General features: G+C 70.3%; 46 protein-coding genes and 2 pseudogenes (1 of these 48 running past the window's edge). 27 read left to right on the top strand and 21 right to left on the bottom strand.

Going from position 1 to position 57,671, the window contains the following annotated elements; all coding sequences use genetic code 11:
- The 5 genes in view from LDL49_RS45425 to LDL49_RS45405 are tightly spaced (at most 2 nt apart) and all read right to left on the bottom strand, a layout consistent with a single transcriptional unit that may run on beyond the window.
- Positions 1-680, bottom strand: the 5' portion of a protein-coding gene (locus tag LDL49_RS45425) for an ABC transporter ATP-binding protein (RefSeq protein WP_225301149.1). Its footprint begins 229 nt before the window's first position; only the first 680 of its 909 coding nucleotides appear in the window; the start codon lies at positions 678-680; its stop codon lies off the left edge, out of view.
- Positions 677-1,480: an ABC transporter ATP-binding protein gene (locus LDL49_RS45420; protein ID WP_225301148.1), complete on the bottom strand. Its 804-nt coding sequence runs from the start codon at positions 1,478-1,480 to the stop codon at positions 677-679. The genes LDL49_RS45425 and LDL49_RS45420 overlap by 4 nt, the downstream gene beginning before the upstream one ends.
- Positions 1,477-2,352 (bottom strand): ABC transporter permease, encoded by an 876-nt coding sequence (locus LDL49_RS45415; protein WP_225301147.1) that lies wholly within the window; start codon positions 2,350-2,352, stop codon positions 1,477-1,479. Before LDL49_RS45415 ends, LDL49_RS45420 begins: the two co-directional genes overlap by 4 nt.
- Positions 2,349-3,416 carry an ABC transporter permease gene (locus LDL49_RS45410; RefSeq protein ID WP_225301146.1) on the bottom strand — a complete coding sequence of 356 codons (1,068 nt, stop codon included), beginning with the start codon at positions 3,414-3,416 and terminating at the stop codon, positions 2,349-2,351. Before LDL49_RS45410 ends, LDL49_RS45415 begins: the two co-directional genes overlap by 4 nt.
- A gap of 2 nt (positions 3,417-3,418) precedes the next feature.
- Positions 3,419-4,993, bottom strand: a complete 1,575-nt coding sequence (locus tag LDL49_RS45405) for an ABC transporter substrate-binding protein (RefSeq protein WP_225301145.1) — start codon at positions 4,991-4,993, stop codon at positions 3,419-3,421.
- Between the two features lie 107 nt (positions 4,994-5,100).
- Between LDL49_RS45405 and LDL49_RS45400 the strand changes: the two genes are divergently transcribed.
- The gene (locus LDL49_RS45400; protein ID WP_225301144.1) at positions 5,101-5,736 is read left to right on the top strand and encodes an Lrp/AsnC family transcriptional regulator; all 636 of its coding nucleotides are present in this window, start codon (positions 5,101-5,103) and stop codon (positions 5,734-5,736) included.
- Positions 5,737-5,761: 25 nt separating this feature from the next.
- Here the strand turns inward: LDL49_RS45400 and LDL49_RS45395 are convergent, their stop codons facing one another.
- Entirely contained in the window at positions 5,762-6,106 is a 345-nt protein-coding gene (locus tag LDL49_RS45395) for an avidin-fold protein (RefSeq protein ID WP_225301143.1), read from the bottom strand.
- 246 nt (positions 6,107-6,352) lie between these two features.
- On the opposite strand from LDL49_RS45395, the gene LDL49_RS45390 reads away from it, so the two are divergent.
- From LDL49_RS45390 to LDL49_RS45380, 3 genes are all read left to right on the top strand, one after another.
- Entirely contained in the window at positions 6,353-7,381 is a 1,029-nt protein-coding gene (locus LDL49_RS45390) for an alcohol dehydrogenase catalytic domain-containing protein (protein WP_225301142.1), read from the top strand.
- A gap of 137 nt (positions 7,382-7,518) precedes the next feature.
- Positions 7,519-8,283, top strand: a complete 765-nt coding sequence (locus tag LDL49_RS45385) for a bestrophin-like domain (protein WP_225301141.1) — start codon at positions 7,519-7,521, stop codon at positions 8,281-8,283.
- Positions 8,280-8,879: a hypothetical protein gene (locus tag LDL49_RS45380; protein WP_225301140.1), complete on the top strand. Its 600-nt coding sequence runs from the start codon at positions 8,280-8,282 to the stop codon at positions 8,877-8,879. The genes LDL49_RS45385 and LDL49_RS45380 overlap by 4 nt, the downstream gene beginning before the upstream one ends.
- A gap of 195 nt (positions 8,880-9,074) precedes the next feature.
- Here LDL49_RS45380 and LDL49_RS45375 read toward each other — a convergent pair whose 3' ends face one another.
- Complete coding sequence (locus tag LDL49_RS45375) at positions 9,075-9,815, bottom strand: SDR family oxidoreductase (RefSeq protein WP_225301139.1); 741 nt, start codon at positions 9,813-9,815, stop codon at positions 9,075-9,077.
- Between the two features lie 129 nt (positions 9,816-9,944).
- Between LDL49_RS45375 and LDL49_RS45370 the strand changes: the two genes are divergently transcribed.
- Positions 9,945-10,880, top strand: coding sequence for an AraC family transcriptional regulator (locus LDL49_RS45370; protein WP_225301138.1), 936 nt, complete (start codon positions 9,945-9,947; stop codon positions 10,878-10,880).
- Between the two features lie 175 nt (positions 10,881-11,055).
- On the opposite strand, the gene LDL49_RS45365 is transcribed toward LDL49_RS45370, so the two are convergent.
- Positions 11,056-11,430 carry a DUF1330 domain-containing protein gene (locus LDL49_RS45365; protein ID WP_225301137.1) on the bottom strand — a complete coding sequence of 125 codons (375 nt, stop codon included), beginning with the start codon at positions 11,428-11,430 and terminating at the stop codon, positions 11,056-11,058.
- Positions 11,431-11,509: 79 nt separating this feature from the next.
- Between LDL49_RS45365 and LDL49_RS45360 the strand changes: the two genes are divergently transcribed.
- Complete coding sequence (locus LDL49_RS45360; RefSeq protein ID WP_225301136.1) at positions 11,510-12,106, top strand: TetR/AcrR family transcriptional regulator; 597 nt, start codon at positions 11,510-11,512, stop codon at positions 12,104-12,106.
- 153 nt (positions 12,107-12,259) lie between these two features.
- Here LDL49_RS45360 and LDL49_RS59885 read toward each other — a convergent pair.
- Positions 12,260-12,337: pseudogene (locus LDL49_RS59885) on the bottom strand (hypothetical protein); the annotation flags it as partial.
- Between the two features lie 17 nt (positions 12,338-12,354).
- Between LDL49_RS59885 and LDL49_RS45350 the strand changes: the two are divergent.
- Together LDL49_RS45350 and LDL49_RS59465 are read left to right on the top strand one after the other, a co-directional pair.
- Positions 12,355-12,678 carry an MmyB family transcriptional regulator gene (locus tag LDL49_RS45350; RefSeq protein ID WP_225301135.1) on the top strand — a complete coding sequence of 108 codons (324 nt, stop codon included), beginning with the start codon at positions 12,355-12,357 and terminating at the stop codon, positions 12,676-12,678.
- Between the two features lie 78 nt (positions 12,679-12,756).
- Positions 12,757-12,834, top strand: a pseudogene (locus LDL49_RS59465) (Mu transposase C-terminal domain-containing protein); the annotation flags it as partial.
- A gap of 21 nt (positions 12,835-12,855) precedes the next feature.
- Here the strand turns inward: LDL49_RS59465 and LDL49_RS45340 are convergent.
- The 3 genes from LDL49_RS45340 to LDL49_RS45330 all read right to left on the bottom strand — a co-directional run bounded on the left by LDL49_RS45340 (position 12,856) and on the right by LDL49_RS45330 (position 15,231).
- Positions 12,856-13,023 carry a hypothetical protein gene (locus tag LDL49_RS45340; RefSeq protein ID WP_225301134.1) on the bottom strand — a complete coding sequence of 56 codons (168 nt, stop codon included), beginning with the start codon at positions 13,021-13,023 and terminating at the stop codon, positions 12,856-12,858.
- A gap of 352 nt (positions 13,024-13,375) precedes the next feature.
- Positions 13,376-14,326, bottom strand: a complete 951-nt coding sequence (locus tag LDL49_RS45335) for an alpha/beta hydrolase (protein WP_225301133.1) — start codon at positions 14,324-14,326, stop codon at positions 13,376-13,378.
- Positions 14,323-15,231 (bottom strand): NmrA family NAD(P)-binding protein, encoded by a 909-nt coding sequence (locus LDL49_RS45330; RefSeq protein WP_225301132.1) that lies wholly within the window; start codon positions 15,229-15,231, stop codon positions 14,323-14,325. Before LDL49_RS45330 ends, LDL49_RS45335 begins: the two co-directional genes overlap by 4 nt.
- A gap of 147 nt (positions 15,232-15,378) precedes the next feature.
- On the opposite strand from LDL49_RS45330, the gene LDL49_RS45325 reads away from it, so the two are divergent.
- Positions 15,379-16,266 (top strand): LysR family transcriptional regulator, encoded by an 888-nt coding sequence (locus LDL49_RS45325; protein WP_225301131.1) that lies wholly within the window; start codon positions 15,379-15,381, stop codon positions 16,264-16,266.
- A gap of 526 nt (positions 16,267-16,792) precedes the next feature.
- On the top strand, positions 16,793-17,191 hold the full coding sequence (locus LDL49_RS45320; protein ID WP_225301130.1) for an NUDIX domain-containing protein: 399 nt from the start codon (positions 16,793-16,795) through the stop codon (positions 17,189-17,191).
- Between the two features lie 401 nt (positions 17,192-17,592).
- On the opposite strand, the gene LDL49_RS45315 is transcribed toward LDL49_RS45320, so the two are convergent.
- Positions 17,593-18,312, bottom strand: coding sequence for a hypothetical protein (locus LDL49_RS45315; RefSeq protein ID WP_225301129.1), 720 nt, complete (start codon positions 18,310-18,312; stop codon positions 17,593-17,595).
- Between the two features lie 627 nt (positions 18,313-18,939).
- On the opposite strand from LDL49_RS45315, the gene LDL49_RS45310 reads away from it, so the two are divergent.
- Positions 18,940-19,581 carry a hemerythrin domain-containing protein gene (locus LDL49_RS45310; protein ID WP_225301128.1) on the top strand — a complete coding sequence of 214 codons (642 nt, stop codon included), beginning with the start codon at positions 18,940-18,942 and terminating at the stop codon, positions 19,579-19,581.
- Between the two features lie 91 nt (positions 19,582-19,672).
- Positions 19,673-20,374 (top strand): hypothetical protein, encoded by a 702-nt coding sequence (locus LDL49_RS45305; protein ID WP_225301127.1) that lies wholly within the window; start codon positions 19,673-19,675, stop codon positions 20,372-20,374.
- Between the two features lie 128 nt (positions 20,375-20,502).
- On the opposite strand, the gene LDL49_RS45300 is transcribed toward LDL49_RS45305, so the two are convergent.
- Both LDL49_RS45300 and LDL49_RS45295 read right to left on the bottom strand, forming a co-directional pair.
- Positions 20,503-21,717 (bottom strand): hypothetical protein, encoded by a 1,215-nt coding sequence (locus tag LDL49_RS45300; RefSeq protein ID WP_225301126.1) that lies wholly within the window; start codon positions 21,715-21,717, stop codon positions 20,503-20,505.
- Positions 21,718-21,870: 153 nt separating this feature from the next.
- Positions 21,871-23,451: a glycoside hydrolase family 88 protein gene (locus LDL49_RS45295; RefSeq protein ID WP_225301125.1), complete on the bottom strand. Its 1,581-nt coding sequence runs from the start codon at positions 23,449-23,451 to the stop codon at positions 21,871-21,873.
- A gap of 364 nt (positions 23,452-23,815) precedes the next feature.
- Here LDL49_RS45295 and LDL49_RS45290 point away from each other — a divergent pair, with 364 nt between their 5' ends.
- From LDL49_RS45290 to LDL49_RS45270, 5 genes are all read left to right on the top strand, one after another.
- On the top strand, positions 23,816-26,242 hold the full coding sequence (locus LDL49_RS45290; RefSeq protein WP_225301124.1) for a PQQ-dependent sugar dehydrogenase: 2,427 nt from the start codon (positions 23,816-23,818) through the stop codon (positions 26,240-26,242).
- Positions 26,243-26,366: 124 nt separating this feature from the next.
- Positions 26,367-29,447, top strand: coding sequence for a glycosyl hydrolase family 95 catalytic domain-containing protein (locus LDL49_RS45285; protein WP_225301123.1), 3,081 nt, complete (start codon positions 26,367-26,369; stop codon positions 29,445-29,447).
- A gap of 6 nt (positions 29,448-29,453) precedes the next feature.
- Positions 29,454-30,623: a carbohydrate-binding protein gene (locus tag LDL49_RS45280; RefSeq protein WP_225301122.1), complete on the top strand. Its 1,170-nt coding sequence runs from the start codon at positions 29,454-29,456 to the stop codon at positions 30,621-30,623.
- Between the two features lie 10 nt (positions 30,624-30,633).
- On the top strand, positions 30,634-33,168 hold the full coding sequence (locus LDL49_RS45275) for a carbohydrate-binding protein (protein ID WP_225301121.1): 2,535 nt from the start codon (positions 30,634-30,636) through the stop codon (positions 33,166-33,168).
- Between the two features lie 187 nt (positions 33,169-33,355).
- Positions 33,356-35,449, top strand: coding sequence for a CBM35 domain-containing protein (locus tag LDL49_RS45270; RefSeq protein ID WP_225301120.1), 2,094 nt, complete (start codon positions 33,356-33,358; stop codon positions 35,447-35,449).
- A gap of 110 nt (positions 35,450-35,559) precedes the next feature.
- Here LDL49_RS45270 and LDL49_RS45265 read toward each other — a convergent pair whose 3' ends face one another.
- The 3 genes from LDL49_RS45265 to LDL49_RS45255 form a co-directional block, all read right to left on the bottom strand.
- Complete coding sequence (locus LDL49_RS45265; RefSeq protein WP_225301119.1) at positions 35,560-36,699, bottom strand: monooxygenase; 1,140 nt, start codon at positions 36,697-36,699, stop codon at positions 35,560-35,562.
- Between the two features lie 132 nt (positions 36,700-36,831).
- Positions 36,832-38,250 (bottom strand): pyridoxal phosphate-dependent decarboxylase family protein, encoded by a 1,419-nt coding sequence (locus tag LDL49_RS45260; protein WP_225301118.1) that lies wholly within the window; start codon positions 38,248-38,250, stop codon positions 36,832-36,834.
- A complete protein-coding gene (locus LDL49_RS45255) occupies positions 38,247-38,870 on the bottom strand; it encodes a TetR/AcrR family transcriptional regulator (RefSeq protein WP_225301117.1) in 624 nt (207 codons plus the stop codon). Before LDL49_RS45255 ends, LDL49_RS45260 begins: the two co-directional genes overlap by 4 nt.
- 116 nt (positions 38,871-38,986) lie before the next feature.
- Between LDL49_RS45255 and LDL49_RS45250 the strand changes: the two genes are divergently transcribed.
- Positions 38,987-39,631, top strand: coding sequence for an HNH endonuclease family protein (locus LDL49_RS45250; protein WP_225301116.1), 645 nt, complete (start codon positions 38,987-38,989; stop codon positions 39,629-39,631).
- Positions 39,632-39,783: 152 nt separating this feature from the next.
- A complete protein-coding gene (locus tag LDL49_RS45245) occupies positions 39,784-40,644 on the top strand; it encodes an SMP-30/gluconolactonase/LRE family protein (RefSeq protein ID WP_225301115.1) in 861 nt (286 codons plus the stop codon).
- Positions 40,645-40,694: 50 nt separating this feature from the next.
- Here LDL49_RS45245 and LDL49_RS45240 read toward each other — a convergent pair whose 3' ends face one another.
- Positions 40,695-43,229 (bottom strand): helix-turn-helix transcriptional regulator, encoded by a 2,535-nt coding sequence (locus tag LDL49_RS45240; protein WP_225301114.1) that lies wholly within the window; start codon positions 43,227-43,229, stop codon positions 40,695-40,697.
- A gap of 117 nt (positions 43,230-43,346) precedes the next feature.
- Here LDL49_RS45240 and LDL49_RS45235 point away from each other — a divergent pair, with 117 nt between their 5' ends.
- Positions 43,347-45,152, top strand: coding sequence for a GMC oxidoreductase (locus LDL49_RS45235; RefSeq protein ID WP_225301113.1), 1,806 nt, complete (start codon positions 43,347-43,349; stop codon positions 45,150-45,152).
- A 3-nt stretch (positions 45,153-45,155) separates the two neighbouring features.
- Here LDL49_RS45235 and LDL49_RS45230 read toward each other — a convergent pair whose 3' ends face one another.
- A complete protein-coding gene (locus LDL49_RS45230) occupies positions 45,156-47,192 on the bottom strand; it encodes an alpha-amylase family glycosyl hydrolase (RefSeq protein WP_225301112.1) in 2,037 nt (678 codons plus the stop codon).
- Positions 47,193-47,277: 85 nt separating this feature from the next.
- Here LDL49_RS45230 and fxsT point away from each other — a divergent pair, with 85 nt between their 5' ends.
- The 6 genes from fxsT (at position 47,278) to LDL49_RS45200 (ending at position 56,550) form a co-directional block, all read left to right on the top strand.
- Entirely contained in the window at positions 47,278-50,319 is a 3,042-nt protein-coding gene (gene fxsT / locus LDL49_RS45225; protein WP_225301111.1) for an FxSxx-COOH system tetratricopeptide repeat protein, read from the top strand.
- A 92-nt stretch (positions 50,320-50,411) separates the two neighbouring features.
- A complete protein-coding gene (locus LDL49_RS45220) occupies positions 50,412-50,672 on the top strand; it encodes a hypothetical protein (RefSeq protein WP_225301110.1) in 261 nt (86 codons plus the stop codon).
- A 27-nt stretch (positions 50,673-50,699) separates the two neighbouring features.
- A complete protein-coding gene (locus LDL49_RS45215; RefSeq protein WP_225301109.1) occupies positions 50,700-52,175 on the top strand; it encodes a S8 family serine peptidase in 1,476 nt (491 codons plus the stop codon).
- A 193-nt stretch (positions 52,176-52,368) separates the two neighbouring features.
- On the top strand, positions 52,369-53,553 hold the full coding sequence (locus tag LDL49_RS45210; protein ID WP_372470657.1) for an FAD-dependent oxidoreductase: 1,185 nt from the start codon (positions 52,369-52,371) through the stop codon (positions 53,551-53,553).
- A gap of 124 nt (positions 53,554-53,677) precedes the next feature.
- Complete coding sequence (locus tag LDL49_RS57630) at positions 53,678-55,363, top strand: serine/threonine-protein kinase (RefSeq protein WP_263656348.1); 1,686 nt, start codon at positions 53,678-53,680, stop codon at positions 55,361-55,363.
- Between the two features lie 176 nt (positions 55,364-55,539).
- Positions 55,540-56,550 (top strand): coiled-coil domain-containing protein, encoded by a 1,011-nt coding sequence (locus tag LDL49_RS45200; RefSeq protein ID WP_225301108.1) that lies wholly within the window; start codon positions 55,540-55,542, stop codon positions 56,548-56,550.
- 37 nt (positions 56,551-56,587) lie between these two features.
- Here the strand turns inward: LDL49_RS45200 and LDL49_RS45195 are convergent, their stop codons facing one another.
- A complete protein-coding gene (locus tag LDL49_RS45195) occupies positions 56,588-57,241 on the bottom strand; it encodes a tyrosine-type recombinase/integrase (protein ID WP_225301107.1) in 654 nt (217 codons plus the stop codon).
- Position 57,242: 1 nt separating this feature from the next.
- Between LDL49_RS45195 and LDL49_RS45190 the strand changes: the two genes are divergently transcribed.
- Complete coding sequence (locus tag LDL49_RS45190; RefSeq protein WP_225301106.1) at positions 57,243-57,599, top strand: hypothetical protein; 357 nt, start codon at positions 57,243-57,245, stop codon at positions 57,597-57,599.
- The last annotated feature ends 72 nt before the right edge of the window (positions 57,600-57,671 follow it).

The raw sequence follows: 57,671 nt of genomic DNA, 5'->3' as shown, positions 1-57,671 counted from the left end.
TCGGCCGTGTTCCCGACCTCGACGATCCGGCCGAGGTACATGACCGCGATCCGGTCGGCGATCAGCCGCACCACCGACAGGTCGTGGCTGATGAACAGCAGCCCCGCCCCCGAGTCCACGGCCAGGTCGCGCATCAGCGTGGCGACCTGCGACTGGGCCGAGGCGTCCAGCGCCGAGATCGGCTCGTCCCCGATCAGCAGCCGGGGCCGCGCCGCCAGCGCCCTGGCGATCGCGATGCGCTGCCGCTGGCCGCCCGAGAACTCGTGCGGGTGCCGGCTCACGAAGTCGCGTGGCAGCCCGACGCGTTCCAGCAGGTCGGCGGGGGCGGTGGCGGTGTCGCCGGAGGTACGGAGCCCGTCGGCGATCTGGTCGCCCACGCGGCGGCGCGGGTTCAGCGACGCGTACGGGTCCTGGAACACCATCTGGATGCCCGTCAGCTTGCGCCGCCGCAGCCCGAGCGGTGTGACCGGCTGCCCGTCGAAGGTGATCGAGCCCTCGGTGACGGGGTTCAGCCCGCAGACGGCGCGGGCCAGCGTCGACTTGCCGCAGCCGGACTCGCCGACCAGGCCGACGACCTCGCCGGGCCCGACGGACAGGCTCGCCCCGGCGACCGCCCTGACGATCGGGCGCCCGGGCGAGCGGTGCTCGACGACCAGGTCGTCGATCGCCAGCAGCGTCATGAATCCTCCGAACGGGGAGCGGGAGCGGGGTCGGATCCGGCGTCGGGTAGCGAGTCGAGCAGGGAGCGGGTGTACGGGTGGGCGGGTTCGCGCAGCACCTGGCCGCGCGCCCCCGTCTCCACCACCAGGCCGTCCTTCATCACGCTCACCTCGTCCGCCACCGCCGACATGACCCCCAGGTCATGGGTGACGAGCAGCACGGCCAGCCCCAGCTCGTCGCAGAGCCCGCGCAGCAGCCGCAGCACCCCCGCCTGCACGGTCACGTCCAGCGCCGTCGTCGGCTCGTCCGCGATCAGCACCTTGGGGGAGCAGGCCAGCGCGATGGCGATCGCCACGCGCTGCCGCATGCCGCCCGAGAACTGGTGCGGGAAGCGCCCGTACGCCTCCTCGGCCCCGGGGATGCGTACCTTGCCGAGCAGCTCGACGGCCCGCCGCCGGGCCTCCCGCTTGTCGACGCCGAGGTGGTGGCGCATGTGCTCGGTGAGCTGCTTGCCGATCGTGAGCATCGGGTGCAGGCTCGTGGCCGGGTCCTGGAAGACCATGGCCACCTCGCCGCCGCGTACCCGGTTCAGCTCCTTCGGCGGCAGCGTGAGCAGCTCACGGTCGCCGAGCGCGATGCTGCCGGTGGCCCGCGAGCCGTGCGGCAGCAGGCCCAGGACGGCCAGGCCGGTCATGGTCTTGCCGGAGCCGCTCTCGCCCGCCAGACCGTGCACCCTGCCCTCCTGGAGCGACAGGTCCACGCCGCGCAGGATCTCCTTGCCGCCGATGGTCACCTTCAGATCGGTGATGTCCAGGGTCACAGCGCACGCTCCTTGATGGCGCGGGCCGTACGGGGGTCGAGGGCGTCCCGCAGCGTGTCGCCGAGGAAGTTGAAGGCCAGCACCACGGTGAGGATCGCCAGGCCGGGGAAGGTCGCCACCCACCAGCTGTCGAAGACCTCCACGCCGGAGGCCACCATCGCGCCCCACTCCGGAGACGGCGGCTTGGCCCCGAGGCCGAGGAACGACAGCCCCGACAGCAGCAGCAGCGCGGTGCCGATGTCGAGCGTGGCCAGGACGAGCACCGGGCCCGTCACGTTCGGCAGCACGTCCACGCGCAGCGAGCGCCAGGCCGAGAAGCCCAGCAGCCGCCCGCTCAGCACGAACTCCCGCTCCCGCACGCCCAGCACCAGCCCGCGCGTCACGCGGGCGTAGGCGGGCCAGGCCACGACGAGTACGGCCAGCACCGCGTTGGTCAGGCTGGCCCCGAGCGCCGCGGCCACCACCATGGCCAGGATGACCGTCGGGAACGCGAACACCAGGTCCGCCACCCGCATGATCGTCTCATCCACCCATCGCCCGAAATATCCGGCGCAGGCGCCGAGCAGGCCGCCGATCAGCACCGACAGCGCCACCAGCATCAGCGTCAGCGGGATCGACACCCGCGCGCCGTGCATGACCCGGCTGAGGATGTCCCGGCCGAGCTGGTCCGTACCGAACCAATGACCAGGCCCGGGGGCGGCCAGGCGCGGCAGGTCCTGGGCCAGCGGGTCGTGCGGCGCGAGCACCGGCGCGGCCAGCGCGACCACGAGCCAGGCGATCGCGATCACGCCGCCGACGATGGCCAGCGGTTGCCGCCAGGCATGGGGGAGCCGCCCGGTCAGGCCCTTGCGGGCCAGGGGATCCCGTTTCACTGAAGCCTCACTCGGGGATCGATGACGCCGTACAGCACGTCCACGATCAGGTTGATGACGAGGTAGACGACGCCGACCACCAGCCCGACACCCATGACGGCGGGCAGGTCGAGGGTGGTGGCGCTCTTGTAGGCGTACTGGCCGACGCCCGGCCAGGCGAAGATCGCCTCGACCAGTACCGTGCCGGACAGCAGGCTGCCGAACGCCAGACCGGCGACCGTGACGATCGGCACCAGCGCCGAGCGCAGCACGTACCGGAACAGGATCGTCCGGCCCGGCAGGCCCTTGGCGCGGGCGGCCCGCACGTAGTCCTGGCCGAGCACCTCCAGCACGGCCGAGCGGGTGAAGCGGGTCAGCAGCCCGATCGTGTACAGGGCCAGCACGAGGGCCGGCGTGATCAGGTGGCCGACGGCCGAGCCGAAGATGTCCCACCGGCCGGCGAGCAGCGCGTCCACCGTCTGCAGGCCGGTGACGGCCGGGGCGGTGCCCAGTGCCGCGTCGACCCTGCCGCTGCCCGGGGTGATCTGCAGCCGGTAGAAGAACACGTAGAAGGCCACCAGCGCCAGCCAGAACGTCGGCACCGAGATGCCGATCAGGCTCAGCACCCGCAGCGCGTGGTCCGACAGCCGGTCCCTGCGCAGCGCGGCGATCACACCGAAGGCCACGCCGAGCACGAGGGAGACCAGGATCGCCGCCCCGGCCAGCTCCAGCGTCGCCGGGACGAACTCCGCCAGGTCCTGGCTCACCGGCCGGTGACTCTGCTGGCTGGTGCCGAGGTCGCCGTGGACGACGCCCTGGAGATGCAGCAGGTACTGCTCCCACAGCGGCTTGTCCAGGCCGTGCTCGCTGCGCCACTGCGCGACGATGGCCGGGTCGCCCAGGGCCCGCTGGCCCAGGTTCGCGGCCACGGGGTCGCCGGGCACCAGGTTCGTCAGCACGAACGTCACCAGCGTGATGCCCCAGGCCAGCAGGAGCGCCATGAGGATCCGCCGGATCAGGAACCGGGCGAGGGGATGCGCCCCGCGCCGCCGGGACGGGCGGGGCGGGGCGGCGGTGGTGGGCATGCCTACTTCGCGCCGAGGTGGGCGACGTCGACGGTCCAGACCGGGTGATACTCGAGGCCGGTCACCGAGGCGGCGGTCACGATGTTCTGGCTCGGCTGGATCAGCGGGATGAACGGGCCCGAGGCGTTCAGCTTCGTCTGCACGTCGGCGTACGCCTGCTTGCGCGCGTCGTCGCCGATCGCGGTCGCGGCCTTCTCACCGGCGGCCTCGATCTCCTTGGCCGCGCCGGCCTTCCAGCCCGCCCGCAGGCCCACCGTCTTGCCCGGCAGGAAGGCCAGGTAGTCGCTGGGGTCCGGGTAGTCAGGGCCCCAGTACCACAGGCCCATCTCCTCCTTGCCGTTGCGGTAGTTGTCGAGCGCGGTGGTGACCGGCGCGGGCTGCAGGTCGACCGTGATGCCGACCTCCTTGAGGTTGGCCTGGACGCGCTCGGCCAGCGGCTGGAACGACAGGCCGTTGACCGTCAGCTCGCTCGGGTACTCCAGCTTCACCGTGGGGTTGGTCACGCCGCTCGCGGCCAGGGCCGCCTTGGCGCCCTCGACGTCGCGCTTGGCCGCCTGGTCGGCGGGCAGCGCGCCGAGCAGCTGAGAGGGGATCACGCCGGGGGCCTGCGTGGAGCCCTCACCGGCCAGTTCGAGCAGGCCCGCGTAGTCGACGCCCTTGCGCACGGCCTCGACGAACTTGGCGTTCGGCGTCGTCTTGCTGACCTTGTCGTCCTGGTTGGCCAGCAGGAAGATCACGTTGGCCGAGGCGGTCTTCTTGACCTGCAGGTTCGCCGGCATGCCGGTCACCTGGTCGCCCGACAGGTTGAGCGCCACCTGGCTGTCGCCGCGCTGGACGTTCAGCTTCTGCGTGGCGGACTCGACGTTGCGGATGACGACCTTGTCGTAGGCGGGCTTGGTGCCGTAGTACTTCGGGTTCGCCTTCAGCACGACCTGGCTGCTCACGTTGAACGACTCGATCGTGTACGGGCCCGAGCCGGCGGAGGAGGCGTTCAGGTACTGCTCGGCCTTGTCCTGCGCGTCCGCGGTCGCGCCGTGCTGCTTGGCGAGCTTGCTGTTGATGATGCCGAGCGCCGGGTTCGGCAGGATGAACGGCAGCGCCGGGTTGGCCGCCTTGGAGGTCAGCGTGATCGTCGAGTCGCCCTCCTTGGCCACCTCGACGCCATCGAGCAGGAACGACGGGGTCCCCTTCATGTCACGCACCCGGCTCAGCGAGAACACCACGTCGTCCGCGGTGACGGGGGAGCCGTCGGCGAACGTCGCGCCCTGCTTGAGCTTGAGTGTGAGCACCTTGCCGTCCTTGGACAGCTCGTACGACTCGGCCAGCGCCGGCACCGGCTTGGTCACGTCGGCGCCGTCGAAGGTGAGGAGCGTCTCGTAGATCGCCTTCTCGACGGTCAGGCCGGTCGGCTCGTACGTGCGCCCGGGGTCGGCCGTCTTGAGGTCGAAGGACGTGTCGATCACCAGGGTCTTGCCGCCGCTCTGCGCGGCGGGGGTCTGGGAACCGCCGCTTCCGCAGGCGGCGAGGGCGAGTGCACCGGCGAGCAGCACAGCCGCCGTCTGCGAGCGGGTCGCCATTGAGTCCTCCAGTTGGACGGTTGGCCGAAAGATGTCGAGGATTGTCGGGCAGAACGTCCAGGCACTGTGCGGTCGCTGAGACGTATATAAATGGGCTGGGGGTAACTATGAGTGAAATTTCCAGGAATGGTGCCAGCGGTAGCGGTCAGCCTGGACGGATCGGCATCGGCCTGGAGCTCGACGCGGTCCACCTGAAGATCCTCGAGGTCCTGCGGGAGAACGGCAGGATCTCGGTCTCGTCATTGGCCGAGCGGGTGGGCATCTCCCGGGCCAACGCCTACACCCGCTTCGAGGCGCTGCGCGCCGACGGCGCGATCAAGCGGTTCACCGCCGAGATCGACCACGTCAGGACGGGCCTCGGCATCACCGCGCTGATCTTCGTGACCGTGCGGCAGCAGATGTGGAAGCAGTTCAGGGCCGAGCTGGCCAGGATGCCCGAGGTCGAGTACTGCGCGATCACCACCGGCCAGCACGACGCGATGATCCAGGTACGGATGGCGGACGTGGCCGAGGTCCACGCCATGGTGACCGACCGGCTGGCCAACATCCCGGCCGTGAAGGCGACCGAGACGGTCTTCATCCTGGACGAGGTGCTCAGGCGGCCGTACGTGCTGCCCAGCGACCGTGACAAGGCCCGTCCGGCACGGCGGGCGGCCCAGGAGGCCCCCGGCGACGTGCCGCTCGGCAAGATGCGCTTCGTCGGCGCCGCGGAGGGAAGGGCCGCCCTGCGCAAGGACGGCTGACCTGCATCGATGGCCCTTTGGGCGGTCAGGGGGTGACGACCTCGGTGCACACGCTGACGTGCCGGGTGTCGTCGCCCTCGAACTGGAACTCCTCCACCAGGCGGAGCCGTCCGTCGGCTTCGGTCTCGATGCGGCTGTTGCTCTGGCCGCCCGCCTTGCCGCCGGTCTTGAGCGCGTGCGCGTAGGCGATGGAGACCAGGTCGCCGTCCCTGGTGCCGACGAAACGGCCGTGCGTGACGGTGTCGCCGGTGTAGCTGCCCCACACCACCCCGTCGGCCTCCCAGTAGTCGAACGCGGTGGGCCGTTCCTGGTCCACCACGCTCGCCGTCGAACTCACCATCACGAATCTGCGGCCGTTGAGAAGGTTCACGCCGCCCATGCTCCCGATAACTTCCTGACACGGAGCGTCAGGCTGGACGTTTCTCGCCGAACGCCGAGATCTCCTCGGCGATCCGTCCAGCCGCCGGGGCCGTGCAACGGGACTTGTCAGGAATCCGGCTCCGCAGGTCGGGGTTTACCAGGGGTCAGACAATTGGTCAAAGCGCTGAGTGGAACGATGGACTTGTGACGGCCTCTCCGCAGGCCGCCGCTTCCCATGAGACGAAAAGGAGACGCCATGTCTTCTTCTGCCACGCACCGTTCCATGCAGGTCAGCGCGCCCGGCGGGATACTGTCCCTGGTCCGGGCGGACACCCGGGAGCCGGGCCCGGGCCAGGTACGGATCACCGTCGAGGCGTGCGGGGTGTGCCACTCCGACGCGATGATCACCGCCGGCCACCTCCCGGGCACCACCTTCCCCGTCACGGCGGGGCACGAGATCGCGGGACGCGTCGACGCGCTCGGCGACCACGTCACCGGCTGGTCCGTCGGTGATCGGGTGGCGGTCGGCTGGTACGGAGGCAGCTGCGGTCACTGCGACGCCTGCCGGCAGGGAGACGGCATCCTGTGCCCCGAGCTTCAGGTGCCGGGCGCCGCGTACGCGGGCGGCTTCGCCGACTCCGTCGTGGTGCCGGCCGTCGCCCTGGCCGCGATCCCGGACGAGCTAACGGCGGTGGAGGCCGGGCCCCTGGCCTGCGCCGGCGTGACGGTGTACAACGCGCTGCGCCACAGCTCCGCGCGTCCGGGCGACACCGTCGCGATCCTCGGTCTGGGCGGCCTGGGGCACCTGGGCGTCCAGTTCGCCGCGAAGATGGGCTTCAACACCATCGCGCTGGCCCGCGGTCCCGACAAGGCGCCGCTGGCCCACGAGCTCGGCGCCGCTCACTACGTCGACAGCGCCACCGCGCCGGTGGCCGACGCGCTGCGGGCGTGCGGGGGAGCCACCGTGGTGCTGGCGACGGTGACCAACGCCGAGGCGATGTCCGCGACGGTCGAGGGCATGGGGCGCCGCGGTGAGCTGATCATCGTCGGCGTCGACATGGAACCGCTGCGCGTCACGCCCCTACAGCTGGTGGGGGCGGCCAGGCGGGTGTACGGGCACGCTTCCGGAAACGCGGTCGACATCCAGGACACCATGAGGTTCGCCGCCCAGAGCGGTGTCCGGGCGTGGATCGAGGAGGTTCCGCTGGAGGAGGCCCAGGCCGCGTTCCAGAAGATGCTCTCCGGCCAGGCCCGCTTCCGCATGGTCCTGACCACCGGCAACTGATCGACCATCGCAGCGGAAACTCCGCCTGACCGTTACCGATCAGTGACGTTCCGTACCGCAATCTATTCCCTGAGTAGCGGTGCGGTCTGTGATAGTAATGTCACGCTCGGTGTTCGGTGGGGATTGGGGAGATCCTTATGCTGCAATACGTAATCGCGGCCGTGGCCGCGGTGGGTGTGGTGGCGCTCGCGGCCACCCTGTTCAGGCTCACGAAGAAGGGCAGCGACGACAACGACGCCGGCGGACCGTCGGCGGGCCACGCGGGCGCGATGCTGTCCGCCCTGTTCCTCCTGGTCTTCGCCATCGCGATCATCGTGCCGTGGACCACCGCCGACACCGCCGGCCAGAACACGCACACCGAGAGCCAGGCCGCCGTGGAGGCCTACTGGTCGGCGTCCGGCCTGCCTGGCACCGCCCCCGACGTGGTGCGCGCCGGGCTGCGCGACTACATCACCTTCGTCGTCCGAGACGAGTGGCCCGTCATGCAGCGCGGCTCGATGGATCCCGTCGGCACGGAGCGGCTCGACGCGCTCCGGGCCCGCGTCGCCGCGCTGCAGGTGACCGCCGACCAAAAGGAGGCCAAGACCGCGGTGCTCGACCACCTCGCGGCGCTCGCCTCCGCGCGTGCCCAGCGCACCGCCGACGCCGCCGCGACGCCGCCCGACGGGCTGCTGGCCCTGACGATCCTCACCGGCCTGCTGGTCGTGCTGTTCCCGTTCCTGGCCGGAGCGCGGCCGACGGGGCTGGCGGTCCTGCCGCTGCTGGCGATGGCCGCGATGCTCGGCTTCGGTGTCTACCTCACCTGGGACATCTCCCACGCCTTCGACGGGCCGCTGGCCGTGGGGCCCGAGGCGTACAAAGGCGCGCTGCAGGAGTTCGCCCGGATAGCCGGAGGCGTGTGACCGTGGGGGCCTGGCGCATGCCGCTGCTCATGGCGGGCACGCTGTTGGCGCTGTCGGCGAGCGCTCCCGCCGCGGCCGACCCAGATCCGGGCGACGTGTCGGTAAAGGTCGGCGTCGAGGCGACCGTCTGTGTGGACGTGCCGCTGGTGAGCGTACACATCGGGAAATGCGCGGCACCGGCGGCGCAGCCACCGACTGTGGTGAAGCCGCCGACCGGGGTGAAGCCGCCGACCGTGGTGATCGTGAAGCCGCGCCCCGTCGCCACTCCGAAGGCGACGCCCAGGGTGCGGGTCGTGATCACCCCCCGCCCCGCGAAACCCAAGCCGACCCAGTGGCCGGCCCATCAGCCGATCCGAAACCCCGTGCGGGTGCCCCACGTCGCGCCCCAGCCCGTCCGCGTCAAGCCGGCGAAGCCGACGCCGAAGCCCACGCCCACTATCAAACCGACCCCCAAGCCGCCGGTCGCCTACGTACGCGCCTATCGCGCCCCGCCGCCGCGCCCGCGGAAGAACCCGCTGGGGACGGTGCTCCTGATGGTGGTCCTCACCACGGCCATCGCCTCCACCACGGCTGTGGCGTTCGCGGCCGTCAGATAAAGAAGACCTCCCGCTCGGCGAACCATCGGGCCGCCAATGCGCCGTCTCCAGGCCGCCGTCCTCGGCGACAATCGGCGTCCACGTCGTCGTACCCACGGCCAGGATGGCGGCCTGTAGCGGATTGATGATCGCGCTGAACTCCTCGCCGCGGGCGCCGACCATTGCTCCCTGCCCGCCCGCGGCCGGCCCAGTGCGTCACTCGGCGGAAGCCGTCTCCAGAACGAAGGCGCGAGGGTCGCCGGCAAGCGAGGCCTTCGCGGCGGCGCCGAAGCTGTCGGCGATGATCTCGATCTTCCCGGCCTCGACCCCGTCGAGGGCGGTGCGGACGATGCCGACCGGGTCGTTCATCACGCTGTCCGGAAGTGCGCTCCCCAGGACCCTTTCCGCGTAGGCCTTCATGGTCTGTGTGGCCGTCGGCCCGAACACCAGGCCGGAGACGAGGGTGCCCTGGCCGGCGAGCTCGAGCCGGACCCCGTTGGTCAGGCTCCACTGCGCGGACTTGGCCACGGCGTAGGCGTTGTTGCCGTCGTAGCTCTGGAAGGCCAGGACCGACAGGACGTTGAGGATGGCGCCCCCGCCGTTCTCGGCGAGGATGGGGGCGAAGGCCCGGATCATGGCGAGAGTGCCGTAGAAGTGGGTGTCGAGGGTCAGCCGGATCTGGTCGAGGTCACCGTCGACCAGGTTCACCCCCAGGGAGACCCCGGCGTTGTTGACCAGCAGGTCGACATCGCCGGCGACTGCCGCCACCGCCGCGACGGACGCCGGGTCGGTGATGTCGAGCGGCAGCACCTCGGCCCCGGGAAGGTCGACGAGCTCCGGACGGCGGGCGGTGGCGTACACCTTCGCCGCGCCCCGGCGCAGCAGTTGCTCGGCGAAATGCCGGCCGAGGTCGCGGTTGGCGCCGGTGACGAGGGCAGTGGCTCCATGCAGTCGCATGTCTCTCCTTGGGGTCAGGCCCGATGAGTCCGGGCGTAAAGAACCGTACGAAGCGCGAGGTGCATCAGTCGATGCCTTTCTGACGCAGAAAAATAGCTATTTGCCTCATTCAGCGGCTACGATCACCTCATGGATCTCCTGGCCGACGTGCTCCAGCTGTCCGGTGTCCGTGGCACCCTGGGCACCCGGATCGAGGCGGGTGGAAGCTGGGCGCTGATCCTGAACGACTATCCCGGCGCGGCGATGCACGCCGTCACTGCGGGCGGCGCCTGGCTCACCGTCGCGGGCCGTGAGCCACGGGAGCTGGCCGCAGGCGACGTCGTTCTGCTCCCGGCCGGGACGCGGCACGGCCTGGGCAACGAGCCCGGCACCGAGGCCCGAGCGTGCGACCAGCAGGCGGCGGCACGCGCACGCCAGAGCGGTGAGGTGGTCCGGCTCGGTTCGCCGCCGGTGCGTACGCGAATCGTCACCATCCACTACCACTGCGATGCGGCGGTACGCACCCAGGTGCTGACCAGGCTTCCCGACCTCGTGCACGTCAGCGCCGACGTGGGGGCCGCCTGCTTCGACGACGCCGTACGCCTGCTCGGCCGCGAGCTCGCCCATCCGCAGATCGCGACGACGGCCGTGCTCAACAGCCTGGTCGACATCATGCTGATCCAGCTCCTGCGCGCCTGGCTGGCCACCGGGCCGGCCGAGCAGCGCGGGACCTGGCTGGGCATGCTCGGCGATCCGATCGTCCGCCAGGCACTGGAGCGTATTCATCACGATCCCGCACGGCCATGGACGACCGCCACCCTCGCGTCCGCGATCGCGGTGTCGCGCGCGACGCTCTCGCGGCGCTTCCCGGCGGCCATCGGGCAGAGCCCCGCGGCCTACCTGACGCAGTGGCGGATGGACTTGGCCGCCGTCCGGCTCCGCGACACTGATGACTCCGTCGAGGAGGTCGCGGCCGCCGTGGGATACAGCTCCGTTCCCGCCTTCAGCCGCGCCTTCACCCGTACCCACGACCAGGCGCCGGGCCGCTACCGCGTCGATGCCCGCAACCGGGCGCTCGCCCGCTGAAAAGCGCGAGCGCCGCCGGGACCACCATCCCGTACGCCAGGCTCGTCGTCATGGTCAGCCGTGCGCCCGATGGCGCTGTCGTGAGGCGCAGGCGTTGCGCTTGCCGGACGGTGTCGTAGTGGTGGCGGATCTCAGGCCCCTGCCTCGGGATTGCCGTGCAGAGGGGGTGTGGGCATCAAGCCACAGCCGTGAGCGGCACGGTCGGCTGCAGGACGGATTCCAGCAGCGCTTCACTGCGGAAATGGGACACCGCGCGGTACTCGGGGTCGCGGATCATGTCGGCGAACGCCTGCCGATTCGGGTAGCGCACCAGCACCACCATGTCCCAGGCCTGCCCGTCCTCGGCGACCAGCGGCCGCTCGCCGTCCCCCAGATATTCCACCTGCAGCCCATATCGTGCGTTGAGCGCCGGGCCGAGCGCCTCGGCGTAGCGTTGATAGCTCTCGCGACCACCGTCCGGGCGGAACCGGAGCAGGTTCAGCATCACTACGGGACCACCCGGATCCTCGGCCAGCAGGACATCCAGGGCGCGCTCATCGATCTCGATCATTGGAGACCTCCATTCGGTTGAGGCCGTCACTCTTACATACTTGTTGGTCAGCTGACAAGTTTGTTATAGGCTTCCCCGTATGTCCACCGCTCGCCGCACTCAGAAGCAGCGCCGCGACGAGGCCGAAGCCGCGTTGCTCAACGCCGCCGCCGCACTGGTCGTCGAAAAGGGGGTCCGCTCGCTGACGCTGGCGCGTGTCAGCGAGCAAGCCGGCTACAGCCGGGGACTCGTCACCCACCACTTTGGATCCAAACAGGCGCTTCTCGAACGCCTGGCTCAGGCATCACAGACCGGCTTCGTGCCCGGGCTCGACGGCCTGCCGCCCGGTCTGGACCGTCTGCTGCGATTGATCGGCGGATACGTCGGAATGCTCGGACAGGTGGGCGTACTGAACCGCGCCTTCCTGCTGCTGTGGGCCGAGGCGGCCACGGCGTCCGAACTGACCCCGATCTTCCGTGAGCGGGATGAGGCGTTCCGCGCGGACCTGCGCGAGGACGTCACCGCCGGAATCGCCGACGGCACCGTCCGCCCTGATGTCGTACCCGACGAGGTCGCGATCGCCGTAGTTGGGCAACTCCGCGGCATCGGGCTGCAACGGCTTCTCGATCCCGAGGCCGTCGACACGGAACGACTGCGACACTCGGTCACCGAACACTGGCGCAGGGCGCTGACCTGACTCCAGTCCGGGCCGCTTGGGGGCAGGAGTAGCGGGCCCGTGGCGGTGCAGCGCACAAGGGCGTGCAGTTCCGCGTGGTCGGTGACGTCGGTGGTGACCTACAGGGCGCTGTGACGCGCGACGCTTTTTGGCAGGGTTCCAGATGAGGTCCTGCAGGGAACGGCCCAGCCGATCCAATGAGGGCACCACAAGGGTGTCGCCGGGGCGCAGGTAGTCCAGCGCCTTCCACAGGTCCTCGCGCTCGGCGCATGCAGGCCGCCGACAACCCCACCGATCCCCGGCTCGCAGCCCTGGTCGGCGAGCTGTCGGTCACCGACCCGCAGTTCCGCCACTGGTGGGCCGCCCGCCACGTCGCCCACCAGGAGTTCGGCACCAAGACCATCCACCACCCCGAACTCGGCGACCTCACCCTCGACTGGGACGCCTTCCAATGGGCCGGCGACCCCGACCAGCAGCTCATCACCTGGTCGGCCCCGCCCGGGTCACCCACCCAGGAAAAATTCCGCATCCTCAGCTCCTGGATCGCGGCCACACCGGCCCGCGACGTCACCGAAAGGAGGACCGACGCATGACCTGGCCCGTCGGCGACCTCCGTCGCCGCCCCATCTGCGGCCGCTAATCCGACCCGTGGCTCGGCAGCCAGCCGGTCGATCACCTCCGCCTTCGGCCTGCGCTACCTCGGTCCCACCCTGGCCGGCTTCGTCGGCGAACCCGTCATCATCCGCTACGACCCGCACGACCTGGCCGAACTACGGGTCTTCCACCGCGACGCCTTCATCTGCCGCGCCATCTGCCCGGAACTGGCCGGCGTCACCATCAACCTCAGAGAGATCATCGCTGCCCGGCGCGCTCACCGCCGCCACCTCAAGCAGGAACTCGCCGACTACGCCAGTCTGGTCGACCAGCTGCTGGCCCACCGCACCGGCCTACCGCCCCTCTCGACCAAACCCCGCCCGAACCCCTGGCCCGGCGCCGATTGAAGATCTACCGCGAGGAGTAGAGGAGCAGGCACTCATGCCCAAACGCTCCAACCCCAACAACCCCAGCCCGTGGCGGGCCGACCTTCCGAGCCTGCACCCTCCGACCTGATCTCCACCAAAGAACATCGCATGTTCTGCGAGTTCGCCGACACCGTCCGCACCAGCCGCTACATCGGCCTGTGCTACGGTCCACCCGGCGTCGGAAAGACCCTGTCCGCCGAGGACGACGCGGTCGGACAGATCCACGTTCAGGTTTCTCCTGGCGGCGCCAGGTGGGACGGAGCAGGTGTCAGTCGGTCAGATGGGTGGCGAGCCAGTCGAGCATCGGTGCCGGGCGGCGCTGGAACTCCAGGTAGCCGTCCCACCGGGCGGTGGTGCCCTCGATCCACTGCAGCTTCTTGTCGGCGGTGGGGATGTTGTCGAACATGGTCTGTACGTCGCTCGGGTGGGTGAGCACGTCGTCGTGCACCTGGTAGAGATAGGTGGGAATGGTGATGTTCTTCGCCCACTGAGCGGGGTCGCGGCGGGCGAAGCCGATGCTCGTGCGCGCGACGATGAGCTGCTCGAGCTGGTCCAGACGGTCGGAGAGTCCCATCAGGGCCAGGCGCCGTCCGATGATGACGCGAGCGGTTACGGGCTGGGCCGCGAGTAGGCAGCGTACGCCGTCGAACGCGTCGGGGAACTGCGTGATGGCGGCGAAGGTCGAGCCGGCCCCCAGGCATCGGCTGAACAGGCCGATGGCTGTGTCACGCGTGTCGGGACGGCGTCGTACGTAGTCCAGCGCACCGGCGACATCGCGGGCCTCGTAGATGCCGCTGGAGGTGATCCCACCGTTGCCTTCACCACTGTGGCCGTGATTGCGCAGGTCATAGGCGAGCACGTGGTATCCGGCATCGTGGAGGATCTTGTAGTCGGGGGTGAAGTCGATCTCGAAGCCGTTGCCGCTGGCCGCCCACTGCGCGTGCCACGGTTCCAGGTGGGCGGGCAGGCCGGAGCGGGTGAAACCCATGGGGTGGTTGGCGATGACGAGCCTGTCCGAGCCCGGGGCGGGGATGAGCCAGCCCTCCAAGGGCACACCGTCCCGCGCGGGGAAGGTGACGTCCTCCCAGTCCAGTCCCTGCTCAGCGGGGGTGTGCAGGATCGGGGAGCGCCGTTGACGGCTGAAGGCGTCGGCAAAGCCCTCCAGCATGGACGTGACCTGTCGTTCGGTCATCATGCCGCGTGTTCGTACATCGCTCATGAGTCTGCTCCTTCCGCGGATCGGCCGGTGACGGCGGGGAGGAGGGTGTCCTGGCACCACTGGCGGAAACTGGTCGGTGTGCTCGTCTGCGGGGTGCGCGCCACCGCGTTGTCGAGACCGGCGTCCTTGGCCAGTGCCATGTCGAGCAGCCCCTGCGCCATGGCCTCGGAGGCGCCGAACCGCGTCATCCGCTCCTTGAACGCCTCACCGGGGACCTGCTGAAAGCGCACGGGACGTCCCAACACCTCAGTCATGATCTGCGCCATCTCGTCGAAGGAGATGTCCTCGGGGCCGAGCACAGGTACCTCGCCGACACCGCTCCAGGATTCGTCCAGGAGCAGATCCGCAGCGACCGAGGCTATGTCGCGGACCGCGCATGCGGGCATCCTGCGGTCGCCACGGATGGGCGAGGTGAACGTGCCCTGGGTCTTGATCAGTTCTGCCTGGCGCAGCACGTTGTCCATGAAGGAGGGCATGGTCAGAGCTCGGTAGTTCACGCCCGTGCTCCCGATCAGGTCGTCCATGGCTAGCGAAGCCGTCACATGTCCGGCATTGTCCGCCAGCGGTGTGCCGCGGCCCAGGGCGGAGATGCCGACCACCCGCTCGACCCGCTGGACCCGCAGGGCCTCGCACGCCGGCCGGGTGAAGTCGAGATAGGCCGACTCCAGCGAGGGCGCCCGCGGGTCTGGCGGCGTCAGCCAGAACACGGCCCGCGCACCGTCGAACGCTTTCGCGGCCACCTCCGGGTCCCCGTGCGAGCCCTCGACGACCTCGACCCGCTCACGCAATGCCACGGGCAGCCGGGCAGCGTCCCGAACCACCACCCGGATGGGCGCATCCTCGGCCACGAGACGCTTGAGCACCTGCCCGCCGATCTGACCGGTGGGCGTAGTAACAACGATCACGACAGCTCCCCATCGCACATGAGCGGCGACCATGGGCACGACGGACGAACGGCCGGGCCCTCATGGTTCCTCTTGGCGCTGCCCAGTAAAGGCGCGTCGGCGATGAATCAGAAGGATCAATTCGGATCGCACTGATACCCTGAAGGTATGAGTGACCTTGAGGTGCGGCAGCTCCGCTACTTCATGACCGTCGCGGAGGAGCTGCATTTCGGACGCGCCGCGGAACGACTGGGCATGGCCCAGCCGCCGCTGTCCCGCGCGATCCGCAATCTGGAGCGACAGCTTGGCGTCCAGCTTCTGGAGCGCACCACCCGGCAGGTGAGGCTCACCCCGGCGGGGCAGACCTTTCTGGAGGATGCCCGCATCGCCCTCGACGCGATCACGGCCGCCGCGGAGCGAGCCGGCAACGCGGGAAAGACCACGCCTGTCCTGCGCGTGGCGTTGAAGGCAGACTACGACGGCGGGCTCCTCCCCGCCATCCTCGCCGCCTACCGCACACAGGAAGCCGCCCTCCCGGTGGATCTCGTCCTGGGCGGACGCGGGGAACAGCTGCCGGCCCTGCGCCAGGGGCGTGCTGACATCGCGCTGCTGCCGCGGCCCTTCGACGACCACGGCCTGGACAGCGAACCGCTGCTGTCCGAACCCCGGCTGGTCGCGCTGGCGGCGACCGACCCGCTCGCCGATCGTCCTCAACTGCGCCTGGCCGACCTTGGCGGCAGAATCCTCCCCGACGGATCACCCGCCGGCCAGGACGGGCAATCGCCCCGCTCCACGAGCAACGCTTCCCCCGCTGACCGCCCCCGGCGCCTGGACATGTCACAGATCTTCAGCCTCATCGAGGTCGGCAGCATCATCTGGTTTCCGCCCGTCTCGGTCGCCCGCCGCCATCCCCGCCCGGGCATCGCCTACCGGACCGTCGCAGACCTCCCACCCCTCGAACTCGCCCTCGCCTGGCCGCAACACTCCCGCTCACCCGCGGTCGCCGCCTTCATCCGCGCCGCCACCAGCGTCGCAGCGGCAACCCCTGCCGCCTAGCCGCAGTGGAGACCAGTGGACAGCGTGGGAAACGACAACGCCAAAAGTTCGGCGTGTGCTATCTGTCGACGCAGACGTTGTGGTCCTACCATTCCAAGGGCTTGGCCTGTACTGGATGACCGCCACTGGGCCCCTCCAGCTACCGCCGGCACTGGGCGGCGCTGCGCTGGACGGCCCGCCGCGCCGAGAGCGACCACACCCGACCGGTCACCGTGTGTTGCCCGCCCACCGCTGGACCCCGCTCCGCTACACCGACCTGGGCGCATGATCGTGAAGGGGCCCCCCAAGCCGGGTCCCGTATCTGCCCAAGCGTCAAGTCATGGCCGTGACAAGGGGATTTGGAACAGGCGGCTTCTTCTGGCGAGCGAGTTTTCGAGGGTAGGGCTGGTGCCGCCGCCCTCCATATGATCGTTTCTATGTACAGGATGATCTCTCGATCGTCGGCCCGTGTGCTACTGATCGACCATGTCGATCGGCTTCTGCTCTACCGCGGCTTATTGCTCCAGGTGGAGGCTCCTTTCTACGCATGGTTCACGCCCGGAGGCGCTATCGACCCCGGGGAAGCCCGCGGCAAGCGGCTGCCCGGGAGCTACGTGAGGAGCTCGGTCATGTTGTAGACCCAGAGGCTCTTGGACCGGTGGTGGCGACAAGTTCAGGGACATGGTCCATGCACGGCGAGGACTTTTTCGGACACGACTCCTACTTCGTGCTGCGTGTGCATGAGCTGGAGGTGGATACCTCCGGTATGGACGAGGAAGAACGCGCGGTGACCGACCGTTTCCACTGGTGGACGCCGTCTGAGCTCGCCTCGGCAACCGAACCGGTCGTGCCGGGGGAGCTTGCTCCATTGCTGGAACGTCTCATTGGCGGAGACCTCCCGGCAGAGCCGGTCGTCCTGCCATGGCACTTGCCGGACAACCTTTGATCTTGATCTGATCGCCTGTACCCGACACGTCAGGCCGTGACGTTCTGGCGAACCGGAAGGGCCCATGGTTCGTCGTATATCTTGCGTCTCCGCAGGCAGTGGTACAGGCAGTCGAGCATCCGGTTGAGGTATTGCGCAGCGCGCTGGAGTGCCGGTCGCCGTCGTCCACTTCCGTGGATGCAACCCTACGAGGCCGCAGCCCGGGCGCCCAAGATGATGCCCCACCTTCTGGCAGGCCCGCGGTGGGTATGTCCAGGTGCCATCCGCCTTGCTGCGTTCCGCCGCCGCATGGCGCCCTGGCGGTGGCCGCCTGGGGGATAAGAGAGATCGCATCAACGTTGCGGGTCCCAGGGCATCTCAGCCCTGGAACCCACGGAATGGAGCGTGAAGCCGGGTACTGCTCAGCGGTTGTAGACCCAGATGGTCCCGACATTGTCGTTCAGGAGCGACCCGAGGTAGGGCACCGGCAACCCGAACTCCTGGGAGGAGGTGCCCGCTCTGTTGGCGAACCTCGCGGTGTTGCAAGGACCTGAGCCTCGGGCCGAGCTGAGGATGTGGCTCCAGAGGCCGAACGTGGTGTTGTTCACGTCTAGCCGGTAACCCGCGCGGTCACACGGACCGTCGTCGCCGAAGACGTTTGTCGACGCCCCGTGGTAATCGGTGTCCGAATACCAGGTCATCAAAAGGTCGGCCGCGAGCGGCTTCATTGTCGAGTTCGAGCCGTCTTTCGACGTCACTTGGAGCATCTTCTCCCGCGCATTGGCGGCCGAGCTGTCATCGCAAGCGCGAGCAAGCACCGGCGAGGGCTTTTCCTCCGTCGACTTACCGATGAGAACGGCGCAGTAGCGGTCTGCCCCTGTCCCCGCGGCCGTCGCATCGGCCTTGACCGGGCCGAGCGAGACCGCAACCGCAGCCACGGCCAGGATCGCCCCCATCCGGGCCAGGAGATTGCGTGACTCTACACGTACCATTGTGGTGATCCTCTCTTTTACGTGTACCTGCTGATCGCCATGCCGGATGGCCGATTGTGGGCCACCCAACCAGCCGGCGCATTTGTGTGCCTTTTCTCTTTCCTCCTTTTGGTTGGCGCCGTTGGTGATTTCACCAATTCGTTGTGTCACTCGCAGTTCCGCGTCGGCGTGCTTACGACCAGATCGTCCTTCGGTCGATTGCCGACATGTTGAGAATCATCGCAACGATCGCTGTCGCCACGCTGTCGTAGACCTTTCACCGATAAATCTCCGGCACGTCGACAGCAGGTATTCCAGGACGGCGCGCGTATCGAGGCTTTATGCCGCCATCCCGAAGACGGTTTTCGGGACGGTCGGCGGCAACCGCGCCGTGCTCGCATTTCCGCGGGAGCGATCTGCCGCGACCGTCCTGCAGAGCGTCGGCGTGTCAGCCGCAACGGAAAGCTGATCGACTGGGATGTTGATGCTGCAAGCTCTTCGAGGCGATGTTCGAAACGACGTTTCCGTACGAGGAGCGCTGGCCGGGCACCGACAACGACGCGGCGCAGGCCCGGCGCGGCGGTTGGCCTCTGGAGCGGATCACTTGTGGCGCAGCCCGGCGGCGGGCCGACAGGCCGTGGTGCGGGCGTTCCTGCGGCAACTCGCGCCGCGCGAATGAGCGGTGTCCGCGTCGCGTGCCCGGCCCGTGTCCAAGAAGCGCAAACAACTGCTCCGTTGTCCTCCAACTTCGCGTACGACCGTCCTTGCCGGGTAACGGGGCGCCAGAGAGGGGGAGCCATGACATTGGACGCCATCAGCATGATCAAGTCAGACCATCGCGACGTGGAGCGGCTTTTCGGCCGGCTCAAGAAGGACACCGAGGATCGTCCGGCCCTCCTGGCCGAACTTGCCGCCAAATTCGTCGCTCACTCCAGAGGGGAGGAGGAACTGGTCTACCCGGAGATCGCCAAGACCGTACCCAGTGAGAAGGATCAGGTCCGAGAGGGAGCGGAGGAACACCACCAGGCAGAGCGGATGCTGCTCAGCCTCCTGGACGTCGACACCGACACGGCGGAGTTCGACACGCTGCTGAACGAGCTCGTTCAGGCGGTCACCCACCACGTTCAGGAGGAGGAGAGCGAGATCCTCCCAGCGCTCAAGAAGGCGGTTTCCCGCGAGCGCCTGAACGAGCTCGGCCGAGCCTTCAGCGAACGCAAGGCGCAGGAGATCCAGCACGGTCTTCCGGTGGGGAACGGTCACAAGGCGGGCAGCGGTAGCAAGCTTGGGGGCGGTAGCAAGTCGAGGAAGCCGAACCGAGGAGCCAAGGAACCGAGCAAGGAGGACCTGTACCACCGCGCCCAGGAGGCCAAGGTCCCGGGCCGCTCATCCATGACCAAGGAAGAGCTTACCCAGGCGCTGCAGAAGAGCGGCAAGGTCTGATCAACGCGTGGGCCGCCTCGCAAGATTGGGGCCTTCGGCCCGGCCAAACTCAGCGAGGGCGCCGGATAATGGCAGGTAGGAGGTGATTTCGATGAAACAGAGCCATGAGCTCCGTTGGGGTGGAGTGGCAGGCGTCGCGGCCGTGGTGGTCGCACTCATCGGACGCCTGGTGATGGGCAACGTGCCGCAGATCACGGAGTCCGCGATGACGATCTCGGGATATCTGGCCGAGCGCCGGGGCCAGGTCATGGCGGCGGCACTGCTGTACGCCATCGCGACCGCGCTGTTCCTGTGGTTCGGCGTGGCGCTGGCCACCGTCTTCCGTCGTTCGGACGAGACCAGTGACGCGCCCGCGATGGTGCTCGCGGGATACGTTGTCCTCGCCGCCACCGGATTCATCGGCATATCCGTGTTCGCCGGGATGACCTACGCGGTCACCACGCATCGGCCGCTGCTGGCCATCGCCGCAGGGCCCTATATCGCGCTGACCGTGATGGACGCCATCATGGGAATCGCGCTGGCCGTGCCCTTCGGGGCCTCGGCCGCCGCCATCATGCGCACGCGCGTGTTTCCGCAGTGGATGGCCTGGTGCGCGATCATCGTCGCCGTGGTCAGCGTCCTGAGCGCGTTCACGGTCGCGAGCACCGGGGGTCCGCTGGCGCCCGGCGGCGCGCTGGTGGCGATCGTGCCCGGGGTGCTCACCGCGCTGTGGGTGCTGGCCGCGAGCTGGCTGCTCATCCGCGAGCATCTGCCGATCCCGAGCGCCGGGATAAGGCCGGTGATGGGCCACTAGCCTCCGCCACGAGCCACGAGCCACGAGCCACGAGCCACGAGCGACCGGCGACCACGCCGGGTGCCCGAGCATGTGTGGAACCGACCGGTCCGGCATGCTCGGCACTCGGCGAGGGGTGATAGAGCTGCTCAGTCTCCGTGCAGGCCGTCGGGGTCGCAGTAGTCGACCTCGTCCGTGGGCTTGAAGTTGGACACGATGATCTCGCGGACGAACCGGCCGCCGCGTGGCACGTCCTCGGCCGACACCTCGTAGGTGAACTGCTGCATCGTCCGAAGCCGCGTACCGCCGATGACGATCGGGCGTCTGACCAGGTAGACGGCCGCCCACGGGCAGCAGTAGTAGCTGCCGTACGGCTTGCCCCCGGCGTCGGTGGCGTAGGTGATGGCGCCACTGGCGAACGCGGCGTCGATCTCGGCCTGGATACGCAGGGTGTGGGCGCGGTCGGGGTCGTACTCCCACATCTCCTTGATCGCTTGCCGGGCACGGGGATCCGCCTGCCAGACGCCGCGTCTTTGCGGGTCGGTCAGGCACCAGGGATCGAAAGCGCGGGCGTTCACCGGCGGCACCGCGACGGGAGGCGTGGCCCGTCTCGCGTCCACCCCCTTGTAGCCGGCGATGAGTTGCGGCATCGCGGTCAGCTGGCCGAGGTGGTAGTAGATCTCCAGCGCCCGCTGCAGCCGCTGCTCGATCGCCTCGTGCATCCGCGGGTTCGGGTCGGTGTCCAGCAGCCCCTCGGCGTAGTCGGCGGCGGTCGCGGCCTCGGCGGCGAGCTGCCTGAGCCGCCGCAACGCGTCCAGGTGCCGGTCGGCGTCGGCGACCGTCTGCTCGAAGACGCCGAGCGCGACCTCGGCATGCCGGCGGATCGAGCGGGACGCGGCCAGCATGCCGTGCAGGTGCGGCAGTGGACACGGGCTGGCCTCGGCCCACTCCGGCAGGTCGGCCGGGAGGAGTAATTCCCGCTCCACCAGGTAGCCGGGATTGCCCGCCGCCTGCCGCGTCCGCGATACCCAGCCTTCGACCTGTGCGAAGCACGCGCCCACCTGGTGGGCGGTCACCGGCGGCACGAATCCGGAGGTGCGGGGGTCGGCGGTGTAGTCGGCGTCCAGCAGGTGCTCGCCGATGGCCTGGAGGACGAACGCGTTCCACACGCACAGCAGCTGCCCGGCGGCTCCCTGCGGGCCGTGCCACAGGTTCACCCCCTCCAGGGCCAACCGGCGCCGGAGGCTTTCAGCCTGCTCCAGCTCGGTGTACACGATCCCGCCTGCCCGCCGGTACGCTTCGAGCTCGTCGGCCCGGACCTCTCCCTTCAAGGCAGCGGCCATCCGCGTCATCAAGGTCCCCATGCGATCCCCATCCCCGTGCGCCGTCCGTCGTAGCGTAGGTCGGATATGGGTGATGATCGCGGAGTAGCAGGAACATTTTGATCACGACTCCATCGGGTGCGTGGCCACCCTGGGACCGACGCGGGCGCGCCGGTCCCAGGGGAGCCGCGAGGGTCAGCTGCCGGGTCCGACCCGCATCATCTGCTCGTTCATGATGAGGAAGGCGCCCAGCCCGTGGAAGTCGTTCACCGGGCGCCCCCGGTTGAAGTAGTAGCTGAGCGAGTCGCTGGCGTTGGTGCCCTCGCTGACGTCGACGAGGTTCGTCCGGCCGTCCTGGCCGAGTGAGATCTTGTTCAGCACCCCCTGGTAGCCCCGGTCGGCGTTGGCGCGGTAGGAGGCGTCCACGTACCCGCGCTCGACCGCCTTCGAGATCGTGTACGTGTACATCGCCGAGCAGGACGTCTCGGTCCAGTTGGCCGAGTTCGTCGTCTCGGTGACCACCTGGAACCACCGTCCGGTCGCCGGGTCCTGCCAGCGGGCGTAGGCGGGCACCAGGTCGCGCACGATGTTGATCAACGCGGCCCGGCGGGGGTGGTCGGCGGGGATGAGGTCGAGGATGTCGATCGTGGCCATGCCGAACCAGCCCATGGCCCGGCACCACGAGATCCCGTTCGTGTTGCCCAGCGACGGCTTCACCCAGGAGGCGGTCAGGCCGCCGGGCTCGTCATAGGCGTGGTAGAGCAGCCCGGCCGCCGTGCCCGAGGTGCGGCGCAGGTGGCTGTGGTAGACCTCGATCTGCTTGGCCGGCTCGGTGCTGGTGAAGGTGTCGCCCGCGACCCAGGCGCCGTAGCGGGCCAGGAACGGATCGACCATGTAGACACCGTCGCCCCAGAGCTGACCCTGCCGCGAGTCGGAGGTGGAATGCCACCAGCCGCCGTCGGAGGTGCGCGGGTAGGTGTTCAGCCGGTTCCGGATCTTGGTGGCGGCGGTGCGGTAGCGGGCCTGGCCCGTCTCCTTGAACAGGGCCAGCAGGACGTTGCCCGCCTGCATGCTGTCGAGGTTGCTGAAGCTGTTGGAGATGTTGCCCGAGCCGTCGACGAACCGGTCGGCCCAGTCCTTGATGTACTGCAGGTAGCGGGCGTCGCCGGTGCGCTGCCAGACGAGATACTGCCCCCACAGGTACAGGCCCTGCGGGTAGCTCCAGCCGCCCAGCGAGCTGGGGGTGAAGCGGGCCATCGTGGAGTCGATGACGGCCTTGGACCAGTCGGTCCCGCCGCCCGTGGTGCCGTCGTCGACGGTGAGCGAGTCGACGTTCGGGCCGCCGTTCGCGGTCGTCGCGGTGGCCCGTACGGTGTTCGGGCCGGCGGCCAACGAGGCCTGTACGGTCACCGTCCGCCAGGTGGTCCACGCCCCGGTGCCGGGGAAGGACAGGCCGGTCGCGATGGTCGTGCCGTTGAGGGTGACGCTCATCGGCCGGTCCACCGTGGTGCCGTTGGCGTACCGGAAGATCAGCCGCACCTGCTGCGCCTGCGGCGAGTCGGTCGCCCATTCGACCGACGAGCCGCTCACGTTGTCGTAGTTGACGAAACCGGTGCCGGTGAACCCGGCGTGGTTGGATTCCACGACGCCCTGCGAGATGGTGGCGGTCTCGGCTTCGTGGAGCGTGGCCGCGGCGAGGGCCGCGGGCACGGGCTGGATCAGCAGGGCACCGAGGGCCACCACGGCCACCGCTCGATGTCGGATTCTGAGGGGCAAGGGACTCTCCCTACGCTGGTGAGCGCCACAGGTAAGACATCCTATGTCTCACCTGTGAGCTTCTGACCTGTGATGTCTCCCGGCTGCGCTGAGTGCGGTGAAATACCTGGCGCGCCTTTAAGTGCGTCGAGAGACAGATCCAACCTTTCGCCTGCCGCATAGCCAAACATCCCGGCTCTCTCCGTGTCCAGGGCGTCATGACATCCGACCTCTGCTCCGGATGACCATAAGAGGGGTTAGGAAAGTTTCCTAAAGATTGGAGCGTTCCAAGATCGGGAATCTGTTGACGGTTGTGACTATTTGTGGGAACACGATGAAAAGCTCCAATCTCTCGCCGAGATACCACCCCCGCAGGAGTGATCGAATGAACTTACGCAGGTACCGCGTTCTCGCCGGTGTCCTCGCGCTCGTCGCCGGGGCGCTGACGGTCGTGGCCCCTCCGGCCGCCGCGGCGCCCACCCGATACGAGGCGGAGAGCGCCACGATCTCGCAAGGCGTCGTGGAGTCGAACCACACCGGGTACTCCGGCACCGGCTTCGTCAACGGTGACAACGTCGCCGGATCCTCGGTCGAATGGACCATCAACGCGCCCAGCGCGGGCACCGCCACGCTGGCCTTCCGCTATGCCAACGGCACCAGCGCCAACCGGCCGAGTGACATCGCGGTCAACGGCACCGTCGTCGCCGCGGCTCGGGCGTTCAACGCCACCGCCAACTGGGACACCTGGGCGACGGTCACGCTGACCGCGCCGGTCGTCGCCGGCACCAACACGATCAAGGCCACCGCCAGTAGCGCGGGCGGCAACCCGAACTGGGACTACCTGGAGGCCGAGGTCGCCTCGTCCTCGAACTTCACCGACTACCAGGCCGAGAGCGGCACGATCTCGCAGGGCGTCGTGGAGGCGAACCACGAGGGCTACACCGGCTCCGGTTTCGTGAACTACGACAACGTGGCCGGCTCCTACGTCGAGTTCGCGGTGAGCGCCGCGACCACCGGGCCGCAGACCCTGACGTTCCGCTTCGCCAACGGCACCACCGTGGACCGGCCGATGAGCGTCACGGTCAACGGTACGTCCATCGCGGCCAGCCAGTCCTTCCCGGGCACCGGCGCGTGGACCACGTGGCAGGAGATCAGCCTCAACGCCACGCTGAACGCCGGCGGCAACACGATCAGAGCCACCGGCACCACCGCCAACGGAGGCCCGAACCTCGACCGGCTGCGCGTCAGCGGCCCCGGTGACACCGAGAAGCCGACCGCCCCTGGTCAGCCGGTGTGCAGTGACATCACCTCCAACAGCATCCGGCTGGACTGGCCGACGTCGACCGACAACGTCGGCGTCGTGGCCTACGACATCTTCCACCAGGGCACCCAGATCGCCACCGCGCCCGCGCCGCCGTACACGGTGACGGGGCTGAACGCCGACTTCCCGTACCAGATCTCGGTGTTCGCCCGGGACGCGTCCGGGAACGTGTCGCTGAGCAGCCCGGAGGTGAACTGCCGCACGCTGCCCGCGCCCGCGGACAACCCGCCGTCGCAGCCCGGCCAGCCCACCGTGACCGGTGTGCAGCCCACCTCGGCCACCGTGACCTGGGCCGCCTCGACCGATGACAACGGCGTGCGCGCCTACCTGATCCGGGACCACGCCACCGGCACCGTGCTGCAGACGGTCACCGGCACGCCGCCCGCGACCAGCAGCAGCGTGGCGCTGGAATGCGCGCACACCTACACGCTCGACGTTGTCGCGCGGGACAGCGCCAACCAGCTCTCCACGCCGAGCGCGGCCTCCGCCTCGTTCACGACCGGCGGCTGCGGCACCGTGCCGCAGACGCCGACCACGATCGCCGGCGGCTGGGACATCCCCTGGGACATCTCCTGGGCGCCCGACGGCTCGTACGCGCTGGTCACCGAGCGGGACTCGTTCAAGGTATTCAAGATCACCCCGTCGGGAACCAAGACGCAGGTCGGCACCGTGCCCAACGTGGTGACCACCGACGGCGAGGGCGGCCTGTTGGGCCTCGACTTCTCGCCCACCTGGAACGGCACGACCGACCAGGAGGTGTTCTTCATGCACACCGCCTCCGAGGGCAACCGCATCGCGAAGATGAACTTCAACGGCACCACGCTCAGCGGCTACAGCGCGATCCTGCAAGGCATGATCGACAAGAACCGCTACCACAACGGCGGCCGCATCAGGTTCGGCCCCGACGGCTACCTGTACGTCACCGCGGGCGACGCCCAGCAGAGCAGCAACGCGCAGAACCTCAGCTCGCTCAACGGCAAGATCCTGCGCATCACCAAGACGGGCGCGGCCGCTCCGGGCAACCCGTTCAACACCCGCGTCTACAGCTACGGCCACCGCAACCCGCAGGGTCTCGCGTGGGACTCGGCCGGTCGGCTGTGGGAGTCGGAGCTGGGCAACTCCTCCAGGGACGAGCTCAACCTGATCCAGCCGGGCAAGAACTACGGCTGGCCCACCTGTGAGGGCACCTGCAGCACCTCCGGCATGACCAATCCCAAGTACACGTGGAGTGTCTCGGAGGCCTCGCCCAGCGGCATCGCCATCGTCAACAACACCGTGTTCATGGCGGCGCTGCGCGGCCAGCGGCTGTGGCGGATCGTGCTCAACGGCGAGAACGTCTCGACGGTCAACTCCTACTTCAACGGGACGTACGGCCGGCTCCGCGCGGTGGAGAAGGTGCCGAACGCCAGTGCCATCTGGTTCGGCTCCACCAACTCCGACAACAACGGCAACGGTGACGCCGACGTGATCAGGCGCTCCAACATCCAGTGACGCACTGGTGATCTGGCGCTCCACCCCCCTGTGACGCACGCCCCCCCGCCTGGCGGCGGCGCTTCGGCGCGCCCGCCTGTCCCCCCGGAGCACACCCCCCACAGCAGCTGGAGAACCTCGCGTGATGGAACCTGACGACAGTGAGAGTAAGCCGACGCGCCGGGTGGTGCTGGGCGGCGCCTTTGGCACCCTGGCCACGGCGGCGCTGAGCGGCACCACCGCCATCCCCGCTCGTGCCGAGGCGCGGTCGGCGCCCTGGACGCTCGACGTCCGGATGACCTCGGACGCCCAGTGGGCCGCGTTCCTGCGGGAGCAGGACCTGCTGTGGGGCAAGCTGCCCACGGTCTGGCACGAGGGCCCGTTCCTGGGCGACGGCCTGCTCGGCAGCATGATCTACAAGGAGCCGGACGCCAACAAGATCCGCTTCACCACCCAGCACGGCCGCGTCCAGGACCACCGGCCGGAGTTCGGCAGCGGGTTCGGCACCTGCAGGCTGCCCGTCGGCCATCTCACGCTCGACCCCGTCGGCACCATCACCGCCGTCGACTGGCGGCTGAGCCTGTGGGACGCCGAGCTGACCGGTACCGTCACCACCTCGTCGGGGAAGATCACGTTCACCGCGTTCATCCATGACGAGACGTTCGTGGCCAGCGCCTCGGTCACGGGCGGTGAGCAGGTCCGGTGGACCTTCCACCCGGAGGTGGCCGACAGTCCCAGGCAGGCGTCGGAGGATCCGCCGTCCGGCTACACGCACAACCCGGCCTACACCACCAAGACCACCGGCGACGTCAAGCAGGTGCTCCAGGGGCTGGCCGGGGGAGGGCAGACCGCCACCGCCTACCGGCAGAGCGGCAACCTCCTGCTGCTGTCGGTCGCCCACAGCTTCCCGTCCAACACCGCGGCCGAGACGACCTCGCTCGGCCGGATCCAGAACGCGGGCTCGTACGACACGCTGCGGGCGGCGCACCGGACCTGGTGGCACGCCTTCTACCGCAAGAGCTTCGTGTCCATCCCGCACCAGCGGCTGCAGAGCTTCCACTGGATCCAGCTCTACAAGGTGGCCTCCGCCACCCGCGCGGGCGCGCCGGTGATGGCGACGACCGGCCCATGGCTGGAGCCCACCCCGTGGCCCGGCGTGTGGTGGAACCTCAACGTGCAGCTGGAGTACTGGCTCATCCACGGCTCCAACCACCTGGAGCTCGACTCGGTCACCAGCACGCTCGACCAGAACCGGGCGCAGCTGACCGCCAACGTGCCCAGCGCGTACCGGAGCGACTCCTCGGGCGTGGGCCGCAGCTCGGACATGTTCGCCAACCGGAGCGTCGGCACGCCCGGCAGCGGCGCCGAGGTCGGCGACCTGACCTGGGCGCTGCACAACGTGTGGCTGTCCTACCGGCACACGATGGACGACGGGCTGCTCAGGGACACGCTGTTCCCGCTGCTGCGCCGGGCGATCAACTACTACCTGCACTTCCTGGCCAGTGGCAGTGACGGCAAGCTGCACCTGCCGAGCACGCTGTCGCCCGAGTACCCGACCGTCCCGCCGCAGGACACCAACTACGACCTGGCCCTCATCAGGTGGGGCTGCCAGACGCTGCTCGACTCGGCGGCCCGCCTGGGTATCGACGACCCGCTGAAGACCAAGTGGCAGCAGGTGCTCAGCACGCTCGTGTCGTACCCGACGGACACGAACGGCTACATGATCGGCGGCAGCACGCCGTACGCGCAGTCCCACCGCCACTACTCCCACCTTTTGATGATTTATCCCCTCTACCTGGTCAACTGGGATCAGACGGGCAACCGCTCGCTGATCGAGAAGTCGATCGTCCGGTGGCACGCCCTGACCGGCGCCCACCGCGGCTACAGCTACACCGGCGCCGCCTCCATGTACGCCATGATGCGGCGGGGCGACACGGCGCTGTCCTACCTGCTGAAGTTCTTCGACCCCTCGACGTCGTATCCATGCCGGGCCAACACCCACTACACCGAGGCCGGACCGGTCATCGAGACACCGCTGTCGGCCTCGCAGTCGATCCACGACCTGCTCTGCCAGAGCTGGGGCGGCGTCGTCCGCGTCTTCCCCGCCGTACCGGGCTCGTGGCCCGACGTCACGCTGCACGACTTCCGCACGCAGGGCGCCTTCCTCGTCTCCGCGGTACGGCAGGCGGGCACCACCCGCTTCGTCCGGGTCAGGAGCCTGGCGGGTGAGCCGCTCAAGCTCGACCACGGCCTGACCGGCACGGTCACCGCGGTGCTCGACGACGGCACTCCGGCCACGGTCTCGGACCTGGGCGGCGGCGTCCTGGGCATCACCCTGCCCAAGAACCGTGAGGTGCTCGTGTACGCGGGCGCGGTCCCCGACCTGGTCATCGCGCCGGTGCCGATCGCCACGCCGGGCGCCGCCTGGGGCCTGCCGGGCGCGGTCACACCGCCGCCGCCGGGCCGCTACGAGGCGGAGGACGCGACGATCTCGCAGGGCGTCTTCGAGAACTCCCACACCGGTTACAGCGGCACGGGCTACGTCAACGGCGACAACGCGGCGGGCGCCTTCATCGAGTGGGCCTTCGAGGCGGCGGCGGCCGGCACGGCGACGATCAAGCTCCGGTACGCCAACGGCACCACCACCAACCGGCCGTCGGCGATCGCGGCCAACGGCACGACGGTGTTCGCCACCCGTGACTACGCGAGCACCGGCACGTGGGACACCTGGGCCACCGACACCTTCACGGTCCCGGTCAACGCCGGGGCCAACACGCTGCGGGCCACCGCGACCACGGCCAACGGCAACCCGAACATCGACTACATCGACGTGGCGCCGGCCTCGGGGGGCGGCACCGACTACCAGGCCGAGGACGCCACGATCTCCCAGGGCGTCGTGGAGTCCAACCACACCGGCTTCACCGGCGCCGGCTTCGTCAACTTCGACAACGTCGCCGGTTCGTACGTCGAGTTCACCGTGACCGCCGCGCAGGCGGGCGCCGCCACGCTGACGCTCCGCTACGCCAACGGCACCACGATCAACCGGCCGCTGGCCATCGCGGTCAACGGCACCACCGTCAACCGCGACTTCACGGGCACCGGGAGCTGGGACACCTGGCAGACCGCCACGCTCACCGTCCAGCTCACCGCGGGGGCCAACACGATCAGGACGACCGCCACGACGGCCAACGGGGGCCCCAACCTCGACAAGATCACCATCGGATAGGAAGCCATGGACATCACCCGACGCCAGCTGGGGACCCTCGTAGGCGCCGCACTCCTCACCCCGTACCTGCCCGCCCGCCCGGCCGCGGCGGCGGTCGCCTGGCAGCTCATGTGGGCGCCGGAGGCGTCGTCGGTCGGGCTCGGCGCGTTCGAGACGATCGAGGACGACCGCGCCGACTCCCACCCCGCCGGTCAGCCGCACATCTTCGCCGAAGGGAACAACTTCCGCTTCAACATGCACACGGTCGACCGCGACACGATGACCGACCGGCAGCGCCAGGAGGTGACCGGCACCCGCAACCCCAGTGGCTACCTGCAGTGGCTGAAGGGCGAGACGTGGCGGGTCACGTACTCGATGTTCATCCCGAGCTCGCTGAAGGCCACCACGACCTTCACCCACATCAGCCAGACGAAGATGCCGGGCACCGGCGGGCTGCCCATCACGACCACCTCGTTGCGCCGGGTGAACGGCGTGCAGACCATCGAGCACACGATCTACGAGCAGGGCATCCTGGTCGGCCGGACCAACCTGGAGCCGCTGCAGGACAAGTGGATCGACGCCGAGTACGAGATCAAGATCGGCGACGGCAGCGCGGGCTCGGTCCGCTGGGTGCTGCGCGACGGGAGCACCACGCTGGTCGACGCCACCAAGACCGGCGACACGTTCCTGGGCGACCGGGTCCGCCCCAAATGGGGCATCTACCGCTCGCTCGGCGACACCTCGGGCTCGCTGCAGAACTGCTACATGCTGCTCACCAACATGCGGGCCTACAAGCAGGTGCAGGTCACCGCGACCCGCCTGGAGGCGGAGAACGCGACGATCTCCCAGGGCGTGGTCGAGTCCAACCACGCCGGCTTCTCCGGCACCGGCTTCGTCAACTCCGACAACGTGGCGGGCGCGTACACCCAGTGGGGGTTCCAGCAGGGCACCGCGGGCCCCGCGACTCTCACCATCCGGTACGCCAACGGCACCTCCGCCAACCGGCCCATGGACGTCACGGTCAACGGCACCGTCGTCGCCTCGGGGCTGAGCTTCGCGGGCACCGGCGCCTGGACCACGTGGGCGAGCAAGACCGTCAACGCCACCCTCGTCGCGGGCGCGAACACGGTCAGGCTCACCGCCACCACCGCCAACGGCTGCCCGAACCTCGACTACCTCGACATCACCGGACCCTAGGAGCACGCATATGTCCCGTGTGTCGCGTACGGCGGTCTTCGCCGTACTCGCCCTCCTGCTCGGCCTGCTCACCGCACTTCCCGCCCGGGCCGACCTGCAACACCCGCGGCAGGCGTTCCTGCGCAACTCGATCGCCGGCGTCTTCCTGCACTGGGGCGAGCGCACCTCGCCGCAGCACACCAGCTGCAGCGGCTGGGAAGCCGACGTGACCAACGGCGGCTGGAGTGCCTCCTACTGGGTCAACGAGGCCAAGAAGCTGCACGCCCAGTACATCGTCCTGGCCACCTTCCACAGCAGGCTCGGCTACGCCAGGCCGTACCCGTCGTCGATCCCCGGCTCGTGCCGCACCACGCGGGACTTCCTGGGCGAGCTGATCGACGCCGCCGACGCGCAGGGACTGAAGGTCATCAACTACATGACCGACGACCCGCAGTGGCACAACGAGGGGCTCAGCTCCGGCGACTGGCTCAACTCCTCGGCCTTCTCCAGTTACGTCGGCCACAACGTGGACCTGACCACCCGTGACGGGTTCGGGGAGTTCAGCTACCTGCAGTTCTTCGAGCAGATGCAGCGCTATCCGAAGCTGGCCGGGTTCTGGATCGACAACGACAACGCCTACTGGGAGAGCAACAACCTCTACGCCAAGATCTACCAGCAGCGCTCGGACATGACGATCTCGAACAACAACGAAGACACGCCGATCATGGACATGATCAGCAACGAGCAGAAGACCGGCATGACGCCCTCCTACGACTACCCGCAGGCGGTCTACACGGCGCTGCCGAGGCTGATCGAGGCCGACTTCAAGCTGCCGACCGGCGGCCCCTGGTGGTACGGCGGCTCGGACCAGGCGGTGGACCGCAAGCTCACGCTGGGCCGGCTCATCACCAACGCCGGATCGTCGGTGAAGGCGCTGATGGCCGAGACCGCGATGGTCAACGGCAAGTTCCCCGCCCAGCAGGTGAGCTTCAACAACTTCGCCAACACCTATCTGGAGGAGATCTGGGAGTCGCTCGGCGGCACCGAGGGCGGCGGCTACATGTTCGGCGGGCTCAAACCGGGCTTCTGGAACAACGGCGCCCACGGCGTGACCACGATCTCCAAGACCGATCCCAACCGGCACTACATCCACGTCGTCACGCCGCCGTCCGGCAGCACGCTGTCCGTGCGTGACAACGGCTACCGGATCAGCTCGGTGACGAACCTGCGTACCGGCTCGCCGGTGACGTTCACGCAGGCCAACGGGACGCTGACGCTGAGCGGCATCTCCTCGTGGGACCCGTACGACACCGTCTTCAAGGTGATCTCCAGCGGCCGTGAGGGCATCTACAGCGGCGTCTCGCTGTCGGCGAGCTCCTCCACCAGCGGCCACGGCGCCTCGGCCGCGGGTGACGGCGACTACCTCACCTACTGGGACAGCAACGCCGCCGAGCCCGCGTCCCTGACCTTCGACCTGGGCTCGGCCAAGCGGATCCAGTACCTGGCCGTCAACCAGCGGGAGGACTCGACCGTCTACCCCTCGTCCGGGTCGGCCCGCATCTCCGGCTACCAGGTGCACGTCAGCAACGACGGGTCGAGCTGGGGGAGCGCGGTCAAGACCGGCACCGTGCCGAACGCGCGCGGCGTGCAGTTCATCGACCTGACCGCCACCACCGCCCGCTACGTCAGGCTCACCAAGACCGGCCACCACGGCGTCTCCCGCTGGCGGGTGGACGAGGCGTGGGTCGGCGGCCAGTACGCGGCCGGCGGCACGACACCTCCGCCGGGCCGCTACGAGGCGGAGGACGCGACGATCTCGCAGGGGATCTTCGAGAACTCCCACACCGGTTACAGCGGCACGGGCTACGTCAACGGCGACAACGCCGCCGGGTCCTACCTGCAGTGGTCCGTCACCGCCGCCGCGGCGGGCACGGCGACGATCAAGCTGGCGTACGCCAACGGCACCACGACCAACCGGCCGTCGGCGATCGCGGTCAACGGCACGACGGTGTTCGCCAGCCGTGACTACGGCAGCACCGGCACGTGGGACACCTGGGCCACCGACACCTTCACGGTCCCGGTCAACGCCGGGGCCAACGCCATCCGCGCCACAGCGACCACGGCGAACGGCAACCCCAACATCGACTACATCGACGTGGACGTGACCCCGGGCGGCGGCGGGACCACCACCGACTACCAGGCCGAGGACGCCACGATCTCCCAGGGTGTGGCGGAGTCCAACCACACCGGCTTCACCGGGACCGGGTTCGTCAACTACGACAACCTCGCCGGCTCCTACGTCGAGTTCTCGGCGAACGCCGAGTCGGCCGGGAACGCCACGCTGACGCTGCGGTTCGCCAACGGCACCGCGGCCAACCGGCCGATGGACGTCACGGTCAACGGCACCCTCGTCTCCGACGAGCTCGCCTTCGACCCGACGGCGAACTGGGACACCTGGACGACCAAGTCGATCACGGTCCCGCTGAACGCGGGCGCCAACACCATCCGCGCCACCGCCACCACGGCCGGCGGCGGTCCGAACCTCGATCGCATCACGATCGGTTGAACCCCGGCCGTCGTGCGGGCGCGGACGCTTCGCACGGCGGCCAGCACCAACGGAGGCCACGGCCCACAAGGCGCACGTCGCGGCGGCGCGCCGGCTCCACCGGAGGAGCGTTCCCCTGGACAGTCCCCGGCCCCGTACGGCGCTTGGCGCCCACCGGGCCGGCCGTACGAGCAAAGGAGAGAATCCCGTGAGAGGGAGAGGGATAGTCGCGGCGGTCGCGGTGCTCTTGGCGGGCCTGTTCGTGGGCCTTCAGCCCGCGGCCGCGTCCGACAACGGCCTGTCGATCAGGCCCGCCATGGGGTGGAGCAGCTGGAGCTTCGTGCGGCGCTGGCCCGATGAGGCCAAGATGAAGGCCCAGGCCGACGCGCTGGTCAGCAGCGGCCTGGCCGCGCACGGCTACGTCTACGTCAACCTCGACGACTTCTACCAGAAGTGCGACTCCAACGGCTTCCAGGTCGACGGCTTCGGGCGGTGGGCCGTCGACACCGCCAAGTTCCCCAGCGGGATCAAGGCGCTGGCCGACTACGTGCACGCCAAGGGGCTGAAGTTCGGCTTCTACGTCACGCCCGGCATCGCCAAGAACGCCGTCACCGCCAACAAGCCCGTCGAGGGCACCTCCTACCACGCGCAGGACATCGCCGACACCTCCCAGACGCACAAGAACTACAACTGCAAGAACATGTACCGGCTGAACTACTCCCACCCCGGCGCGCAGCTGTTCATCAACTCCTGGGCGAACCAGATGGCCTCGTGGGGCGTCGACTACCTGAAGATCGACGGCGTGGACGCGACGACGGTCGCCGACGTCGAAGCCTGGGACAAGGCGCTGCGGCAGACCGGCCGGCCGATCAACTTCGCGCTGTCCAACAACCTGCCCATCGCCCAGGCCACCACCTGGAAGCGGCTGGCCAACAGCTGGCGCACCCAGGGCGACGTCGAGTGCTACTGCGGTCCGGGCGCGAACGGCAGCGGGTTCCCCCTCACCGACTGGTCGCACGTGTCCAGCCGGTTCACCTCGGCCGCCAACTGGCAGCAGTACGCCGGCCCCGGCGGCTGGAACGACTACGACTCCCTGGAGGTCGGCAACGGCGACCAGGTCGGCCTGACCGCCGACCAGCGGCGCACGCACATGACGCACTGGGCCATGATCTCCAGCCCGCTGCTGCTCGGCACCGACCTGACCGCGCTCACCTCGACCGACCTGGCCATGCTGACCAACGACCGGCTCATCGCCGTCGACCAGGACGGAGTCGCGGCCGGCCGAGTTGTGAACAGTGGTGTCAACCAGGTATGGCGTAAACGAGAGTCGAACGGCGACTACATCGTGGCGCTCTACAACACCGGTACGTCCGGCAACTCCACAGTCAGCGTCACCTGGTCGCAAGTGGGCTTCACCGGCCCGGCCGAGGTCACGAACCTGTGGTCCGGAGGCTCGGAAGGCACCGTCGCCTCCTCCTACAGCGCCACCCTGCGCCCCGGCGAGACCCGCCTCATCCGCGCCCGGCCCACCACCGCGACCCCCCACTACGAGGCGGAGAACGCGACGATCTCGCAGGGCGTCGTCGAGTCCAACCACGCGGGCTACTCCGGCACGGGTTTCGTCAACTACGACAACGTCGTCGGTTCGTACGTCGAGTTCACCGTCAACGCCACCGCGGCGGGTAACGCCAACGTCACCTTGAGGTACGCCAACGGCACGACGGTGAACCGCCCGATGACCATCACCGCCAACGGCACCACGCTGACCCGCGACTTCCCCAGTACGGGCGATTGGGACACCTGGGCGACGGCCACGTTCACGCTGCCGCTGACCGCCGGGGCCAACACCATCCGCGCGACGGCCACCACCGCGAACGGCGGCCCGAACGCGGACTACATCGACGTGTCGGCCGCCACCCCGACCGGCACCGAGTACCAGGCGGAGAGCGCGACGATCTCACAAGGCGTGGCGGAGTCCAACCACACCGGCTTCACCGGGACCGGCTTCGTCAACTACGACAACCTGGTGGGCTCCTACGTCGAGTTCGCCGTCAACGCGGCCGCCGCGGGCGCCACGCCCCTGACGATCCGGTACGCCAACGGGACGGCGGTGGACCGGCCGATGGAGGTCGCGGTGAACGGCACGGCGGTGACCACCCGGTCGTTCCCCGCCACCACGAACTGGGACACCTGGGCGGACGGCACGGTCACGGTGGACCTGCAGGCGGGGGCCAACACGATCCGCCTCACGGCCACGACCGAGGGCGGCGGCCCCAACCTGGACCGGGTCACGCTGGGCTGACCCCGATCCCGGCCGCGGGCGGCGGCCCCCCGGCCTGGATCACGTCATGCTCGGCTGACCCGACCACGGGCGCACGCACACCGGCCTGGCGGTGTGCGTGCGCCCCTGCGTCATGTGGCTTTCGACCAGATGGCGAGGCCCAGGCACATCTCGTCGCTGGTTCCCTCGCCCCAGACCACATAGCGCGGTCGCAGCTTGCGCAGCTGCGGCAGCTGCGCGCGCAGCCCGGCGTCATGCGTGCAGGTCACCCGTAGTATGTCGCCCTTCTTGAGGGTGACCGGCTTGGCCAGCACGCGTAGCGCCTGGTCGTCGAAGTCGTAGTTCGGGACGTTCAGCAGCGTCTGCGCCTTGGGCGTGCCGGGGTTGAGCTCGACCTTGATGGAGCGCCCGAGCAGGTGCATGTGCCCGGCCATCGCGTGCAGCGTGATGGGGCCCGGGACGGGCCGGTCGCAGTGCTGCGTCGGCCCCGGCTTGACCGGCCCGCACATCTTCGCCAGCTGGTCGGGCTGCTCCTCGGACTCCGGCCCGAACCTGCGCGCCACGTCCTTGACGGCGGCTGCCCGGTCGCACAGCGCGCCGGACTCCTGCGGCGTGCACGGCAGCTCCACCGGCCCAGGGAGCAGCGCCGTCTCCAGCGGCTCCAGCTTCTTGTCGGTGAGCCGCAGCCGGATGCCCGACTTGTCGGACTGGGGGGCGCCTTCCACGTTCAGCGTGTTGTAGTGGATCTGCATGACGAGCTTGCTGCCGGGCGGCAACGCGTAGCCGTAGCGTGAGTCCAGCAGCGTCTCGTTGGTGCCCGGCGCCCAGTGCGCCACCCAGGAGGCGTCGTCCACACCGGAGCCGCCGAAGCACGTCCAGCCCTGACCGGGAGCGCCGTCGTCGAGCGTCTTCGCCTTGGCGGCCTGCCCGGGGTCGAGCCGGAAGAAGATCGCGTGGTGCACGATGTCGGCGTTCTGCGGCTGGAACTGGGCTCCGGTCAGGAACGCCTGCTTCGTCAGCTTGGGGTCGATGACGAAACACCGGTAGTCGTCGGTGCCGCCGTTGGGGGCGTTCGGCGTGTAGGGCTCCGCCATCGTCAAGGACTCGAACCGCTCGCCGTCGCGTAAGGGGGCGGCCACCGGCGCGACCTTGGCCCCATGTCCCCCGGCGTGGGTCGGGTGGGCCGCCGGGGTGGCCGTGGTGGCCGTCCCGCACGAGGCGAGCAGGGCGACCACGGCGCACGAGGCGGCGATACGGGCTAGTCGAATCATGGTTCCACGGTCCCGCGTGGCCCGGCGGGGGACATCCTTCCCGAGGATGTTCCGTGTCCTTCCGTGGAATGACGGCCGAGGTCCGCCTCTCGAATGCGTGGGACTGCAACGTCAGTTGTACATCGCCGGCTGTCAGCTGTAGATCACTGACAGGAAGCGCACCAGCACCGCCTCCCGCCGGGGCGCGGGCAGCGCGTCCAGGACCGCGTTGACCAGCGCCATCTCCGGCTGGCCCGCGCCGGGCCGCAGGTCCACCCCGACCGCCGCGGCCAGCTCGGCGAAGGCCGCGTCGTCCAGTGCCTCCAGGTCCAGGTCCGCGACCAGGTCGATCAGCCCGTCGGGGAGTACGGCCGGGCCGCGCGTCCGGGCGGCCGCCGCCGACTCGCCGATGACCTTCAGCAGCGCCTCGATCCCCGAGAGCGTCACCCCGGTGACCGTGATGTGCAGGTTGGCCGGGATGCCCGCGTAGGACAGCTGCGGCTGGAGGTACCAGCCGCGCCGCCGCGCCTCGTCGGCCAGGACGAACACGTCGAGCTCCGGCGAGGTGAACGCCACCAGGGAGGTCTCCGGATCGCCCAGCACCCGCAGCCCCGGGATCGCCGCGATGCCCGCGCGTAACCGGGCCGTCGCCTCCAGCGTGGTCCGGCCCAGGGCCAGGTAGCCGTCGCGGCCCAGAGCCTGAAGCGTGGCCCACGCCCCGCCGAGCGACCCCGCGGACCTGGAGCTCTGCACGGTGGCGTTGATGACCGTGTAACCGGGCCAGGCGGCCGAGGCGAAGTACGCCTTCCGGCGCAGCGCCGGGTCGGCGAACAGCACGACCGAGGCGCCCTTCGGGGCGTACCCGAACTTGTGCAGGTCGCAGGAGAGCGAGGTGACCCCCGGCACCGACAGGTCGAACGGCGGGATCGCCGCGCCCGCCGCCCGCAGCCACGGCAGCAACCACCCGCCCACGCACGCGTCCACATGGCAGCCGACGCCCGCGGCGGCGGCCACGGCCGCGATCTCCTCGACCGGGTCGATCACGCCCTGGGGGTACGACGGCGCCGAGGCGACGACCAGGATGGTGTCGTCGTCCATCGCCGCCGCCACGGCCCGCGCACCGGCCTTGAACGTGGCCGGATCGACCGGCACCGGCCTGACCTCGAGCCCGAGGTAGTGCGCCGCCTTGCGGAAGGCCGGATGGGCGGTGACGGGGAGCACCAGGTTGGGCCGGTCGCGCCCGGCCGCGTCACGGGCGGCCTTCACCGCCAGCATGATCGACTCGGTGCCGCCGCTGGTGAAGATGCCGTGGCCACCGCCCAGCAGGTCGGCGACGGCGCCGACGACCTGCTTCTCCATCTCCACCACGCTGGGGAACGCCGTCGGGTCGAGGCAGTTGACCTCCAGCATCTCCGCGTAGGCGCGGGCCGCCGCCTCGTGAACCCCGTCCCGTCCGCTGTCGTAGACGTAGGCGGTCACGTGGCCGCCCCTGACCGGCAGGTCGTGCTCCTTGAGCCGAGCCACCTCGGCCAGCAACTCCTCGATGGTCCTCCCGGTCTCAGGCAGGTTCATGGAGTTTCACCGGGCAGCCCGAGCATACGGTGCACGGTCAGGTGCAGGTGGGCGCGGAAACGGCGCAGCGCCACCGTGTCGCTCCCGCTCCGGCGGTGGCCCTCCTCGTCCAGCACGCCGCCCTTGGCGAACCCGTGCACGCACCAGATCACCGACCACATGGCGTACTCCAGATCGACCGCGCGGTCGATCACCCCGGACCCGACCAAAGGACGCAGGGCATCGGTCACCATCACCACCAGCGGCTGGACGTAGTGGCGTTCGAGCTCGGTGAGGTCGCTGGCGTCGGAGAGCCAGCGGTGCATCCACAGCGCCGGCACCTCGGGATGGACCACGCAGAAGTCCAGGTAGTCGTCGATCAGCCGGTGGATCCCGGCGGCCGGATCGTCGCCGTCCAGGCGGCCCAGCGCCCCCTCCAAGGCGGCGCGCTCGGCCTGGTGGGCGCGCTCCATCACGGCCAGGTAGAGCTCCCGCTTGCCGCCGACGTGGTAGTTGACGGTGGCGATGTTCAGGCCCGCCGCGTCGGCGATCTGCCTGGTGGAGGTGCCGTCGAAGCCGAGAGCCGCGAAGAGCTGCGTCGCGACTTTCATGATCACGCTGACCTGGTCGCTGTCTCTCATGGGAACGAAACTAGTTCGGCCTCCGCCGCTCCGTCAATCACTTGATGGAGTCACTTTTGGTGCCATCTCGATTACTTTTCGTGACACGCCTTCGAGGTGGCTGTTACTGGTAATCCATGACCATCTTCTCAGGGCGGTTCGTGGTCCCCTTCCTCGCGACTCTCCTGCTCGTCCCGCCGGCCGGCGCCGCCGCGACCGCGCGCGCGATGCCCGCCCCGATCTCGGCGGCCGACGCCCGTACGGCGCTCGACGGCCTGGCCGTCGCCAAGAGAGGCACGCTCCACGGCTACAGCCACATCCGCTTCATGCCCGAATGGGCCCCGCAGCGGGGGGCGTGCGACACCCGAGAGATCGTCCTGAACCGTGACGGAGAGGCCGTCCGGCGCGACGCGTCCTGCCGAGTCCTGGCCGGCATCTGGTACAGCCGCTACGACGGCAAGCTGCTCACCAGCGAGGCGAAGATCGACGTCGACCACCTGGTCCCCCTGGCCAACGCCTGGCGTTCGGGCGCCGACACCTGGACCGACGCCCGGCGCCACGCCTTCGCCAACGACCTGATCCGCCCCGAACTGGTCACCGTCAGCGCCACCGCCAACATCGACAAGGGCGGCAGCACGCCGATCACGTGGCGGCCGCCGGTCATCGGCTACTGGTGCACGTACGCCCGGTCGTGGATCACCGTCAAGCGGCACTACGCGCTGCGGATCACGAAGGCGGAGAAGGCCGCGCTGATCGAGATGCTCGACACCTGCTCGCCCTGATCGCGGCGACAGGGTCGGGCGAGGCTCACCCAGGGGTACCGTCACCAGGTGCGGACGCGTACCGACCCTGGGTTCCTGCCGACGGGGCGGTGACGGATTCAGCCGGTCGTGATCGACAATGGGAGGTCTGAGCCCAGCCAGAGGAGATCGGCATGACCATCGCCGCGTACACCGTGACCGCCCCCGTCGCCGAGCACGGGGAGGGCCCCGTGTGGTCCGACCGCTGGGGCGGCCTGCGGTTCGTCGACATGATGGCCGGTGACGTGCTGGCGCTCGATCCCGACGGCACGGTCCGCCGCCGCCACGTCGGCGCGGTCGCGGCGACGATCCGCCCGCGCGCCGCGGGCTACGTGGTCGCGGCCGAGCGGGAGCTGCTGCTGGCCGACTCCGACGAGCTGGACGCCCCCTTGCGCTCGCTCGGCGAGGCGTGGAGCGATGCCTCGGTACGCATGAACGACGGCGGCTGCGACCCCGACGGCCGCTTCTACATCGGCAGCATGGCCTACGACGAGACCCCGGGCCGCGGCTCCCTCTATGTGGCCGAGGCCGGTGGCGGGCTGCGCGTGGTGCTGCCGGAGGTCACGATCTCCAACGGCCTGGACTTCAGCCCCGCCGGCGACCTCGCCTACTACGCCGACACGACCACCGGGCGGGTGGACGTGCTGGACTACGACCGGGACAGTGGGCTCACCGGGCGGCGGCCGTTCGTGGTCGTGGACCCGGCCGACGGCGCCCCCGACGGGCTCACGGTCGACTCCGAGGGCGGCGTGTGGGTGGCGCTGTGGGGCGGCGCCGCCGTACACCGCTACAGCCCGGAGGGCCGTCTCGACGCCGTCGTCCGGCTCCCGGTACGCAAGGTCACCGCGGTCGCCTTCGGCGGCGACAACCTCGACCAGCTGTTCATCACCACCTCGGCCCTCGACGTCGACCGGGTGGAACAGCCGGCCGCGGGCGCGCTCTTCGCCGCCGAGCCCGGCGTGCGCGGCCGCCCCGTCCTGCCGTGCGCGCTCTGAACGGACGCGCTGTGCGCGCGCTCTGAACGGACGCGCTGCGCGACGGCTCCTCAGCTCGACGAGCCCGCGCGGGCGCGGACGCCGTTGGCCAGGGCGACGCGGGACGACACGCCCAGGCGGGCGTACACCTGGCTGATGTGGTACTCGACCGTCTTGACGCTCAGCAGCAGCTCGCGGGCGATCTGCCGGTTGGTCAGCCCGGCGGCCACCAGCTGGGCCACCGCGTCCTGCTGCGGCGTCAGGCCGAGAGGGGAGACCGCGTGCTGCTGCCCGCACGCCGCCAGCTCGATCTCGCAGCGTTGCGCGTAGGGCACCGCCTCCAGGCGTTCCAGCTCCCGCAGCGCCTCCTTGAGCTGTTCGGCCGCCGCGGCCCGGCGGCCGAGCCTGCGCAGGAACGAGCCGTACGCCAAGAGGGTCCTGGCCCGGTCGAACGGCTCCCCGGTCTCCGCGCACGCCGCCTCGAACGCCGACCTGGCCGCCTCGGTCTCATGCTCCGCCGCAAGCAGCCGGGCCCGGACACCGGGAGATCCGGCCGGCACGTCACCGGCCCGGCGCAGGTCGCCCTCCGTGATGAGCGCGTCCAGCAGCAGATCGGCCCACGGCAGCAGCCCGCGCTCGGCCTCGGCCGTCGCGCCGGGCAGATCGGGCTGGGCGTACACGGCCAGGTCGGGCGAGGCGGGCACGGGCCCGGTGCCGGTGACCAGGTCGAGCAGCGGTGTCAGCAGGGCGATCACCTCGTCCGGCCGGTTCCGGGCGGCGGCCAGGTGTGCCGCGGCGTACGCGGGGCCGATGACCGCCACCGGTGCCGTCGCGTCCCTGGCCAGCCGCCGGGCCGCCTCGGCGTGCTGTCCGGCGCGCTGCCAGTCGCCCCTGGCCGCGGGGACGAGTGACGCCACCGCGTGCGCGTGCGCCGACATCCAGCAGGGTCCGAGCTCGTCGGCGACCGCGGCGGCGAGCTGCCCCAGGGCCGCGGCCTCGTCCCAGCGGCCCTGCCGGAAGCCGGCCAGGCTGCCCATGACGGCGGTGAGCAGCCTGGCCGGTGGCGAGCCCCCCACCCCGCCGGAGTGACGCATCAGGCGCAGGTAGTCGCCGGGCTCGGGACGGCAGCTCCAGGCGTCGATCCTGGCGAGCAGCGCGGGCCGCGCGCACCGGGCCCGCGCCTCGGCCAGCGCCGCCACCGCCTCATCGGTACGGCCGGCGTAGTGAGCCAGCACCCCTCGCGCGAAACGACCGTCCGCCGTGTCGATCCTGGGGGCTGCGGGGGAGGCCGCGCCGGCGCCGAAGGCCGAGGAGGACGCCGCACCGTCCGTCCCTGAGGGAGCCGTCGCCGAGGTGCCTGGTCGGGTGGCCGTCTCGTCGGCGCCGAGCCGTGCCGCCAGAGCGTGGGCCTCGGCCGGGCGGCCGTCGAACAGGAGGGCCTCGACGGCGTCGGCGCCCGGCTCGCGGTCCAGCCGGGCCGCCTGCGCGAGCAGCCGCGCCGCCTGCCCCCACTCGCCCGCCGCGGCCCTGCGCCGCCCCGCCGCCGCGATGTCCCGCACGAGCTCCGGGCCGGGACGTTCGGCGGCCCGCAGCAGGTGCTCCAGCCGGGCGGTCTCGTCATCCGTCAGCGTCGCCGCCATGGCGTGCAGCCGCAGCCGCTTGGTGGGGCCCATGTGCTGATAGACCGCCCCCTTGAGCAGCGGGTACGAGAAGCGGATCAGGATCCCGGCACCCGTCGGCCGCTCCACGAGCAGCCCGGCCCCCAGCGCCTCCTCCAGCGCCGAGAGCGGCGCCCCGACCTCCGCCAGCTTGGCCGCCGCGCCGAGCGAAACCTCGCCCGCCGCCCGCCCGCCGCCGCCCGGCGCGATGTCGCAGCCCAGGACCGCCGCCGCCTCGACCAACGACCGGGCGGGCTCGCTGCACCAGGCCAGCCGGGCCAGGGCGTCGCGGGCGTGCTGCCCCGGCACCGGCAGCGGGATCTGCGGGTCGGCCAGCTCGTCGAGGTCCGTCTCCTCCAGGACCTGCAGGATGTGCCGCGGGTTGCCGCCCGTGTGCTCGCACAGCCGCCCGGCCGCCTGCTCGGTCAGGGGCAGGTGGGTCAGCGCGCGCACCTGCCGGGCGCCGATGCCGGTCAGCGCCAGCCGTACCGACATCTCGCGGGTGAGCAGCGGCTGCAGCGAGGCGGGCTGGTAGGGGTCAGGGCTGGTCAGTACGGCCAGGACGCGGGCGGGCCGCAGCCGTCGCCAGGCGAACGCGAGCGCGGTCAGCGAGACGGAGTCGGCCCAGTGCGCGTCGTCTACGGCGATCACCACCGGCCGCGCCGCCTGCAGCTCGTCGAGCCGGTCGCGCAGCCGTGCCCCCGCCTCGAACGGATCCGCGGGCTGCAGACCGGCGATCCTGGTGAGCACGTCGTACGGCAGGACCGACTCGCTCTCCACGGCGTCGGCGGCGATCACGTGCGCCTGGTCGTCAAGGGTGGCCAGGAACCGGCGCAGCAGGGTGCTCTTCCCGATGCCGGCGGGGCCGTGGATCAGGACCAGCCCCGGCTCACCCCGGCGGGCCAGCTCGAAGCGGTCCGCCAGCGACTCCAGCTCTCGTTCTCGCATGCGCACACAGTGCTCCTGCGCGCTCGCATCTCCCTTGTCGCCGGCTGCAAGCGAAGGTTAAGCGGCGCGGGCTATACCAGCATCGGGAGATTTAGCGCGACATGCGAGGGGGCTTGCATGGCTGGGGAGACGTTCACGATCGTGCTGAGAGGCGGGGCGATCCGTCCCGACGCGAGGCTGGGGGTGTTCAGCAGCCTCGACGGCTGGCGGGCCCGCGTGCCCTGCCGCTACGTGGAGGGCGCGGACGAGTGGCGGGTGGAGCTCGCCAGGCCGCCCGCGGGGACGGCCGTGGAGTTCAAGTTCCACTGCGACGGGGCCTGGGAGGCGCTGGACGGCAACCGTACCGCCTGGCCCGCGGACATCGCGGCGGGCGAGCGGATCGAGACGATGACCGGCACCCAGTCGGAGCTGTTCCCGACCCGTGACGACATCATCGTCACCAACCCGCTCCCGGCCCGCCGCCACTTCGCCCCCAAGCTGGACGAGGGCGCGGTGTACGACTACATCCTGGTCGGCAGCGGCATGGGCGGCGGCGTGCTGGCCCATGAGCTGACGAGGATGGCCGCGGCCAAGGGCGGGCGGATGCCGCAGATCCTCGTGCTGGAGGCCGGGGGGTACCTGTTCTCGACCCACGTCGGCAACATGCCCAGGCTGCAGAGCTCCGGCGCGGAGGCCAACCGGACCGTCTGGGGTCTGTGGTACCAGTACCGGTCGCAGCGCTACCGGACGAGCTCGGCCGGGATGCAGGTCGCCGAGGCGTTCTGCCTGGGCGGGAAGTCGGTCTTCTGGGGGGCGCTGATCCCGCCGATGGACGGGCGGGAGTTCGAGTCGTGGCCGCGCGGCGTCCGCGAGGAACTGCGGACCGAGTGGTACGACGAGGCCACCGACCTCATGCACGGCACGCGCCCGACGCTCAGCGACTACCGCAGGACGATCAAGGAGCTGCTCCGCACCCAGATGAAGCGCTTCCGCCAGCACGAGGTGCAGGTGGCGGCCGAGAACTCGGTGGCGCACCGGCTGGGCATCCCCTCAGGGATCTTCTCGACGGCGGCGCTGCTGATGGAGGACCGCCTGCGCGACGGCTGGAACAAGAGCCTGCACGTCAACCTCAACCACGAGGTCGTCGGGTTCGAATGGGACCGGTCGGGCGGCCGGGCCAGGGTGGCGGCCGTGCGGGCCCGCGACCTGATCGCCGGGAAGGACCGGGTGTTCCACGTCGCGGACGGCGGACGTGTGATCATGGCGGCCGGCACCGTGGGCAGCGCCGTGCTGGCCCGGCGGGCGCGGGTCGACAACGAGTGGGTGGGCAAGGGGATCACCGACCACCCCACGTACGTCTGGAAGTTCACGCTGCCGAGCGACGCGCCCGGCTACGCCGCGCACGACTCGGTCAAGATCCTGCTGCGCGGCTCGGTCGCTTCGACGCCGCTCAACGTTGTGGTGGAGATGGGTGTGGGGCTCAACCAGTACCGGGTGGACGAGGACGCCGTCCCGGCGCACGCGGACGTCTCCAGGATGGACTGCGAGATCGTCTTCTTCCCGTCGGTGCCGCTGCTCGACGGCAACACCGTCGAGCTGGACCCGGACACCGGCCGGCCGGTGATCACGATGAAGCCGGTCGAGATCCCCGGCTACCTCGCCGCGGTACGGGAGATCGGCGGCCGGATCATCCGCATCCTGGGCGGCGACCCGGCGGCCTCGGAGCCGTTCACCGCCGATCTCGGGGCGGTCGGTCACGAGGTCGGCACGCTGCGGATGAGCGAGGATCCCGGCATGGGCGTGGTCGACCCCGACCTGAAGGCGTGGGGGCACGACAACCTCTACGTCTGCGACCTGTCGGTCTTCCCGACATCGCCGGCCGCGAACCCCTCGCTGACGCTCACGGCCTTGGCGATGCGGTTGGCGGACCACCTTTCTGGTTGACCCTTAGTTGACCGGCTGGTTCGTCAGGACCAGCGCGGATGCCGGAGGCAGATCCTGCAGCTCGATGTGGCGCGAGGCACCCGGGCCGGGCAGCACGGTCAGGGCCGACCTGAGCGGGTGCTTCGTCACCCCGCCGATCTCGGCCGTGTTGGCGACCACGGTGAGCTCCTGCGTGCGGGCGTTGAGGGCGCCGTCGATCTCGACGAGGGCGCCGCGCGTCTCGGTCAGGCTCGGGTTGACCACGCACACCACCTCGGTCCCGGCCAGGACGCGCGACCAGCACAGGACGTCGCCGGGCCGGGGGAGCGCGTAGCCGCCGTCGGCTCGGCCGAGCCTGCGCAGGTACTGTCGGCCGGCCCGCAGCGCCCGGTGGGCCGCCCGCGCGGACAGCAGCATCCTGACCCGCTGGTAAATCTCGTTGTCCTGGTCGAAGACGTGGTGGTTCGTGGTGCCGTACGGGCCGAACCCGACCATATCGGTGTCGAACAGGTGCGCCGCGGTCGGCGACTCGCCGTCGGCGGGCCGCCCGGCGGCGCCCGCCTTACGCGGATGCTCCGGCCCGAACATGGCCTCCCTCAGATACCGGTCCCCCGACAGCTCGCGGCGCCCCCAGCCCTCGCCCATGAGCCACCCCCGCTCGCTCTCCTCCGGGCCCGTCAGCCCCTGCTCGAGGCCGTAGTACAGGCACGGGATGCCCAGCGAGTACAGCAGCAGCGCCACCCCGACGGTGACCTGGCGGGGATCGGGCTCGCTCAGCCCCGGTGGCGTCAGCGCGCCGAACCGGAGCTGGGGATCGATCGACAGATCGTCGTGATCGTCCACCATCGAGACGTAGACGGACCCGAGAGAGCGATGAGAGAGCCCGTGTGTGGCGAACCTGCGGAAGAACTCCTCGACGGCGTCGGGGAAGGGGAAACCCTCCCGCCCGAGCGCGACATCGCGCAGCAGCCGCCGCGTCTCGCCGGTCTCCAGGACGGCGCTCAGGTTGCGCCCGATCAGGTCCAGGTAGCGCTCCTCGATCGTGTCGCCTCCGCCGACCTCGCCCACAATGAGGAAGTTCGCCTTCCCCAGCCCGTCGGCGAACTCCCTGAGCGCCCCGCAGAACAGCGTGGCATCGCGCGGCGGCACGTGCTTGAGCGTGTCGATGCGCACGCCGTCGATGTCGGTGAGCGCCGTCCAGTAGCTCCAGATCCGGATGAGCGTCTGCAGCTCCTTGGACTGGTCGAGGTCCCGGCTGAACCAGTCGGCCCGCCGGTAGGGCGCGTCCGGCTCGTCGTCGCCGCCCTGGCCCCAGCCGAGCCCGTCGCCGCCCGCCCTGGTGTAGGCATCGGGGTCGTGCAGCTCGCTCGGCCACACGCCGTGGTCGGGCTCGGTGGGCGCGGTGCCGTGCGGCAGGCGCCCACCGGTGCCGTCACGCCAGGCGCCGAACGGCAGCTTCCCGTTCCGGCCCGCGTACGGCGGGCGGACCACGTACTGGGGGGAGCCGGGGGTGCCGAGGTCGTAGTCCCAGTTCTCGCCGGTGTGGTTGATGAGGATGTCGAGGATGACGCGGATGCCGTGCTCGTGGGCCTTGCCGACCAGCTCCACCAGGTCCTCGCGGGTGCCGAATCTGCGGTCGACGTCCAGGAAGTGCTGGACGGAGTAGCCGTGGGGGTCGTCCGGGGCGGGGACGCCGTCCACGGTCGTGACGGGCCGCTGCTTCCACACCGGAGCGATCCACAGCGCGGTCACGCCGAGGTCGCGCAGGTAATCGAGCTTGGAGATGACCCCCCGCAGGGTGCCGCCCTGGAAGCGGTCCCGGCCGGAGGCCGCCCACCGGTTCCACATCCACCCGGCCGGGCGGGAGTTCGCCGGCCGGGCCCGGTCGACGAGGTCGCGCCCGTGCTCGCGGCCGTCGCTGAACCTGTCGGGCAGCAGGAAGTAGATGACCTCGTCCCGCCAGTCGGCCGGCGACGGGTGGTAGCTCTCACGCTGGGGCCAGACGGCCTCCCAAATGCTTCGGGGCGGGGCTTGGCCGATGATCTCGCCGATGTTCGCCATGGCGCCGGGCTCCTTGGCTGGGTATTCGTGCCTGTCTGCCCAATCTGAACCGGGTTACAGTCGCAGGCAAGAGGAGAGGAGACGCGTGGACATCCGGATTCTGGGCACGTTCGACGTCTTGGTCGATGGCGGCTCCGTCGCGCTCGGCGGACCGCAGCGGATGGCCATTCTCGCAGTCCTCCTCCTCCACCAGGGTGAGGTCCTCAGCTCTGACCAGCTCATCGAGCACGTCTGGGGCGGCACACCGCCCAAGAGCGCGCTCAGCGCGCTGCACGCGCATGTGTCACGCCTGCGCAAGGCGCTGAACGGCGCCGACATCCTGCAGTCGTACGGCTCCGGCTACCGCGTCGTCGTCGAGCCGGAGAAGGTCGACGCCTTCCGCTTCGAGCGGCTGGTCGAGCAGGGCGCCCGCGCGCTGGCCCAGCAGGACTGGACGGAGGCCGTGGCCCTGTACGGGCAGGCGCTGGAGTTGTGGCGCGGTCCGGCGCTGACGGAGTTCGCCACCGAGCCGTGGGCGCAGTGCGACGCCATCAGGCTCGAGGAGTTACGCTTCAGCGCCGAGGAGGGCAGGACCGATGCCGAGCTGGCCCTGGGGCGGCACGCCGAGGCGCTGCCGCGGCTGGAGCAGCGCGTCAGCGAGCATCCGCTGCGCGAGCGGTCCGTCGCCCAACTCATGCGCTCGCTCTACCGGTGCGGGCGGCAGGGCGACGCGCTCAACGTCTACGACCGGGTCCGCCGGATCCTGGCCGAGGAGCTCGGCGTGGACCCCGCCCCGGCGCTGCAGGCCACCCACCAGGCGATCCTGCTGCACGACCCGGGACTCGACGGCAGCCCCGTCCCGCCGCCGCGCCAGGACGCGCCGCCGCGGCGGATCACCAACCTGCCCTCGCGCAACCACGTGTTCTCCGGCCGCCAGGAGATCTTGGCCGAGATCGAGGCCGCGCTGACCGAGCCGACGACCCGCCCGCCGCCCCGGGTGGTGGCGCTGCACGGGCTCGGCGGGACCGGCAAGACGCAGACCGCCCTGGAGTACGCGCACCGGCACGCCGCCGACTACGACGTGGTCTGGGAGGCGCCGGCCGTCGAACCCGTCGCCTTCTGGAGCGTGCTGGCGGAGCTGGCGCTGCGCCTGGGCGTACGTCAGCAGGCCGACCGCGGCGAGATCCTCGCCGCGCTGGCCGAGCGCCTGGCCGGAATGGACCGTTGGCTGCTCATCCTCGACGACGTCGAGGACGGCACGCTGATCGAGGCGTTCCTGTCGTCCCTGCGGGCCGGGCACGTCATCGTGACCTCGCGCAACCCCGCCTGGGGCCAGCTGGCCGTGGGCGTGCGCGTGGGCTCCTTCTCCCGGGCCGAGTCAGTCGATTTCCTGTCCACGCGCGTGGCCAGGACCAGCGGCGCCTGGGCGCTGGCCGAGCAGCTCGGTGACCTGCCCTTCGCGCTGGAGCAGGCCGCCGCCTACAGCGAGCAGACCGGCATGAAGCTGGATGAGTACGGCGATCTGTTCCGCCGCCGCGCCGACCAGCTGCTCACCCGCGACAAGGCGTTCGCCACGGTCTGGCAGCTCGCCTTCGAGCGGGTCGCGCAGGCCTCGCCGGTCGCCATCGAGCTGCTGCACCTGTGCGCCACGCTGGGCCCCGGTGGCGTCTCGCTCGACCTGCTGGACTCCATGCCGGACGTCCTGCCGCCCGCGCTCAGGGACGCCGTCGAGGACGAGCTGGCCCTCCAGGACGCCATCGCCCACCTGCTGCGCCACTCGCTCGTCGAGCGGGACAGAGGACGGCTGCGCATGCATCCGCTCGTCAAGGCGGCGGTCTGGGCCAGGCTGCCCGACGAGGAGCGGCGTACCTGGGTGACCTGCGCCGTCAGGATCCTGAGCTCGGTGGTGCCCGCCGACGCCGAGAACCCCACCACCTGGCGTACCTGGGACAGCGTCATCCCCGACGTCATCCACCTCGGCCAGGAGGCCGACAGCGCGGACATCGCCGTGCCCGGCCTGGCGCGCATGCTCTGCGGCTCCGGCCACTACCTCACGGTACGGGCGGCGTTCGAGCGGGCGCAGGAGCTGTTCGAGCTGGCGCTGCGGCTGGTCAGGCGGCAGCCGGGCGCCGACGCCGACCTGGCGGCCGTGCTGTCCGCCCACGGCAACCTGCTGGAGCTCACCGGCGACGTCAACGGCGCCCGCGCCGCCCAGGAGCAGGCACTGGTCCTGGCCGAACGGGCCCTGGGCGGCGACGACCCGGCCGTGGCGCGGGTCCTGCGCCGGCTCGGCGACGTGCTGGTCTGCCAGCGCCGCCTGCCCGAGGCCAGGCGTACCCTCGAACGCGCCCTGGCCATCCTGACCGCCCGACGGGAGCCGGATCGCAGAGAGATCGCCCGCGTCAGCCGGGAACTGGGCTTCGCCGCGTGGACGGCGGGCGACCTGCGCGCCGGCCAGGAATGGCTGACCAAGGCGCTGGCCACCGCGCGGACCATCCTCGGCCCCGACCACCCGGACGTCGCGCACACCCTGTCCGGGCTGGGGCTGATAGTCCAGGACACCGGCCGCCCGCAGCGGGCCGTCAAGCTGCAGGAGCAGGCCGCGTCCATGCTCACCGCCGTGTACGGCGACGAGCACCCCGAGGTCGCCCACACCCTCGACAAGCTCGGGTACGCGCTGCGCCTGTCGGGCCGCTTCGATGACGCCAGAGTCAGCCACGAGCGGGCGCTGTCGATACTCGAGTTCTGCTACGGCCCCGGCCACGGCGAGGTGGGCATGCCGCTGACCAACCTCGGCCTGGTCTACCTGGACACCGGCGAGCCGAAGCTGGCCAGGGACCACCAGGAGCGGGCGATCCAGGTGTTCAGGAACGCCTACGGCGACGACCACGCCCACGTCCACCTCGGCGTCCGCCGGCTGGGCCAGGCCATGCTGGCCGACGGCCGGGCCGCCGAGGCGCGGGACCTGCTGAGCAGCGCGCTCACGGGCACCGAGCGTGTGCTGGGAAGCGGCCATCCCGACGTCGCGGGGACCCTGCTCGACCTCGCGGAGGCGTACGAGCGGCTGGCGGAGCAGGAGTCGGCCGACGCCTGCCGGTCCAGGGCCGAGCGGATTCTGGCCCGTGGCAGGAGCCCCATCCAGGGATAGCCCTGTTTTGGCCCGTGGCAGGAGCCCCATTCAGGGTTAGCCCTCAGCCGTCACCTGAGGCCGGATCCGCTTGCGGACCTGACTCTGGGGACATGCCGGATTTCACGGACGCGTCCCCGGAGCACCGGGTCATCTCCGCCGAGGTGGAGCCGGTGCCGGGACGACGGCACCAGGCGGCGGCCGTGCTACGCCGGCTCGGCCTGCGCGTTCTGCACCTCGGCCCGACGATCAGCGTGAGCGCCCCGGAAGAGGTCTGGGAGCGGACGTTCGGCCTGCCTGAGCCCGCCATCCCCCGCGAACTGCGGGGACTTGTCACAGGGATCCATCTCGCCGGGCCTCCCGACCTGCACTGACCCACTGACATGCCCCGAGGGGGATGCATGACCACGATCACCGAACGCCGAGAGTCCACCGTCCACTTCGAGGCAGTGGTGCGACCGCCGGGCCGGGCCTCCATGTTCGCCGAGTCCTCGGCCGTACAGGCGGGGGGCCTGGACGACCTCAGGCCGCCGCCGGGCCGGGCCGCGCAGACCGCGCTCGCGCTGCAGCGCAGGGGGTTCGTCGTCAGGCACGTCGGGACGTTCTCCATCAGCGCGGAGGGCCCGCGCCGGCTGTGGGAGGAGACGTTCAACACCCGCGTGGCCGTCAGGCCGCACACCCTGCGCGGCGCGCCGGCCGACGTGGCGGCCGAGCCGGGCGACGAGGTCTCCTATCTGTCGCACGTGTCCGGGGTCCCGTTCACGCTGCCCGCCGACCTGGAGCCGCTGGTCGAACGGGCCTACCCGCAGGCGCCGCCGCAGTTCTACGGCTCGCCGCTGCCACCCAGGGTGTCGTATCACCACCTGCGCGTGCCGGACGACGTCGGGCTCCTCCTGCGCGCCTGCCACGTGCACGAGCGGGGGGTGACCGGCCGGGGGGTGTTCGTGGCCATGGTCGACACGGGCTTCTACAAGCATCCCTTCTATCCGCATCACGGCTACAACTACAACGCCACGCTCGCGCCGGACGCCGCCCGCGTGGACCACGACGAGTACGGCCACGGCACGGCCGAGGCGGCCAACATCTTCGCCTGCGCGCGTGACGTGGACTTCGTCGGCGTGAAGATGGGCGGCAACGCCACGCTCGCGTTCAAGACCGCCGCCGACCTGTCGCCCGCTGTCCTGACCAACAGCTGGGGCTACGACCTCAACGGGCTCACCGGGCTGCCCAACTTCCTGCGGCCGCTGGAGCTGGCGGTGCTGGAGGCCGTACGGGTGCGCGGTATCACGGTCTGCTTCTCCGCCGGCAACGGCCACATCTCCTTCCCCGCGATGATGCCCGACGTCATCGCCGCGGGCGGCGTGTACGTGGAGGAGACGCAGGTCAACGGGGAGTTCAAGATGGAGGCGTCCGACTATGCGAGCAGCTTCGACAGCCTCATCTACCCGGGCCGGCACGTGCCCGACGTCTGCGGGCTGGTGGGACGGCAGCCCAGGGCGCTCTACATCATGCTGCCGACCGAGCCCGGCGACGTCATCGACTCCTCGCTGGCCGGTCCCGGCTACCCGGTCAAGGACGGCACCGCTCCCGACGACGGCTGGAGCGTGATCAGCGGCACCAGCGCCGCCGCGCCCCAGATCGCCGGGGTGTGCGCGCTGCTCAAGCAGGTCCAGCCGGGGCTGTCTCCCGACCTGGTGAAGGCGCTGCTCAGGGCCTCGGCACGGGACGTCGTCGACGGCAAGAGCGGGACGGGGGAGCTCGCGGGCGAGGGCTTCGACGGGGCTACCGGGGCGGGGCTCGTGGACGCCGCGGCCGCGTACCGGCTGGCGCGGTCGGTCACGCCGCGCAGCTTGCACACCGTCCCACCGCCCATCTGACGGGCCGCCCATCTGACGGGCCGCCCATCTGACGGGCTGGCCGACTGCCGGGCGGCTCCGCCAGGGGCGGGGTTCGACCGGCGGGGGTCGCGGCGGTGTCGCGGGGGCGGCCGCCGCGGCCCCCCATCGCGCTTCCCGGGACGTTGCGCTCGTCCCGGGAAGAGCGCCGGCGCTTCGCCGGTTGCATCCGTACGTGGACGAGATCGACGTCGTGGTGATCGGGGCCGGGCAGGCCGGGCTGTCGAGCGCGTACTTCCTGCGCCGGTTCGGCTTCGAGCCGCTGGTGCTGGACGCGGGTGACGGGCCTGGCGGGGCGTGGCGGCACCGGTCGCCGTCGCTGACCATGGACAAGGTGCACGGCATCTTCGACCTTCCCGGCGTGCGGCGCTTCGCTCCACTGGTGGGCGCCTCGCCCGGAGCCGGTCAGGCAGATGTGCCGGGAGCCGGTCAGGCGGATCTGCCTGGAGCGGGTCGAGTTGATCTGCCTGGGGCTGGTCGAGCTGATCTGTCCGGGGGCGACGGGCAGCGGCCCGCCGCCGTGGTCGTCCCCGAGTACTTCGCGGACTACGAACGCGAGCTCGGGCTCACTGTGCTGCGGCCGGTCAAGGTGACGGCCGTGGCGCCGGGGGAGGGCGGGCGGCTCGTCGCCACCTCCGGGGCGGGGGAGTGGGCGGCGCGGGCCGTGGTCAACGCCACCGGCACCTGGACCCGCCCGTACTGGCCGTACTATCCCGGCGCGCGCTCCTTCCGCGGCCGTCAGCTGCACTACGCGGCGTACCGGGGACCGGAGGAGTTCGCCGGTCGGCGGGTGGTCGTCGTGGGCGGCGGGACCTCGGCCGCGCACGTGCTCTCCGAGATCGCCGGCGTCGCCGCGAGCACCCTCTGGGTCACCCGCCGGCCGCCCGTGTTCCGCCCGCTGGACGACTTCGGCGAGGACGCGCGCCGCGACGCCGTCGCCATGGTCGAGGCGCGGGTACGGGCCGGGCTGCCGCCGCAGAGCGTGGTCGCCGTGACCGGCCTCGGGTACACGCCGATCGTCCGGGAGGCGCTGGCCAAGGGGGCGCTGGAGCGGCTGCCGATGTTCGGCCGCGTCACCGCCGACGGGGTGAGCTGGGATGACGGGCGGTACGTGGAAGCGGACACGATCATCTGGGCCACCGGGTTCCGCCCGGCCCTCGACCACCTGGCCCCGCTGCGGCTGCGCGAGCCCGGGGGAGGGATCAAGGTGGACGGCACCGCGGTGATCGCCGAGCCACGCCTGCAACTCGTCGGCTACGGCCCCTCGGCGAGCACGATCGGCGCCAACCGCGCGGGCCGCACCGCCGCCCAGAACGTCCGCCGCCTCCTCGCCGCGACCCCTTCCGTTCCGGCCGCCTGACCTACTATAAGAAGTAGTAAAAATACCGATTGGGGCAGGGGATCGGTAGCGCTCTCGACACGGCGCGTTACCACGGGATAGCGTCGGGTGAAAGGATCTTTATCCGTCTTTGGAGGTCCCCCCGATGGATGTTCCCGGCTACACCGAAATTCGGGAACTCGGACACGGCGGGACCGGACGGGTGATGCTCGCATTACGGACGTCCGACGGGACGCCCGTGGCGATCAAGCATCTCTCCCCGCGATTACGCGACGACGAGCTGTTCGTCGAACGCTTCCGCACGGAGGCCGGGCTGATCCGCGAGCTCGACAGCCCGCACACGGCCCGCCTGCTCGACTACGTCGAAGGCCACGACGACGCCTGCATCGTGATGGAGCTGGTGGACGGCATCACCCTGCGCCGCCTGTTACGGCACGCGGGCGCCACCGGCCCGGAGGCGGCACTGGCCGTACTGAAGGGGGCCCTGCTCGGGCTGGCCGAGGCGCACCGGCACGGCGTCGTACACCGTGACTTCAAGCCCGAGAACGTGATCGTCTCCCAGGACGGCCAGAGCAAGCTCGTCGACTTCGGCGTCGCCGCCTACTCCGGCGAGAACGCCCCACTCGCCGGAACCCCCTCCTACATGGCCCCCGAGCAGTGGGCGGACGCCCCGGCGGGGTCGGCGTCGGACGTGTACGCGGCGGCCGTGGTGTTCTTCGAGTGTCTCAGCGGGCACCGGCCGTTCGTCGCGGACAACTTCGCCGCCCTCGCCTACCAGCACCAGCACGCCGCACCCCCGCTGGAGGACATCGAGGAGCCGATGCGGGCGCTGGTCGGGCACGGCCTGGCCAAGGACCCCGCCGAGCGGCCGGAGTCGGCGGAGGCGTTCCTGGCGGAGCTGGAGGAGGTCGCCGACACCGCGTACGGCACCGGCTGGGAGGTACGCGGCCGGGCCGGACTCGGCCTGCTGACCGTGCCGCTCGCCTCCTTGCTGCCTCTGTCACGGCCGTTACCCACGCCGGGGAGCGGCGGCACGAGCCTGTTCACCAGCGCACTGGCGCCGATGACCAAGTTCGCGGTGACGGGCGGCCTGGTGGTCGCGACCGCCGCCGCGGTGGCGTCGGCGTTCGTGATCTGGAACGACGCGCCGCCGGACCGCCTCGCCGGGCTCCCGCCGGTCAGCACGCCCGCCGAGTCGGCCCTGATCCCCACGCCATCCGGTACGGCGGAGCCGTCCATCTTCACCGCGGGGCCCAGCGACCTGGCCAGCCCGCCGCCCGGCACCGACGCCGCGGATCCGGTGGTCACCGGGGACCACGCCGAGCCCACCGAGTCCCCTGAGCCCACCGGCGCCCGTTCGCAGGAGCCCATCCGTACCCGCTCGCAGGAGCCCACCCGTGGGGCGGAGCCGACGCGGACCAGACGCCCGGCCACCTCTGAACCCTCCGCCTCCAAGCCGGCCACCTCGAAACCGCCCACCCAGCCGCCCACCAAACAGCCGTCGACGCCCAAGCCCGCCACCAGCGAGCCCAAGCCGTCCGACCGCCCGGCCACCACCCGCCCCCCGGCCACCCAGGCTCCCGCCCCGACCAAGGCCCCTGGGCCGCTGATCTCGGTGTCGGTCAAGGTGTCGATCGACGTACCCGTGCTCAAGGGCAAGGACGGCCTGCTCGACTTGGACGTCGGTCTCGGGCTCGGGAGCGGCCTGCTCGGCTCCGTCCTGGTCCCCGGCTCCGCGTTGCTCGGCCGCCGCTGGGCCGTACGCAGAGCCAGGCACGCCCGGCCCCTTCACGCGTCGTCCTGTCCTCCGCCGGACCTCGACAAGCCGTGACCCGTGCCGCCCGCCGGCAGTGGGGCGTCCGCGGAGCCCGCCTGCCGCTCCACCCGCCCGGCATTTCGCCTATACCAAAATTTGCTGATTTGCCGACCAATACAGGTGATCCCCTACTATCTAGCCTCGGATAGGGGGCGTACTTCTGAGCCCCGCAGTTCGGGCGAAGGAGAAGTGTGGCGGTTGCATGCCCCGCCGACCGGCGGCGCCGTCCGATCCTCACCAGAGCGCTCATCGCGATGATCACAGCGGTGTTCCTGTCAGCGAGCCTGGCCACCCCCGGGCACGCGGCCCCCAAGCCGACGATCAAGCAGCTCAAGAAGGAGCTGACGGCCCTGGGGAAGCAGTCGGACAAGCTGATCACCGAGTACTACAACGGCCGCATAGCCCACCAGAAGGCCGAGAAGGCGGAGAAGGCCGCGCAGGAGAAGCTGGCCGCCGCCCAGGAGGTCTACGAGCGAGAGTCGGCCGAGCTCAGGCTGATGGCCGTCTCCCAGTACACCAACGGCGGCCCCCCGAGCCCCGCCACCATGCTCTCGACGAGCGAGGACCCCTCCGCGCTCATGGGCCGCATGGCGCTGTCCAATCACCTGGTCGACCAGCAGAGCGCCAGGCTACGCGGCTTCGCCCAGGTCAGGGACGACCGCAAGAAAGCCGAGGAGGAGGCGGCAGCCCGCGCCCAGGAACTCGGCGACCAGGTCACCGACCTCGGCAAACGCAAGGACAAGGCCGAGCAACTGATCAAGAAGATCAAGGACAGGATCGACAAGCTCTACCAGGCGCCCGGGGTCCGGCGATCGGACGGCACCTGGGTCCCGCAGCTTCCCGAGGGCTCCGACAACATCACGCCCCGGATGCGCCTGGTCAAGACGCTCGTGAAGGAGCGCTTCTCCGTACCCAACGGAATCGGTTGCTACCGGGCGATCCAGGACGGCGGCGAGCACCCGCTCGGGAGGGCGTGCGACTTCATGCTGAGCCGCGGCGGCTCGATGCCGACGGCCGCGGAGGTGGCGCGCGGCAACGAGATCGCCGCCTGGGCGATCAAGAACGCCAAGCGGCTGGGCATCATGTACATCATCTACCGCCAGCGGATCTGGCACGCCAGGACCGGCGCCTGGCGCACGATGTCAGACCGCGGCGGCACCACGGCCAACCACTACGACCACCCGCACATCTCGGTGTACTAATGACGAAGAGCCGTCTGGCCAGGTGAATTCCTGAGTACTACGTGGCTTGTTCCGGCTCTGTTCCGGTTTCCTGGTGCGCCAGGCCCAAAGCTGTGTCGATCACTTTCCGGGTCCGTCCGTCACTGCCGGACATGAGGTGCGTGTGCGTCCGGAGCGTGAAGCCGGGGTCCGAGTGACCGAGGTACTCGGCCAGCGCCTTGACCGATTCGCCGGCGTCGAGCAGCACGCTGGCGTAGTAGTGCCGCAGCGCGTGCATGCCGTGTTCACGCGTCGTCTGCTTGGCACGTCCCGTTGTCTTCCTGGTGGGCCGGTCCTTGGCTATTACGCCCAGCCGCTCAAGAGCGGGCTTCCAGATGACCTTGTTGATGTAGTTGCGGTTCAACGCCTTGGGAACTCGGCTGGTGAGAACCAGGCGCAAGGCGTGGGGGTCTCCGGTCAGTTCTTCCCAGGGGAGGGTGATCTCGCGGGCTGGGAACTGGGTCAGGTGGCCCTTCAAGGCTTCGGCGACCGATTCGGGGAGCGGAACTGTCCGCTCGCGATCGTGCTTGGGCAGACCGAACATTTGCTTCCCGTGGATCAGCTTCACCTGTTGCCGCACGTGGATGACGCCCTCGCCGAAGTCCACATCATCCACCGCGAGGCCGAAGATCTCTCCCTGCCGGAGGCCGCAGCCAGCGCCGAGGGTCACCATAATGGGTGAGGACCAGGGTGTCCCGGCCGGCGGCGAGCTGGCGGTGGGCTGGCACACCGAGTACACCGACGACCCGAACGCGCACGGCGCGGACGGTGCCGCGGTCCTGGCCAGCGGATCCCGCTGGTGCATCGTGGACGGCCTGGTGAAGGTTCACGGGCTTCGTCCTGGCGCGGAGGTGGACATCGCCTGGTCGCGTTACAGCCGCGACGGCAAGACGTTCGAGGACGACGCCTGGCGGCTGACGGCGCACGCCGACGTCAACGGCCGACCAAGGTCAAGGCTATGGGCCTGGCGTCCTACCTCGCTGGCGTCGCCGGTATGGCGGTGCTGCAGGCGGCCGACGACCCGTCCATGATCGCGTTCCTGCCCGACTGGGTCGAGGCGATCACGCTGCCGCTGGTGCCGACCGCGCTGGCGGGCGCCGGGG

The sequence above is a fragment of the Nonomuraea aurantiaca genome (assembly GCF_020215705.1).
Lineage (GTDB): Bacteria > Actinomycetota > Actinomycetes > Streptosporangiales > Streptosporangiaceae > Nonomuraea > Nonomuraea aurantiaca.
The sequence above is the reverse complement of the archived record's forward strand: the minus strand, read 5'-3'. Positions and strand labels throughout refer to the sequence as shown.

Excerpts from the sequence above, each read along its gene's own strand:
- LDL49_RS45320 (WP_225301130.1), top strand. The coding sequence starts at position 16,793 with ATGGTTCACGCCCGGAGGCGCTATCGACCCCGGGGAAGCCCGCGGCAA.
- LDL49_RS45245 (WP_225301115.1), top strand. The coding sequence starts at position 39,784 with ATGACCATCGCCGCGTACACCGTGACCGCCCCCGTCGCCGAGCACGGG.
- LDL49_RS45405 (WP_225301145.1), bottom strand. The coding sequence starts at position 4,993 with ATGGCGACCCGCTCGCAGACGGCGGCTGTGCTGCTCGCCGGTGCACTC.
- LDL49_RS45275 (WP_225301121.1), top strand. The coding sequence starts at position 30,634 with ATGTCCCGTGTGTCGCGTACGGCGGTCTTCGCCGTACTCGCCCTCCTG.
- LDL49_RS57630 (WP_263656348.1), top strand. The coding sequence starts at position 53,678 with ATGGATGTTCCCGGCTACACCGAAATTCGGGAACTCGGACACGGCGGG.
- LDL49_RS45300 (WP_225301126.1), bottom strand. The coding sequence starts at position 21,717 with ATGGGGACCTTGATGACGCGGATGGCCGCTGCCTTGAAGGGAGAGGTC.
- LDL49_RS45325 (WP_225301131.1), top strand. The coding sequence starts at position 15,379 with ATGAGTGACCTTGAGGTGCGGCAGCTCCGCTACTTCATGACCGTCGCG.
- LDL49_RS45290 (WP_225301124.1), top strand. The coding sequence starts at position 23,816 with ATGAACTTACGCAGGTACCGCGTTCTCGCCGGTGTCCTCGCGCTCGTC.
- LDL49_RS45350 (WP_225301135.1), top strand. The coding sequence starts at position 12,355 with ATGCAGGCCGCCGACAACCCCACCGATCCCCGGCTCGCAGCCCTGGTC.
- LDL49_RS45410 (WP_225301146.1), bottom strand. The coding sequence starts at position 3,416 with ATGCCCACCACCGCCGCCCCGCCCCGCCCGTCCCGGCGGCGCGGGGCG.
- LDL49_RS45400 (WP_225301144.1), top strand. The coding sequence starts at position 5,101 with ATGAGTGAAATTTCCAGGAATGGTGCCAGCGGTAGCGGTCAGCCTGGA.
- LDL49_RS45235 (WP_225301113.1), top strand. The coding sequence starts at position 43,347 with ATGGCTGGGGAGACGTTCACGATCGTGCTGAGAGGCGGGGCGATCCGT.
- LDL49_RS45220 (WP_225301110.1), top strand. The coding sequence starts at position 50,412 with ATGCCGGATTTCACGGACGCGTCCCCGGAGCACCGGGTCATCTCCGCC.
- LDL49_RS45260 (WP_225301118.1), bottom strand. The coding sequence starts at position 38,250 with ATGAACCTGCCTGAGACCGGGAGGACCATCGAGGAGTTGCTGGCCGAG.
- LDL49_RS45255 (WP_225301117.1), bottom strand. The coding sequence starts at position 38,870 with ATGAGAGACAGCGACCAGGTCAGCGTGATCATGAAAGTCGCGACGCAG.
- LDL49_RS45280 (WP_225301122.1), top strand. The coding sequence starts at position 29,454 with ATGGACATCACCCGACGCCAGCTGGGGACCCTCGTAGGCGCCGCACTC.
- LDL49_RS45240 (WP_225301114.1), bottom strand. The coding sequence starts at position 43,229 with ATGCGAGAACGAGAGCTGGAGTCGCTGGCGGACCGCTTCGAGCTGGCC.
- LDL49_RS45310 (WP_225301128.1), top strand. The coding sequence starts at position 18,940 with ATGACATTGGACGCCATCAGCATGATCAAGTCAGACCATCGCGACGTG.
- LDL49_RS45335 (WP_225301133.1), bottom strand. The coding sequence starts at position 14,326 with ATGAGCGATGTACGAACACGCGGCATGATGACCGAACGACAGGTCACG.
- LDL49_RS45390 (WP_225301142.1), top strand. The coding sequence starts at position 6,353 with ATGTCTTCTTCTGCCACGCACCGTTCCATGCAGGTCAGCGCGCCCGGC.
- LDL49_RS45385 (WP_225301141.1), top strand. The coding sequence starts at position 7,519 with ATGCTGCAATACGTAATCGCGGCCGTGGCCGCGGTGGGTGTGGTGGCG.
- LDL49_RS45195 (WP_225301107.1), bottom strand. The coding sequence starts at position 57,241 with ATGGTGACCCTCGGCGCTGGCTGCGGCCTCCGGCAGGGAGAGATCTTC.
- LDL49_RS45250 (WP_225301116.1), top strand. The coding sequence starts at position 38,987 with ATGACCATCTTCTCAGGGCGGTTCGTGGTCCCCTTCCTCGCGACTCTC.
- LDL49_RS45365 (WP_225301137.1), bottom strand. The coding sequence starts at position 11,430 with ATGATCGAGATCGATGAGCGCGCCCTGGATGTCCTGCTGGCCGAGGAT.
- LDL49_RS45265 (WP_225301119.1), bottom strand. The coding sequence starts at position 36,699 with ATGATTCGACTAGCCCGTATCGCCGCCTCGTGCGCCGTGGTCGCCCTG.
- LDL49_RS45230 (WP_225301112.1), bottom strand. The coding sequence starts at position 47,192 with ATGGCGAACATCGGCGAGATCATCGGCCAAGCCCCGCCCCGAAGCATT.
- LDL49_RS45215 (WP_225301109.1), top strand. The coding sequence starts at position 50,700 with ATGACCACGATCACCGAACGCCGAGAGTCCACCGTCCACTTCGAGGCA.
- LDL49_RS45285 (WP_225301123.1), top strand. The coding sequence starts at position 26,367 with ATGGAACCTGACGACAGTGAGAGTAAGCCGACGCGCCGGGTGGTGCTG.
- LDL49_RS45370 (WP_225301138.1), top strand. The coding sequence starts at position 9,945 with ATGGATCTCCTGGCCGACGTGCTCCAGCTGTCCGGTGTCCGTGGCACC.
- LDL49_RS45375 (WP_225301139.1), bottom strand. The coding sequence starts at position 9,815 with ATGCGACTGCATGGAGCCACTGCCCTCGTCACCGGCGCCAACCGCGAC.
- LDL49_RS45360 (WP_225301136.1), top strand. The coding sequence starts at position 11,510 with ATGTCCACCGCTCGCCGCACTCAGAAGCAGCGCCGCGACGAGGCCGAA.
- LDL49_RS45190 (WP_225301106.1), top strand. The coding sequence starts at position 57,243 with ATGGGTGAGGACCAGGGTGTCCCGGCCGGCGGCGAGCTGGCGGTGGGC.
- LDL49_RS45305 (WP_225301127.1), top strand. The coding sequence starts at position 19,673 with ATGAAACAGAGCCATGAGCTCCGTTGGGGTGGAGTGGCAGGCGTCGCG.